The sequence below is a fragment of the Streptomyces sp. NPDC037288 genome (assembly GCF_055603265.1).
This window is the reverse complement of sequence record NZ_JBVJVY010000030.1, coordinates 57,672-114,996: the sequence shown is the minus strand read 5'-3', so window position 1 is coordinate 114,996 and position 57,325 is coordinate 57,672. Positions and strand designations below refer to the sequence as shown.

The 57,325-nt window shown below is 70.8% G+C and carries 44 protein-coding genes and 4 pseudogenes (1 of these 48 running past the window's edge); 34 read left to right on the top strand and 14 right to left on the bottom strand.

Translation table 11 applies throughout. From position 1 onward, the window contains the following. The first annotated feature begins 51 nt into the window (after positions 1-51). Positions 52-297 (top strand): hypothetical protein, encoded by a 246-nt coding sequence (locus tag ACZ7GZ_RS29065; RefSeq protein ID WP_471028681.1) that lies wholly within the window; start codon positions 52-54, stop codon positions 295-297. Between the two features lie 115 nt (positions 298-412). Here ACZ7GZ_RS29065 and ACZ7GZ_RS29060 read toward each other — a convergent pair. Next, positions 413-691, bottom strand: a pseudogene (locus tag ACZ7GZ_RS29060) (zinc-binding dehydrogenase); the annotation flags it as partial. A 362-nt stretch (positions 692-1,053) separates the two neighbouring features. Here ACZ7GZ_RS29060 and ACZ7GZ_RS29055 point away from each other — a divergent pair. The 3 genes from ACZ7GZ_RS29055 to ACZ7GZ_RS29045 are packed head-to-tail and all read left to right on the top strand — an operon-like array spanning position 1,054 to position 3,536. Then, positions 1,054-2,004, top strand: a complete 951-nt coding sequence (locus tag ACZ7GZ_RS29055) for a hypothetical protein (RefSeq protein ID WP_471028672.1) — start codon at positions 1,054-1,056, stop codon at positions 2,002-2,004. Between the two features lie 31 nt (positions 2,005-2,035). Next, on the top strand, positions 2,036-2,692 hold the full coding sequence (locus ACZ7GZ_RS29050) for a hypothetical protein (protein WP_471028671.1): 657 nt from the start codon (positions 2,036-2,038) through the stop codon (positions 2,690-2,692). Further along, the gene (locus ACZ7GZ_RS29045; protein WP_471028669.1) at positions 2,676-3,536 is read left to right on the top strand and encodes an inositol monophosphatase family protein; all 861 of its coding nucleotides are present in this window, start codon (positions 2,676-2,678) and stop codon (positions 3,534-3,536) included. Before ACZ7GZ_RS29050 ends, ACZ7GZ_RS29045 begins: the two co-directional genes overlap by 17 nt. A gap of 123 nt (positions 3,537-3,659) precedes the next feature. On the opposite strand, the gene ACZ7GZ_RS29040 is transcribed toward ACZ7GZ_RS29045, so the two are convergent. Both ACZ7GZ_RS29040 and ACZ7GZ_RS29035 read right to left on the bottom strand, forming a co-directional pair. Beyond that, positions 3,660-4,454 (bottom strand): hypothetical protein, encoded by a 795-nt coding sequence (locus tag ACZ7GZ_RS29040; protein ID WP_471028667.1) that lies wholly within the window; start codon positions 4,452-4,454, stop codon positions 3,660-3,662. Positions 4,455-4,922: 468 nt separating this feature from the next. Then, positions 4,923-6,206 carry an ArsB/NhaD family transporter gene (locus tag ACZ7GZ_RS29035; RefSeq protein ID WP_471028665.1) on the bottom strand — a complete coding sequence of 428 codons (1,284 nt, stop codon included), beginning with the start codon at positions 6,204-6,206 and terminating at the stop codon, positions 4,923-4,925. Between the two features lie 101 nt (positions 6,207-6,307). On the opposite strand from ACZ7GZ_RS29035, the gene ACZ7GZ_RS29030 reads away from it, so the two are divergent. Both ACZ7GZ_RS29030 and ACZ7GZ_RS29025 read left to right on the top strand, forming a co-directional pair. Next, positions 6,308-12,178, top strand: a complete 5,871-nt coding sequence (locus ACZ7GZ_RS29030) for a WD40 domain-containing protein (RefSeq protein ID WP_471028664.1) — start codon at positions 6,308-6,310, stop codon at positions 12,176-12,178. 55 nt (positions 12,179-12,233) lie between these two features. Further along, on the top strand, positions 12,234-12,734 hold the full coding sequence (locus tag ACZ7GZ_RS29025) for a hypothetical protein (protein ID WP_471028662.1): 501 nt from the start codon (positions 12,234-12,236) through the stop codon (positions 12,732-12,734). Positions 12,735-12,905: 171 nt separating this feature from the next. Here the strand turns inward: ACZ7GZ_RS29025 and ACZ7GZ_RS29020 are convergent, their stop codons facing one another. Together ACZ7GZ_RS29020 and ACZ7GZ_RS29015 are read right to left on the bottom strand one after the other, a co-directional pair. Next, a complete protein-coding gene (locus ACZ7GZ_RS29020) occupies positions 12,906-13,592 on the bottom strand; it encodes a glycerophosphodiester phosphodiesterase (RefSeq protein WP_471028661.1) in 687 nt (228 codons plus the stop codon). Between the two features lie 19 nt (positions 13,593-13,611). Beyond that, positions 13,612-14,737: pseudogene (locus tag ACZ7GZ_RS29015) on the bottom strand (adenosine deaminase). A gap of 174 nt (positions 14,738-14,911) precedes the next feature. Between ACZ7GZ_RS29015 and ACZ7GZ_RS29010 the strand changes: the two are divergent. Beyond that, positions 14,912-15,634 (top strand): DUF4190 domain-containing protein, encoded by a 723-nt coding sequence (locus tag ACZ7GZ_RS29010; RefSeq protein ID WP_471028659.1) that lies wholly within the window; start codon positions 14,912-14,914, stop codon positions 15,632-15,634. A gap of 108 nt (positions 15,635-15,742) precedes the next feature. Next, positions 15,743-16,192: a DUF4190 domain-containing protein gene (locus ACZ7GZ_RS29005; protein ID WP_471028657.1), complete on the top strand. Its 450-nt coding sequence runs from the start codon at positions 15,743-15,745 to the stop codon at positions 16,190-16,192. A gap of 69 nt (positions 16,193-16,261) precedes the next feature. Here ACZ7GZ_RS29005 and ACZ7GZ_RS29000 read toward each other — a convergent pair whose 3' ends face one another. Continuing rightward, the gene (locus ACZ7GZ_RS29000) at positions 16,262-16,825 is read right to left on the bottom strand and encodes an NADAR family protein (RefSeq protein WP_471028656.1); all 564 of its coding nucleotides are present in this window, start codon (positions 16,823-16,825) and stop codon (positions 16,262-16,264) included. 209 nt (positions 16,826-17,034) lie between these two features. On the opposite strand from ACZ7GZ_RS29000, the gene ACZ7GZ_RS28995 reads away from it, so the two are divergent. The 7 genes from ACZ7GZ_RS28995 (at position 17,035) to ACZ7GZ_RS28965 (ending at position 24,867) form a co-directional block, all read left to right on the top strand. Then, a complete protein-coding gene (locus ACZ7GZ_RS28995; protein ID WP_471028654.1) occupies positions 17,035-18,570 on the top strand; it encodes a gamma-aminobutyraldehyde dehydrogenase in 1,536 nt (511 codons plus the stop codon). A 112-nt stretch (positions 18,571-18,682) separates the two neighbouring features. Then, positions 18,683-19,930: an ABC transporter substrate-binding protein gene (locus ACZ7GZ_RS28990; RefSeq protein WP_471028651.1), complete on the top strand. Its 1,248-nt coding sequence runs from the start codon at positions 18,683-18,685 to the stop codon at positions 19,928-19,930. A 5-nt stretch (positions 19,931-19,935) separates the two neighbouring features. Beyond that, the gene (locus ACZ7GZ_RS28985; protein WP_471028650.1) at positions 19,936-21,087 is read left to right on the top strand and encodes an ABC transporter ATP-binding protein; all 1,152 of its coding nucleotides are present in this window, start codon (positions 19,936-19,938) and stop codon (positions 21,085-21,087) included. Beyond that, positions 21,087-22,016, top strand: coding sequence for an ABC transporter permease (locus ACZ7GZ_RS28980; RefSeq protein WP_471028647.1), 930 nt, complete (start codon positions 21,087-21,089; stop codon positions 22,014-22,016). Before ACZ7GZ_RS28985 ends, ACZ7GZ_RS28980 begins: the two co-directional genes overlap by 1 nt. Then, entirely contained in the window at positions 22,017-22,817 is an 801-nt protein-coding gene (locus tag ACZ7GZ_RS28975; protein ID WP_471028646.1) for an ABC transporter permease, read from the top strand. A gap of 37 nt (positions 22,818-22,854) precedes the next feature. Then, positions 22,855-24,285 (top strand): NAD(P)/FAD-dependent oxidoreductase, encoded by a 1,431-nt coding sequence (locus tag ACZ7GZ_RS28970; protein WP_471028645.1) that lies wholly within the window; start codon positions 22,855-22,857, stop codon positions 24,283-24,285. A 132-nt stretch (positions 24,286-24,417) separates the two neighbouring features. Continuing rightward, positions 24,418-24,867: a hypothetical protein gene (locus ACZ7GZ_RS28965; RefSeq protein ID WP_471028644.1), complete on the top strand. Its 450-nt coding sequence runs from the start codon at positions 24,418-24,420 to the stop codon at positions 24,865-24,867. Between the two features lie 76 nt (positions 24,868-24,943). Here the strand turns inward: ACZ7GZ_RS28965 and ACZ7GZ_RS28960 are convergent, their stop codons facing one another. Further along, on the bottom strand, positions 24,944-25,690 hold the full coding sequence (locus ACZ7GZ_RS28960) for a phosphatase PAP2 family protein (RefSeq protein WP_471028643.1): 747 nt from the start codon (positions 25,688-25,690) through the stop codon (positions 24,944-24,946). A gap of 378 nt (positions 25,691-26,068) precedes the next feature. Beyond that, positions 26,069-27,403 carry a 4-aminobutyrate--2-oxoglutarate transaminase gene (gabT, locus tag ACZ7GZ_RS28955; protein WP_471028642.1) on the bottom strand — a complete coding sequence of 445 codons (1,335 nt, stop codon included), beginning with the start codon at positions 27,401-27,403 and terminating at the stop codon, positions 26,069-26,071. Positions 27,404-27,716: 313 nt separating this feature from the next. Here gabT and ACZ7GZ_RS28950 point away from each other — a divergent pair, with 313 nt between their 5' ends. From ACZ7GZ_RS28950 to ACZ7GZ_RS28930, 5 genes are all read left to right on the top strand, one after another. Next, positions 27,717-29,864 (top strand): ATP-binding protein, encoded by a 2,148-nt coding sequence (locus tag ACZ7GZ_RS28950; protein WP_471028639.1) that lies wholly within the window; start codon positions 27,717-27,719, stop codon positions 29,862-29,864. A gap of 107 nt (positions 29,865-29,971) precedes the next feature. Then, positions 29,972-31,669 carry a PucR family transcriptional regulator gene (locus ACZ7GZ_RS28945; protein WP_471028638.1) on the top strand — a complete coding sequence of 566 codons (1,698 nt, stop codon included), beginning with the start codon at positions 29,972-29,974 and terminating at the stop codon, positions 31,667-31,669. A gap of 632 nt (positions 31,670-32,301) precedes the next feature. Further along, positions 32,302-33,747 (top strand): aldehyde dehydrogenase family protein, encoded by a 1,446-nt coding sequence (locus tag ACZ7GZ_RS28940; protein WP_471028637.1) that lies wholly within the window; start codon positions 32,302-32,304, stop codon positions 33,745-33,747. Between the two features lie 259 nt (positions 33,748-34,006). Further along, entirely contained in the window at positions 34,007-35,377 is a 1,371-nt protein-coding gene (locus ACZ7GZ_RS28935; RefSeq protein ID WP_471028635.1) for a S53 family peptidase, read from the top strand. Positions 35,378-35,513: 136 nt separating this feature from the next. Beyond that, on the top strand, positions 35,514-36,410 hold the full coding sequence (locus ACZ7GZ_RS28930) for an SMI1/KNR4 family protein (protein ID WP_471028633.1): 897 nt from the start codon (positions 35,514-35,516) through the stop codon (positions 36,408-36,410). Positions 36,411-36,471: 61 nt separating this feature from the next. On the opposite strand, the pseudogene ACZ7GZ_RS28925 reads toward ACZ7GZ_RS28930, so the two are convergent. After that, positions 36,472-36,690, bottom strand: a pseudogene (locus ACZ7GZ_RS28925) (glycoside hydrolase family 3 C-terminal domain-containing protein); the annotation flags it as partial. Beyond that, positions 36,669-36,883 (bottom strand): annotated as a pseudogene (locus ACZ7GZ_RS28920) (glycoside hydrolase family 31 protein); the annotation flags it as partial. The pseudogenes ACZ7GZ_RS28925 and ACZ7GZ_RS28920, both read right to left, overlap by 22 nt. 560 nt (positions 36,884-37,443) lie before the next feature. Between ACZ7GZ_RS28920 and ACZ7GZ_RS28915 the strand changes: the two are divergent. Continuing rightward, a complete protein-coding gene (locus tag ACZ7GZ_RS28915) occupies positions 37,444-39,381 on the top strand; it encodes an acyl-CoA dehydrogenase family protein (protein WP_471028631.1) in 1,938 nt (645 codons plus the stop codon). Positions 39,382-39,495: 114 nt separating this feature from the next. Here ACZ7GZ_RS28915 and ACZ7GZ_RS28910 read toward each other — a convergent pair whose 3' ends face one another. Continuing rightward, positions 39,496-39,969, bottom strand: a complete 474-nt coding sequence (locus ACZ7GZ_RS28910; protein WP_471028629.1) for a hypothetical protein — start codon at positions 39,967-39,969, stop codon at positions 39,496-39,498. Between the two features lie 111 nt (positions 39,970-40,080). Next, entirely contained in the window at positions 40,081-40,539 is a 459-nt protein-coding gene (locus ACZ7GZ_RS28905) for a lamin tail domain-containing protein (RefSeq protein WP_471028628.1), read from the bottom strand. Positions 40,540-40,716: 177 nt separating this feature from the next. Between ACZ7GZ_RS28905 and dxr the strand changes: the two genes are divergently transcribed. The 3 genes from dxr to ispG all read left to right on the top strand — a co-directional run bounded on the left by dxr (position 40,717) and on the right by ispG (position 44,617). Then, positions 40,717-41,988: a 1-deoxy-D-xylulose-5-phosphate reductoisomerase gene (gene dxr, locus ACZ7GZ_RS28900; protein WP_471028625.1), complete on the top strand. Its 1,272-nt coding sequence runs from the start codon at positions 40,717-40,719 to the stop codon at positions 41,986-41,988. 8 nt (positions 41,989-41,996) lie between these two features. Beyond that, on the top strand, positions 41,997-43,289 hold the full coding sequence (locus ACZ7GZ_RS28895) for a M50 family metallopeptidase (protein ID WP_471028678.1): 1,293 nt from the start codon (positions 41,997-41,999) through the stop codon (positions 43,287-43,289). A gap of 170 nt (positions 43,290-43,459) precedes the next feature. Next, on the top strand, positions 43,460-44,617 hold the full coding sequence (ispG, locus tag ACZ7GZ_RS28890) for a flavodoxin-dependent (E)-4-hydroxy-3-methylbut-2-enyl-diphosphate synthase (protein WP_471028623.1): 1,158 nt from the start codon (positions 43,460-43,462) through the stop codon (positions 44,615-44,617). Positions 44,618-44,643: 26 nt separating this feature from the next. Here ispG and ACZ7GZ_RS28885 read toward each other — a convergent pair whose 3' ends face one another. After that, the gene (locus ACZ7GZ_RS28885) at positions 44,644-45,063 is read right to left on the bottom strand and encodes an ATP-binding protein (RefSeq protein ID WP_471028622.1); all 420 of its coding nucleotides are present in this window, start codon (positions 45,061-45,063) and stop codon (positions 44,644-44,646) included. A gap of 137 nt (positions 45,064-45,200) precedes the next feature. Here ACZ7GZ_RS28885 and ACZ7GZ_RS28880 point away from each other — a divergent pair, with 137 nt between their 5' ends. The 7 genes from ACZ7GZ_RS28880 (at position 45,201) to ACZ7GZ_RS28850 (ending at position 52,613) form a co-directional block, all read left to right on the top strand. Next, positions 45,201-46,040, top strand: coding sequence for a helix-turn-helix domain-containing protein (locus ACZ7GZ_RS28880; protein ID WP_471028621.1), 840 nt, complete (start codon positions 45,201-45,203; stop codon positions 46,038-46,040). After that, a complete protein-coding gene (locus ACZ7GZ_RS28875; RefSeq protein WP_471028619.1) occupies positions 46,037-46,234 on the top strand; it encodes a DUF397 domain-containing protein in 198 nt (65 codons plus the stop codon). The genes ACZ7GZ_RS28880 and ACZ7GZ_RS28875 overlap by 4 nt, the downstream gene beginning before the upstream one ends. 104 nt (positions 46,235-46,338) lie before the next feature. Further along, a complete protein-coding gene (locus tag ACZ7GZ_RS28870) occupies positions 46,339-46,719 on the top strand; it encodes a WXG100 family type VII secretion target (RefSeq protein WP_471028617.1) in 381 nt (126 codons plus the stop codon). Then, on the top strand, positions 46,716-51,062 hold the full coding sequence (locus tag ACZ7GZ_RS28865; protein ID WP_471028614.1) for a DUF6531 domain-containing protein: 4,347 nt from the start codon (positions 46,716-46,718) through the stop codon (positions 51,060-51,062). Before ACZ7GZ_RS28870 ends, ACZ7GZ_RS28865 begins: the two co-directional genes overlap by 4 nt. A gap of 16 nt (positions 51,063-51,078) precedes the next feature. Next, positions 51,079-51,558 (top strand): Imm50 family immunity protein, encoded by a 480-nt coding sequence (locus ACZ7GZ_RS28860; protein ID WP_471028613.1) that lies wholly within the window; start codon positions 51,079-51,081, stop codon positions 51,556-51,558. Further along, a complete protein-coding gene (locus tag ACZ7GZ_RS28855; RefSeq protein WP_471028611.1) occupies positions 51,548-51,883 on the top strand; it encodes a hypothetical protein in 336 nt (111 codons plus the stop codon). The genes ACZ7GZ_RS28860 and ACZ7GZ_RS28855 overlap by 11 nt, the downstream gene beginning before the upstream one ends. 451 nt (positions 51,884-52,334) lie before the next feature. Beyond that, positions 52,335-52,613, top strand: coding sequence for an Imm50 family immunity protein (locus ACZ7GZ_RS28850; RefSeq protein ID WP_471028610.1), 279 nt, complete (start codon positions 52,335-52,337; stop codon positions 52,611-52,613). 166 nt (positions 52,614-52,779) lie between these two features. Here ACZ7GZ_RS28850 and ACZ7GZ_RS28845 read toward each other — a convergent pair whose 3' ends face one another. Beyond that, on the bottom strand, positions 52,780-55,272 hold the full coding sequence (locus tag ACZ7GZ_RS28845; RefSeq protein ID WP_471028608.1) for a phospholipase D-like domain-containing protein: 2,493 nt from the start codon (positions 55,270-55,272) through the stop codon (positions 52,780-52,782). A gap of 433 nt (positions 55,273-55,705) precedes the next feature. Between ACZ7GZ_RS28845 and ACZ7GZ_RS28840 the strand changes: the two genes are divergently transcribed. The 3 genes from ACZ7GZ_RS28840 to ACZ7GZ_RS28830 all read left to right on the top strand — a co-directional run. Beyond that, positions 55,706-56,554 carry a GNAT family N-acetyltransferase gene (locus ACZ7GZ_RS28840; protein WP_471028607.1) on the top strand — a complete coding sequence of 283 codons (849 nt, stop codon included), beginning with the start codon at positions 55,706-55,708 and terminating at the stop codon, positions 56,552-56,554. A 29-nt stretch (positions 56,555-56,583) separates the two neighbouring features. Next, positions 56,584-57,114 carry a GNAT family N-acetyltransferase gene (locus tag ACZ7GZ_RS28835; protein ID WP_471028606.1) on the top strand — a complete coding sequence of 177 codons (531 nt, stop codon included), beginning with the start codon at positions 56,584-56,586 and terminating at the stop codon, positions 57,112-57,114. A 74-nt stretch (positions 57,115-57,188) separates the two neighbouring features. Continuing rightward, positions 57,189-57,325 carry the 5' end (the start) of a proline--tRNA ligase gene (locus ACZ7GZ_RS28830; protein WP_471028604.1) on the top strand. The gene runs 1,567 nt beyond the window's last position, so only the first 137 of its 1,704 coding nucleotides appear in the window; the start codon lies at positions 57,189-57,191; its stop codon lies beyond the right edge, outside the window.

The window sequence follows — 57,325 nt, the reverse complement described above, 5'->3', positions numbered from 1 at the left end:
TCCGGCGGGCGGTCTCCCGTACGAAGGCAGCGTCACGGACGGAGCACCGGCTTGCCCTTCGTGCGGCGTGCCGGCAGGTCCTCGTGGGCGTCGCGGGCGCGCGAGGTCGAACTCCGCGCCGGCCAGCGGGCGCAGACGTCGCCGCGCCGTGAGCCGGACCAGCTCCTCGAGCGCGGCGCCACCGGCCCGTCCCGGGCGATGAGGGGGATGAGCCGGAAGCCGGCGGCGGTGCGGCTCCCCAGCGCGAGACGGCTGGGCGCGACGGCGGAAGCGGCCTGCCGGGACGAGGCACCGTAGGCGACCAGTCGCCCGAGATGGCCGAGGGTGTCCGGAGCGGAGTCGGGGACCGGGCCGCCGACGGCGTCCAGGACGTGTCGACCGGCCGTCCGTGATGGGCGTCGAGGACGCGCTCCCGACAGCCCTCCGCGTCGCCGTCGGCCGTGTCGTCCGCACCGAGTTCGAGGGCGAAGGCACGCTTCTCCGCGGACGATGCCGTGGCGATGACGCGCCCCGCCCCGAACTCCCGGGCCAACTGGACGGCGAGACTGCCCGTTCCGCCCGCGGCGGCGCGCACCACCACGCTCTCGCCGGGCCGTATCCGGGCGACCGAACGCAACAGACGCCACGCCGTCAGCCCCTGGACCCCACCCGGTCCGCCGGCCGGGTCCACCCCGTCCACGCCTACGCCCATGTCCCGCACGGATACGACGGCGACGCGGCCGAAGCCGTCATCGGCCAGTTCGAACGCTTCGCCCCGGGCACCCGGGACCGCATCGTCGGCCTGCGCACCACCACACCCGCCGACTTCGCCGCCGCCAACCCCAACCTCGCCGGCGGCGACATCACCACCGGAGCAGCCGCCGCCGCACTGCGCCACCTCGGCAGCGCACCGCGCCGGTGACGGCTGCCCGGCCCAGCAGGTGCCGCACCGGGACGCCTGGTGGGCGAGGGCCGGAGGCGACCTGAACTCCACGGTGTTCACGGCTGATTGATGCATGGTTGACGACGTGCCCGTGCTCCTACGATGGAAGCCACCGTCGGGGGAGGGTGGACGTGACGCGCAGTACACCGCAGGGTGCCGGGCGCCGGCTGGAGGACGGGATCGCGTGGGCGGTCCGGAACGCCGACGGGATCGTGGCGATCGTCGTCGCCGTGGTCGTCGGGCTCATGGACGTCCTCAACAACAACATGGACAGCAACATCGTCTCCGGCGCCACCCTGCTCGTCCTCGCGGCGCTGGTGTACGGCGGGCTCACCGAGCGCCGCCGGCGGCTGGCCGACATCCGGGCCGCGGCCGCCGGGACCAGCCGGGCCATCGAGGACCTGGCGATGGTGCGCACGCTGTCCGGCGCCGAGGTCGCGCTCGCGCACGAGCGGGCCCGGCGCGCCACCACCCGCTGGGTGTTCAAGGGCGGCACCGGCACCTATCTGCGCGCCGTCACGCTGCCCGAGTGCGTGCTGGAGGCACAGCGTCAGCGGCGCTCGCTCAGCATGAAGATCGACATCATCAACCCGGCCGACGACCAGGTGTGCACCGCGTACGCCCGTTTCCGGAGCACGTTCGGCGGCGGCTTCGGTGAGTGGACCGTCGAGCGCACCCGCAAGGAGGCGTACGCCACCGTCGTCGCCGCGAGCTGGCACCGGCAGCGGCTGGACACCCTGGAGATCGACGTCCACCTCTCCTCGGTGGCACCGGCCCTGCGCTTCGACCTCTCGGACACCTGCCTGATCATCACCCAGGACGACCCGAGCCGGGTCAGCCTGTACGTGGAGCGGGACCGGCCGCTCTACGACTACTACGTCACCGAGCTGCACCAGAGCCGCGAACAGGCGGTCAAGCTCGATCTGCGCGAGGCCGTCCCGCTCGCCGAGGAGCCGACCGTCGACGAGGTCAGACGCCTGCTCGACCGGCTCGGCCTGCCTCTTCCGTCGAGCTTCACCGATCGTGACGTCGGCGACATCATCGACAAGGCGCTGCGCGCGGAGAACCCGTACCGCAGGTGAGCGTCGTGTTCCGGCCAAGGGGGGAAGGAACATGGACTACCCGGCCCTGGAACGGGCCGCCCGGCGGCACGCCACCGCCGAGCTGATACGACACGCCACAGCGGAACTGGACCGGATCGCCTCGGGCCGCCGCGCCCTGCGCGCTGTGCGCCATCCGCTGGGGTTCGTCTGCTTCCCCGTGCTGCGCGACGGCGGCGACGGCGTCTGCGTCCACGTCTTCCGCACACCGGAGGCGGTGCCCGACCGGGCCGCCCCCCAAGTGCACTGCCACAGCTGGGACCTGACCAGCACCGTGCTGTACGGCCGGCTCGGCAACCGGCGCATGCACGTCGAGGAAGACCCCGGCGCGGCCACCCACCGCGTCTTCGAGGTGCTCAGCGACCCCTCGGGCGTGGACGAACTGCGGCCCACCGAGCGGCTGGTGCGCTGCCGGCCCGGCGCCGAGCACACCAGCGCGCCCGGCCAGACCTACGCCCTCCCGGCGGGTGAATTCCACACCACCGTGGTCCCGGACGACCGTCCCACCGCCACCCTGGTGCTGGGGCGGACCCTGCCCGGCCGGGTGGACCTCTCGCTGGGCCCGCTGTCCGCACCGGGGCACCGCATGGTCCGCAGCACGTGCGACGCGACCCAGACCGCCCGGATCGCTCGGGCCGCCCTCAGGAGGATCCATGAGCCCGAACCCTGACCCCGGCTACAGCACCGAGCACCGCACGGCCGTGACCGCCGCCGAGGAGGCCGGGGCGCTGCTGCGGTCCCGCTTCCCCGACGGTTTCACCGCCGCCCGCCCCAAGGGCCGACTCGGCGACGTCGTCACCGACCTGGACCTGGCCGCAGAGCAGATCGTCGTCGGCCGGATCCGCGACCGCTTCCCGCACGACCGCATCCTGGCCGAGGAGTCCGGCGAACTCACCGGCGACGGCGGCGGCCGCACCTGGCTCGTCGATCCCCTCGACGGCAGCAACAACGTGGTCATCGGGCTGGCGGTCTACGTCGTCGGCATCGCGCTGTGCGTCGACGACACCCCCGTCGTGGGGGTCGTCCACGATCCGGTGACCGGCCGTACGTGGTCCGCCCTGCGGGGTGGTGGGGCGCGGGGTCCGGACGGGCGGCTCGCCGTGGCCGCGCAGTACCGCCCGCATCCGGCCGCCGGGCCCCTGCTGGCCTGGACCCAGGGTCACGGCGTCTTGCGCGACGACCCCGTGGCCTGCGCCCTGCGGCACACCCTCGAACTCCGCTCCCGGCGCCTGCTCCAGCTCTGGGCACCCCTGGTGGCCTGGGCGATGCTGGCACGCGGCGACATCGACGGCTTCGTCGGCTACCGCGCGGAGGCGATCGACCTGCCCGCCGGTGCGCTGCTCGCCCGCGAGGCGGGCATCGCCCTGCGGCACCTCGACGGCGCGGAGTTCTCCGGTGGCTTCGGCGGCCCTGACACCGGGCGCTCCTTCGTCGCGGGGCGCCCGGAGCTGCTGCCGGACCTGCTGGACCTCGTCAGCTCGTTCTCCCCCGGCTCCGGCCACCGTCCTCGATGACCTCGACTCCCCCGAGCTCTGTGTGCGGTCGAGAACCGCGGCCGGTGGCGGTTCCCGCTGGACGCGAGGAAAGGGCCCGCGCCAGGCGGGCCCTCGGGACTGATCCAGACGAAACCCTGGAGGTCAGCCGACCTTGCCCGGTGCCAGGACGTCGGCGAGACGCCTGGTCTCGATGCCGCCGCAGTCGTACTGCACGTTCTGCACGAGGAACGGGTCCCGGGCGGCCTCGTGGTTGCCCAGGCGGAGGGCGATGTCGCGGGCGACCTGGTCACCCTCGCTCTGCGGCAGACGGAGCCACTCGCCGCACGTCTTGACCGTGACACCGGCGAGCGGGTCGTGGGTGCTCTCGGTGGTGGTGGGGGAGCCGCTGTCGGAGCCGTCGGCCTGCTTGGCCTTGGCGTGGTTGACCAGCAGGACGACGAGCGCGAGCACGACCAGTCCGACGACGATGAACACCGCCGGTCCGGCGCCCTTGTGGGTGGTCTTGTTGCGGACGCTGTTGTTCTGGCGGACGTCCCGGCCGGCGATCGTGTTCCCGTCGCCGGCGATGCCGCCGTTCGTGGCGATGCGTCCGCCGCTCCCGGCGATGTTGGAGTTGGTCACGTCACCGGTGTTGACGCTGTTGTCGCTCACGGCGGGCCTCGACAGGGAGGTGAGCAGGGACTGGAAAGTGGCTTCCGCGTCAGGGTGGGCGGCGGCGTAAGCCCGGAGGAGCTGGTTGAGCTGGCGTCGCGCGGTGCCCTCGTCTCCGCGCAGGACGGCCGCGCGTTGGCCGTCGAGAGTGCCCGCGATCTTGTCACGCTCGGCAGTGGTGTTCGCCATGGAGCGGGCGATGCCGGCGCGGACGGCGGCCCATCCGTCGGCTGCCATCGCGTGGATGATCCCGGACTCGATACTTCCGAGGACGTCGAGGTCCATGTGCTGTCCCTTCGGTCCGCCAAGGGGCGGAGTCGTGCGGCGGGTCTCTCACGGCTATCAGTTTTCCGAAGGTTTGAGAATTCGCTGCCGATCATTTGTGAGCGAACCCACAATTAGGCCCTCCGTTAACGATTAGTAGGGCGTCATACATCTTTCAGAGAAAGGCTCCAATGGTGAGGAGCTTCGCTTGTGCCCATCCGACGATCGGCCTCGTTTTAGATGTACTGCGCTTTTCGGTCAGGCATATTCGCGCAATGGTGATGGCCCAGGTCAGCGCCTGGATCTTGGCCGGATCCAGGCCGGTAAGCGCACCCTTGGTTTAGACATGCACTGCCATTTAATGCCCGGTTCTCCGGCTTGGCATGAGCATATAAAGCGAGGTTTCGGTCGTCCGCCCCGGGCTGCCGCCATTTCAGGCGCCTCACGGCACGGAAAAAGCAGGAATTCCTGCTTCCGTTACCGTCCCGCCTAGCGCGTCAGCGCCAAGGCGATCACCGACGCGACCGCCGCCGCCGTCGCCAGTACCGCGCCGGTCCCCATCAACCGGCGGACCGGCACCCGGACCCCGTACGCGTGGCAGCGCTCGTACCACAGCAGCGTGGCCAGGGACGCCCACGGGGTGATCACCGGCCCGGCGTTCGTGCCGACCAGCAGGGCCAGCAGCTGGTCATGGTTGCCGACCGGAACGGCCGCCTCCCCGGCCAGGTAGACCGGCAGGTTGTTGAGCGCGTTGGACAGGCCGCCGCCGACCGCCGCCGCGCGGAACAGGCCGAGCGTGCCGCCGTCGGTGCCGACCGCCGAGGCCAGCAGGTGGTGCAGCCCGTGCGCGTCGAACGTCTCGACCACCAGGAACATGCCGGGGACCATCACCAGCAGCCGCCAAGGGACGAGCGACGGCCGGAGAACGGACCGCTGCCGCACCCCGAACGCCGCCACGGCGACGAGCGCGGCCGTCGCGGAGGCCATCCACAGCGGTACGTCGGCGACCAGGATGGCGAGCAGAAAGCCGGCGCAGGCGAGCGCGCAGGCGCGGAAGAGCACCGGATCGGCCGGGCGGTGCGCAGCCGGTGGCACATAGCGGTCGGCGGCGTCCGCGCGTACGTCGTCGGCGCGAGCCGCACCCGGCCCCGACACCGGTACGGCCGCCCTCAGGCCGAACCGGTCCACCACAGGCCCCCCACGCCGCCCCCGCCGCCAGAAGAACAGCCACAAACAAGCCATCGTCACCGCCAGCGCGGCGAGCTGCGGCGCCCACATCCGTGCCGCCAGACCCAGCGGTGACAGCGCCACCCGGTTGGCGGCCAGCAGGTTCGTCAGGTTGGACACCGGCAGCAGCAGGCTCGCCGTGTTGGCGAGCCACACCGTGGTCATCGCCAGCGGCACCGGCGCGATACCCACCCGGGAGGCGAGCGCCAGCATCACCGGGGTCAGCAGGACGGCCGTCGTGTCCAGGTTCAGGGCGATGGTCGTGACCGCGGCGAACAGCACGCACAGTAGGAACAGCAACGCGTAACTGCCCCGCCCCGCCCGTGCCACCCGCGCCGCCACCACGTCGAACACCTCGGCCCTGCTGGTCAGTTCGGCCAGCACGATGACCGTGCCCAGGAAGGCGAGGAGCGGGGCGATGCGTGACATCGCGTCGGACGCGGACCCCGCCGGCAGCAATCCCGTGGCCACGCACAGCAGTCCGGTCACCAGCAGACCGATCGCCACCCGGTCGAGGACATGCAGACGCAGCAGTAAGGCACGCACGGTTGGAAGGGTCGCACGTTTGTACGTCGCTGTGACCAGGGCGTCGTCGAACGCCTGGAAACGACCGGTATCAGCCTCTCTTTTCACGGCATCATCAATACATGGTGGCTCGTCAGAACGCCCCGGGGGACAGCACCGGGCCATTGGACTTCTTCATCAGTTACTCGCCGGCCGACGAACGCTGGGCGTCCTGGATCGCCTGGACCCTGGAGGAGGCCGGATACCGCACGGTCCTGCAGGCCTGGGACTTCGTGCCGGGCACGAACTTCGTGGACTTCATGGACCGGGGGGTGAGCGAGTCCGCCGCCGTCATCGCCGTACTGTCGCGGAACTACGAGCGGTCCCGGTACGGGCGGATGGAGTGGCAGGCCGCGTTGCGGGCGGATCCGGACGCGCCGGAGCGGCGGCTGATCACCGTGCGGGTCGAGGACATCCCGGTGGAGGGGCTGCTGGCCACCATCACCTACGTGGACCTGGTGCCGGTCGCCGATGCGCGGGCGGCGCGGGAGCTGCTGCTCGCCCGGGTCCGTCAGGCCCTCGACGGGCGGGCCAGACCCAGTCTGCCGCCCGGTTACCCGGGGGCGAACGGCCACGCCGTACCGTCCGCCCCGGCCGCTCCGGGTCCCGGGCGCCCGCTCGGCGGGCCGGGGTGGGCGGGGCGGCGCAGGCCCGCCGCGCCGCCGTCGTATCCGCGCCTGCCCGCAGCGGCCGGCGAGCGGGAGGCGGTCACCGTGCTCCAGCTGGCCGGGCCCGCCTTCGGCCGCGGGCAGGACCCCGCCGAGTTGCAGGCGGCGATCTGGGGCGACCTGGTCGAGCTGGCGGATGCCGGGGCGCCCGCCCCGGACCTGCTGGTGGTCACCGGCGATCTGACCGCCTCCGGCAGCCGGCGCGAGTTCGAGCAGGCCCTCGCCTTCCTCACCGGGATGCGGGCCCTGCTCGGGCTCGAACCGCACCGGGTCGCCCTCGTCCCGGGCGGCCAGGACGTCAACCAGGCGGCCTGCCAGGCCTACTTCAGCACCTGCGAGGCGGACGAGATGCCGCCCCGGCCGCCGTACTGGCCCAAGTGGCGGCACTTCGCACGGCTGTTCCAGGAGCTGTACCAGGGGCTGGACGTCGTCTTCGACAGTGATCAGCCGTGGACCCTCTTTCCCGTGCCGGAGCTGCACACGGTGGTCGCGGGGCTGAACTCGTCCATGGCCTACAGCCACCGGCGTGACGACCAGTACGGGCTGATCGGGCGCGAGCAGGCCGCCTGGTTCGCGCAGGCGCTGCGGCCCCATGAGACCGAGGGGTGGCTGAGGATCGGCGTCGTACGGCACTCGCCGGGTGTCGCACGGCCCGCCGCCCCCGGTCTCCGCCGGGCCGGTACGCCGGGCACGGCAGCCCTGGACGGCGCCGGGCCGCTGCGGGACACCGATGTGCTGACCCGGCTGACCGCTCCCCGGCTGCACCTGCTGCTGCACGGCCCGGCCGACGCCGGTGCGCTGCCCGCGCTCACCACCGCCTCCGGCGAGGTGCCGGTGATCGGCGCCGTCGGGCCCGGCCGGCACCAGTTGCTGCGGGTCGGCCGGGAGGGACTGGCCGTCTGGGACGGGCCGCGGGACCCGCAGCGAAGGCCGGTCCGGTGGCTCCGGGCCCACCGCGCCTTCGGCGCCCCCGGGGGTCCCGGGGCATCCGGGGACGGCACGCCCGGCGCGGACCCCGTGCCCCCCGCCGGCCGGAACGGCCTCCCCGAGCCCGAGCCGGAGCCGCGCGCCCTGACGAGCCCGGTGGAGATACTGCTCGCCCGGGTCGCCGAGGTGTGCCGCACCCGCCACGAGGGCGCCCAGATCCGCCAGGTCGACGGGCCGCTGCCGCAACTGCTGGTCACCTGGACCCAGTCCGGCTTCGTCCGGCAGCAGCGCGTGGCCGTGCACACCGGCACCCCGACCACGCAGGACGTCGACCGGTTCGTGGCCCTCGTGCACGCCGCCGACGCCGAGACCGAGGCCGAACTCGTCCACGACGGCCCGCCGCCCGCCCGCGAACTGCGCGACGCCGCCCGCCGCCGGGGCGTGCGCGTGCGCAGCTTCACCGAGTTCCAGGGTCTGCTGGACCTGCGCGGATACGTCGGCGCGCAGAGCGAGCGGCTGCGCACCGACCCGCGCTACCCGCCGGGCATGTACCTGCCGCAGCGGTACCGCGAGGTGGAACGCCTCGACGCCGAGGACCGCGACGGGCTCGTCGACGAGATGCTGCGGCTGCTCGACTCCGACCAGGGGCGCTTCCTGCTGCTGCTCGGCGACTTCGGGCACGGCAAGACCTTCGCGCTGCGCGAGCTGGCCCGCCGCGTCCCCGCCGAACTACCGCATCTGGTCCCCCTGTTGGTGGAACTGCACGCGCTGGACCGGGCGTACTCGTTCGAGGGGCTGGTCGCCGCGCACCTCGCCGCCCACGGCGTCGACAACATCGACCTGCGGGCCTTCAGGTACATGCTCCAGCAGGGGCGGATCGTGCTGCTCTTCGACGGCTTCGACGAACTCGTCAACCAGGTCACCTACGACCGCGCCGCCGAGCGTCTGCAGGTGCTGCTGGACTCGGCCGTGGACAGCGCCAAGATCGTGGTCTCCAGCCGCACCCAGCACTTCCGCTCACAGGGCCAGGTGCTGACCGCGCTCGGCGAACGCGTCGGCCTGCTCCCGCACCGCCGGGTCCTGGCCGTCCAGGAGTTCAGCCCGCAGCAGATCCGCGCCTACCTGGTCAACCGCTACGACGGCGACGAACGCGCCGCCGACCACCGGCTGCGGCTGCTGGACGCCGTCCCCGACCTGCTCGCCCTGTGCCGCAACCCCCGGCTGCTCGGCTTCGTCGCCGACCTCGACGACGACCGGCTGCGGGCGGTCGCCGGCGCCGGGCGCGCCCTCAGCCCCGCCGGGCTGTACGAGGAGGTCCTCACCGCCTGGCTGGGCTTCGAGGCCCAGCGGGGCAGCGGCAGCCCCGGCCGGGCACCCGGGCTCTCCCTGGACCAGCTGTGGCACGCGGTCACCGCGCTCGCCCTGCGGCTGTGGGAGAGCGGGCAGGACTCGCTGCGGCTGGACGAGCTGACCGATGTCGCCGAGACCCTGAGCGGGCTCGCGGGCGACCGGATGTCGGTGCCGCAGACCGCGCACGCCATCGGCTCCGGCAGCCTGCTGGTGCGCAGTGACGACGGCGTGTTCCGGTTCATCCACGGCTCGGTGGTGGAGTGGCTCGTCGCCCGGGAGTGCGCCCGCGGGCTCACCGAAGGCGACAGCGCCCTGCTGGGGCGGCGCCAGCTCAGCCAGCTGGCGGTCGAGTTCCTGTGCGACCTCGCCGACCACCGGGTCTGCCAGGCGTGGGCCGAGCGGGAGCTGTCCGGCACTGCCGGGGACGCCTCGCCGGACGCCGGCCACGCCAACGCGGTGAAGATCCTCAGCCGGCTCCGCGTGCCCGCGCACACCGATCTGCGCGGTGCCGCCCTGGCCGGGGAGGACCTGTCCCACCGCGACTTCTCCGGCGTCGATCTGACCCGCGCCGACCTCACCGACGCCCGGCTGGTCGGCGCCAGCCTCTCCGGCGCCGTCCTGCGCGGCGCCCGGCTGACCGGCGCCCGGCTGGACGGCGCCGATCTGACGGGGGCCGACCTGCGCGGCGCCGACCTCAGGCGGGCCCGGCTGATCGGCACCGACCTGACCGGTGCCCGGGTGGACGGCGGCCGGTGGCGGCGGGCGGCGCTGATCTCGGCGACCACCGGGCCGCTGGCGCGAACCCCGGAACTCCAGGGGGCCGCGATCGCGCCCGGCATGGCCGTCGACTCCGGCTTCCGGCCCTCCACGGTCGGGGTGCCGTACGGCTACGAGGCCCGCGTCCGGCTGCCCGAGCCCATCTCCTACAGCCCCGACGGCGAACTGCTCGCCGTGGGCAGCGAGGACGGCGGTGTCCTGGTCTGTGACGCCGCCACCGGCATCGCCCTGCGCACCCTGCAGGGGCACACCGGCCGGGTGTACGCCGTCAAGTTCCGCGAACGCGTGCTGGCCACCGGCAGCTCCGACGGGACCGTACGGCTGTGGGACCCGGTCTCCGGCCGCTGCCTGCACCGGCTGGAGATCCACCCGAACGGCGTGTGGCCCCTCGCCCTGGACACCGACGGCTCGCGCCTGGCCACCGGCGACGCCGACGGCGTGGTCACCCTCTGGGACACCGCCTCCGGCACCCCGCTGCACCGGCTGCCCGGACACGCGGCGCCCGTCTACACCGTCGCCTTCGGACCCGGCGACGCCACCCTGGTCACCGGGGACGCCTCCACCGTCGTACGGCTGTGGGACCTGGCCACCGGGCGGCGGACCGGGGAGCTGCCCGGTCACCACGGGGTGGTGTACCGGGCGCGGTTCAGCCCGGACGGCACCCTGCTGGCCACCGCCGACCGCGGCGACGAGGGGCACGGCGGCACGGTGCGGGTGTGGGACTTCGCCACCGGGACGCCGCGCCATGTGTTCACCGGGCACTCCGGCCGCGTCTACACCCTGGACTTCCACCCCGGCGGCGCCCTGCTGGTCAGCGGCGACACCAACGGGGAGGTGCGGCTGTGGGACCTGGCGGCGGGACGCTCGGCCGGGTTGCTCGGCGGCTGCCGCGGGGCCGTGTACCAGGTGCTGTTCGACCCCGACGGGACCCTGCTCGCCGCCGGGGACAGCGCCGGGGTGGTCCGGCTGTGGCGGATCGACCCGGCGGCCGAGCCGGTCGCGGCGCCGCTGAGCCGGCAGCCCGCCGAGCACCGCGGCTCGGTGTGGGTGTGCAAGTTCCGCCCGCACGGCGACACCCCGGCGCCGGGCTCCGGCACGTTGCTGGTGACCGGCGGCAACGACGACGTCGTACGGCTGTGGGAGCCGGCCGCCGGGCAAGGCCGGCGGATCCTGCGCGGCCACGGGCGGCGCATCGGCACCCTGTCGTTCAGCGCCGACGGCTCGATGCTGGCGGCCGGCGGCAACGACGGCGTGGTGCGGGTGTGGCACTCGGCCTCCGGCCGGCGGCTGCGCGAACTGACCGGGCAGAGCGACCGCCTGGTCTCCGCGGTGTTCGGGCCCGCGGGCCCGCTGCTGGCCACCGCGAGCAGTGACGGCGACGTCTATCTGTGGAACGCGGCCACCGGCGAGTACCAGCGCGAACTGGACGTGGAGACCGACCATGTGTGGGCGGAGGCGTTCAGCACCGACGGTGAACTGCTGGCCACCGCCAACGACGACGACACGGTACGGCTGTGGTACCGGGCCACCGGAGCGCATGTCGCCACCATCGGCGAGCACTACGGGCGGGTCCGTGCGATCGACTTCCGGTCCGACGGCGCCGTCCTGGCCACCGGCTGCGACGACCGCAAGGTGCGGATCTGGGACGTGGACGGACACCGGATCACCGCCGAACTCGACGGCCACACCGACCGGGTGTACGCGGTGGCCTTCGCCCCCGACGGCTCCTGGCTGGCCAGCGCCTCGTGGGACGGTACGGCGGTGATCTGGAAAGACGGCGAGACCGACCACCGGCTGACGGGCCACACCGGCAAGCTCTGGACCGCGGCCGTCCATCCGCTGCGCCCGCTGCTGGCGACGGCGGGCGACGACCGCACCGTCCGTCTGTGGAACCCGGACACCGGCGAGCAGACGGCTGTGCTGACGGGCCACACCGGCCGGATCCTCGCGGTGGCGTTCAGCCCCGACGGCTCCCTGCTGGCCAGTGGCGGCGAGGACGGCACGGTACGGCTGTGGAACGTCCCCGCCGACGCTCCGGCCACCCTGCGGGTCACCCTGGTCGGCCTGCCCGGCGGCTGGGCGGCCCTGGCCCCGTCCGGCGGCTACAAGTACGAGGGAGACGTCACCGGCGAGTTCTGGCACGCGGTCGGCATGTGCCGCTTCGAACCGGGCGAGCTGGACGGGCATCTGCCGGGCGTGTGGCAGGTGCCGCTGGACGACCGGCTGGGGTGACCGCAGGGAGCGGGGCGGTTTTGAACGCGTTCAAACGCAGGCGTACGCTCCTCCCATGAGCGACAGAGCCGCCCTGCTCAAGGGCATTCGCGTCTGGCTGGCCCTCTTCGTCGTGTGCCTCGTGCTCAGCGGGGCCACGGCCTTCCCCCTGGTGCACGAACTGCGCTGGACGGACAGCGCGTTGCGGGCGCTGTCCGCGCCGGAGCACCTGCCGGGGCTGACGGCCTGGATCGCACGGGTACGGGACGGACTCGACACCGCCGACGCGGACTACCCGTTCCTGCTCTACGGCACCGACTGGCTGGCCTTCGCCCACCTCGTCATCGCGGTCGCCTTCTACGGCCCGTACCGCGACCCGGTGCGCAACATCTGGGTCGTCGAGTTCGGGATGATCGCCTGCGCCGGCATCATCCCCCTCGCCCTCGTCTGCGGTCCGATCCGCGGGATCCCCTTCTGGTGGAGCGTGATCGACATGTCCTTCGGGGTGTTCGGGGTGATCCCGCTGTACGCCGTACGCAAGAAGATCAAGCGGCTGGAGGCGCTCACCGCCGCCTGACTCACCTGCTGGCAGCCGTGGTGGTGCGGGGCGCGGACGGGCGGGCCGGTTGCTCCGGCCCCGGTTCCGGCCCGCGGGCGCTCCCGGTGCAGAAAACCGACCCCGCCGCCACCGGCATGGGAAGTCCGGCCGTGGGCTTTGCCGTCCTGCCGGCCGGCACCCAGCAGATGCCTAGCCGCCGTTGCGCAGGGCGTGCAGGGCGTCGATCCGGTTCGTGGTGATCGAGTCGACGCCCAGGTCCAGCAGGCGGCCCATCGCGCGGCGGGTGTCCGGGGTCCACACGGACAGCAGGTGCCCGTCATGGTGCACGCGGGCCGCCAGCTCCCGGCTCACCAGCGAGAAACGGTAGTTGAGCCAGCGCGGGCGGACCACGTCGAGCAGCACGGGCCGGGGCGGGGCGAGGGTCGTCCAGGTCAGGGCGATCTCGGCGGCCGGGTCGGCGGCGCGGACGGCGAGCATCGCCTCGGCGCCCGCGCAGTAGTAGACGCGCTCCCGGGCCCCGCTCAGCCGGACCACGTCCATGACCCGGTCCACCATCCGCCGGTCGGGCCGCCCGCACAGGTCCACCATCACCCGGCAGTCGCCGGTCGCGGCCAGCGCCTGCGCGAGCGTCGGCACACCGCCCGCGGTGAGCCCGCGCAGCTCCTCCGCGGACAGCGCGCCGAGCGGCCGTTCGACTTCCCACAGCCGCGCGAGCGTCGCGTCGTGCAGCAGCACGGGGACACCGTCGCGGGTGAGCCGTACGTCGATCTCGACCGCGTCCGCGCCCTGGTCGAGCGCGGAACGCAGCGAGTCGACGGTGTTCTCGCGGAAGCGGTAGGGGTCGCCGCGGTGGGCCACGGCGGTCACGGTCTGCATGCCCCCCATTGTGGTGGGCTCAGGAGGCGAGCCAGGTGCTGGTGTACGTGTCGATCTCCGCCGCGATCCGGGCCTTGCCCGCGGCGTCCAGGAAGGACGCCTCCACCGCGTTCCTGGCGAGACCGGCGAGGCCCCGCTCGTCCAGGTCCAGCAGCCGGGCGGCCACCGCGTACTCGTTGTTGAGGTCGGTGCCGAACATCGGCGGGTCGTCGGAGTTGATCGTGACCGGCACCCCTGCCCGCACGAACTCCTTGATCGGGTGCTCGTCCAGGGTGCGGACCGCGCGGGTGGCGATGTTGGAGGTCGGGCAGACCTCCAGCGGGACGCGGTGCTCGGCGAGATGCGCGAGCAGCTTCGGGTCCTGCGCGGAGCTGGTGCCGTGCCCGATCCGCTCCGCGCGCAGCTCGTTCAGCGCGTCCCACACCGTCTCCGGGCCGGTCGTCTCACCGGCGTGCGGCACGGAGTGCAGGCCGGCGGCGATGGCCCGGTCGAAGTACGGCTTGAACTGCGGCCGGGGTACGCCGATCTCGGGCCCGCCGAGCCCGAACGACACGAGCCCCTCGGGGCGGATCCGGTCGTCGGTGGCGAGCCGTGCCGTCTCCTCGGCGGACTCGAGGCCGGCCTCACCGGGGATGTCGAAGCACCACCGCAGCACGGTCCCGAACTCGGCCTCCGCCGCCTTGCGGGCGTCCTCGATCGCCGCCATGAACGCCAGCTCGTCGATGCCGCGCCGGGTCGAGGAGAAGGGCGTGATGGTCAGCTCGGCGTACCGCACCTGCTGCCGGGCCAGGTCGCGGGCCACCTCGTAGGTGAGCAGCCGGACGTCCTCCGGGGTGCGGATGAGGTCCACGACCGACAGGTACACGTCGATGAAGTGCGCGAAGTCGGTGAAGGTGAAGAAGTCGACCAGGGCTTCGGGGTCGGAGGGCACCTTGGAGTCGGGGTGGCGGGCGGCCAGTTCCGAGACGATGCGCGGGGAGGCGGAGCCGACGTGGTGGACGTGCAGTTCGGCCTTGGGCAGCCCGGCGATGAAGGCCCGCAGGTCGCGGTCGGCCGTGCCGGCGGCGGGTACGGAGCTGCTGTCGGTCATGGGGTCCTCCCCGGACAAGGCGCCGGCGGCCCGGTGCGGGCGAGGCGCGGGTGATCGGCTGATCGGTGGCACGGACGACATCGTAGGCGGGCGGCGGGTGCGGGCCGGCCGGCGGAGGGGCGGTGCGGCGGGCGGCCGCACCGCGTGCCCTGGGTGCACCCGATGGGACCGGGCCGCAGTGGTGCGGCGGCGAGGCCTTAGCATGGCGGCACGAACGACCGAGGGGGACATGCCCGTGAGTGACGGAGCGCAGCCGAGCGGCGCCTCAGGGGGCGACTACAACCTGTGGGCGCCGCCCGAGCACCGGCCTTCGCTGGAGAAGAAGCCGTCCGGCGCGGAGGCTCAGCCGCCCGTGCAGCCGCCGTCCGTGCACGACCAGGCCACCATGGCCTCCCTGCAGACCGACGGCTTCGCCCCGCCCGCGTCTCCCCCCGGCTTCGCACCACCGGCCGCCGCCTCCGGGTTCGGTGTGCCGGGCACGGCCCCGGTGGGCGGCGAGGCGGTACCGCCCCCGCCGATCGCGCCCTCGGGCCCCGGCATACCCGCACCGCCCGCTGCCGGCGGCTACGGCTATCCCGGCTACCCCGCGGGCTACGGCTGGCCCGGCATGCCGATGGCCCCGCAGAACGGCATGGGTACCGCTGCGATGGTGCTCGGCATCCTCTCCCTGTGCCTGTTCTGCATGTACGGCGTGGTCTCGGTGGTGCTGGGCATCCTCGCGGTGGTCTTCGGCGTCAAGGGCCGCCGGCGGGCCGATCGCGGCGAGGCCACCAACCACGGCCAGGCCCAGGCGGGCCTGATCATGGGCGTCATCGGCATCGTGCTCGGCATCGCCGTGATCGTCCTGCTCGCGATCGGTATCACCGCCGCCATCCACGAGGGCAGCACGCACTCCGACCCGTACGACGACTCCGCCCGCAGCGTCTCGGTGACGGTGGCCGCCGACCGCTGAATCCGCCGGGCCGCGGCTCTTCCGGCACCCGTAGGCCGGGAACCCGCTCCCTCTCCTGCGCGCGGCCATTACGATGCCTTGATCGTCAAACGGAGGGGAACCCACTTCATGTCCCACATCAACCCGGAACCTGGTGGTTTCGGCCAGCCCGCCCCGCAACAGGCACCGGGATACGGATACCCGCAGCAGCCCGGGCCCGGCTACGGCCACCCCCAGTCGGGGCCGTCCTACCCGGCCGCGCCGCCCGCGGCCTACCCGCAGGCCCCCGGCTATGCGATGCCGATGCAGCCGAGCAACGGCATGGGCACCGCGGGACTCGTGCTGGGCATCATCGGGGTGGTCTGCAGCCTGACCATCGCGATGGAGATCCTCGGGATGATCCTGGGCATCCTGGCGATCATCTTCGGTGCCGTGGGCCGGGGCAAGGCCAACCGGGGTGAGGCCACCAACAAGGGAGCGGCGACCGCCGGTCTCGTCTGCGGCATCATCGCCACCGTGCTCCTGCCGGTGTTGGTCTTCGCGTTCTTCGCCAGCATCTTCAGCGTCGGCACGTTCTGACGGTCCCGGCGGACCGGGAGGAGACGCGGGGGGCCGGGCATCAGGCCGGGCCCCCCGGCTTCCGGCCGCTCAGGCCCCCGCGCCCGACAACCGCTCCCGCGCCGCCATCAGCGCAAACCCCAGCAGGTTCGGCCCCCGCCACCGCTCCGGATCCATGGCCGCCGCGTCGTCCGCCGCGAGGCCGATGCCCCATATGCGGTCCACGGGACTCGCCTCCACCAGCACCCGGTCGCCGGTGCCCAGCAGGAACTCGCGCAGATCGTCGTCCGACGCGAACTTGTGGACACTGCCCTCGACCACGATCCCGAAGCGCTCACGCTCCCACACCGCCTCGTCGAAGCCCCGGACCAGCCGCCCCGCCTTCTTGGCCTGAGAAGGATGCTCCGCGGCCAGAACCCGGCGCTCCGCCTCCGGGTCCCCGAACAGCCGCGCCTTGCCGGCCATCATCCAGTGCTCGGCCGTCGCGTACTCCACGCCGTCCACCACGAACGGTGACGGCCACCACTGGCTCAGACAGCTCGCGCCGATCCTGCCGTCCGGCCGCGGCCGGTGCCCCCAGAAGTGCAGGTACTTGATCCGGGCCCCTGCCCGGACCTCGCTGATCAGGGCTTCCACCCCGTCGATCTTCCCCATGCACGCGAGTCTGGCACGTACCACTGACACTCCGTCCGGCCTTTCCCCGCCGGACTCGACACCTGGTCGACAGATTCCGTCGCGTAACCAAAAGGCAACAACGGAATCACTTGTTGGAGTCCACTCCCTCTGTCAGGATCGGCACTCAAATCGAGCTGGAGCTACGCCACCCACCCCCCGGGACGGGGCGAACGGCGGAGGAGAGCGACATGCACAACCCGGGCACCGCCACCCCGGAACGATTTCCCGCCGAGAAGCGATTCGCCGACGGCGCGCAGTTCATCGCCGGCCGGCTGACCAAGGGCACCTCGGGCCGTACCCACGCCGTGGTCGACCCCGCCACCGGCGAGGAGGTGTACACCTACGAGCTGGCCGGCCCCGACGACGTCGACGCGGCCGTCGCCGCCGCGCGCGAGGCCTTTCCCGGCTGGGCCTCGGCCACCCCGGGCGAGCGCTCCGACGCCCTGCACCGGTTCGCCGCCGTGCTCGCCGAGCGTGCCGAGGACTTCGCCCGCGCCGAGTCGCTGCAGTGCGGCAAGCCGCTGAAGCTGACCCGCGAGTTCGACGTACCGGGGACGATCGACAACACCGCCTTCTTCGCGGGCGCCGCCCGGCACCTGCAGGGACAGTCCGCCGGCGAGTACTCGGGCGACCACACGTCGTACGTCCGGCGCGAGCCGATCGGTGTGGTCGGCTCCATCGCGCCCTGGAACTACCCCCTCCAGATGGCCGCCTGGAAGATCCTCCCGGCGATCGCCGCGGGCAACACCATCGTGCTGAAGCCGGCCGAGCTGACCCCGCTCACCTCGCTGCTCTTCGCCCAGGCCGCCACGGACGCCGGCCTCCCCGACGGTGTGGTCAACATCGTCACCGGGACCGGCAGGGAGGCGGGGGAGCACCTGGTCGGCCACCCCGATGTCGCCATGACCTCCTTCACCGGGTCCACCGCCGTCGGCAAGCGCGTCGCCGAGGTCGCCACCGCCACCGTCAAGCGGCTCCACCTGGAGCTGGGCGGCAAGGCACCCTTCGTGGTCTTCGACGACGCCGATCTGGAGGCCGCCGTCCACGGCGCCGTCGCCGGTGCGCTCATCAACACCGGACAGGACTGCACGGCCGCCACGCGCGCGTACGTGCAGCGACCGCTGTACGACGCGTTCGTCGAGCGGACGGCGGCGCTGATGGAGACCGTGCGGCTCGGCGACCCGTTCGCCGCCGGTACCGACCTCGGCCCGCTCATCTCGCACGCCCAGCGGGACCGGGTCGCCGCCTTCGTGGACCGTGCGCGTGCCTACGCGCGCGTGGTGACCGGCGGCGAGGCGCCGAAGGGCGGTCTGGAGAACGGCGCCTACTACCGGCCGACCCTGATCGCCGACGCGGCCCAGGACAGCGAGATCGTCCAGTCCGAGATCTTCGGCCCCGTCCTGGTCGTCCTGCCCTTCGACAGTGATGATGAGGGCATCCGGCTGGCCAACGACAGCCCCTACGGCCTCGCCGCCTCCGCGTGGAGCGCGAACGTCTACCGCGCGAACCGCTGCACCCGCGAGATCAGGGCGGGCTGCGTGTGGATCAACGACCACATCCCGATCATCAGTGAGATGCCGCACGGCGGCTCCAAGGCGTCCGGCTTCGGCAAGGACATGTCGGTGTACTCCTTCGAGGAGTACACCCAGGTCAAGCACGTAATGTTCGACAACACGGCGGTCGCCCGCAAGGACTGGCACCGCACGATCTTCGGGGACCGGTAGCAGCCGCCGCCCGGCGAGAGCCGGGCACCACGTGCAGCCGGCTGCTGCCGGGTGTGACGACCCGGCCCCGACCAGGCCGACCACCCATCCCTCCCGAAAGGGCACCACGCGCATGGAGCAGTACGAGCCCGACCGCCTGACACCGGTCGAAGTCGCCGCGATGCGGCGCAGCCTCCGTAACGGCCGGGCCGCCATGACCCGCCGGTCCCTGCTGCGGGCCTCCGCGGGCGGTGCGCTCGCGGCCGGCGGACTCGGCGCGCTGAGCGCCTGCGGCATCCCCGCGGCGACCAAGACGCAGGGCGGCGTGTCGGCCGACGACCACTCCGCCACGGAGAAGGTCGTCGACTTCTCCAACTGGCCCGAGTACATCGACGTGGACGACAAGGGCAAGCGCCATCCCACGCTCGACACGTTCGCCCGGCGCACCGGCATCCAGGTCAAGTACACCGAGGACATCAACGACAACGACGAGTTCTTCGGCAAGATCCAGCCGCAGCTCGCCGCCGGCCAGGACACCGGCCGTGACCTCATCGTCCTCACCGACTGGCTGGCCGCCCGCATGATCCGCCTCGGGTACGTCCAGAAGCTGGACCCGGCCAACCTGCCGCACGCGTTCGCCAACCTGTCGGACCAGTTCCGGGCCCCCGACTGGGACCCGGGCCGCGCCTACTCGTACCCCTGGCAGGGCATCTCGACCGTCATCGCCTACAACAAGAAGGCGCTCGACGGCATCGAGGTGAAGTCGGTCTCCGACCTGCTCGACAACCCCAGGCTCAAGGGCCGCGTCGGCTTCCTCACCGAGATGCGCGACAGCATCGGCATGACGATGCTCGACATGGGCAAGGACCCGGCGAAGTTCACCGACGACGACTACGACCAGGTCATCGCCCGCCTGCAGAAGGCCGTCGACAGGGGCCAGATCCGGCGCTTCACCGGCAACGACTACACCTCCGACCTCACCAAGGGCGACTTCGCGGCCTGTATCGCCTGGGCCGGTGACATCGTCCAGCTCCAGGCGGACAGCCCGGACGTCGGCTATGTCGTCCCCGACAGCGGCTACATGACGTCGACGGACAACATGCTGATCCCCAACAAGGCACGTCACAAGACGAACGCCGAGCGGCTCATCGACTACTTCTACGAGCCGGAGCCGGCCGCCGAACTCGCCGCGTACATCAACTACGTGAGCCCCGTCGCGGATGTGAAGCCCTACCTTGCGAAGATCGACAAGTCGGCGGCGAACAACCCGCTGATCATTCCCGACAAGGCGATGCAGGCCAGGTCCCATGCCTTCCGCTCCCTGAGCTCGAAGGAAGAGACGGCCTACCAGCAGAAGTTCTCGAAGCTCACAGGGGCGTGACGACGATGACGACACCAGACAACAGCGGCGACGTCCGCCTCTCCGGTATCAGCAAGACCTACGACAACGGCTTCACCGCCGTGCAGCCGCTGGACCTGACCGTGCCGCAGGGCTCCTTCTTCGCTCTTCTCGGTGCCTCCGGCTGCGGCAAGACCACCACCCTGCGCATGATCGCCGGCCTGGAGGAACCTTCCTCCGGGACCGTGCGTCTCGGCGACCAGGACGTCACCCACCTGCCGCCGTACAAGCGGCCGGTCAACACGGTCTTCCAGTCCTACGCCCTCTTCCCGCACCTCGACATCTTCGAGAACATCGCCTTCGGTCTGCGCCGGCGCGGCATCAAGAGCGTGAAGAAGCAGGTCGAGGACATGCTGGAGCTGGTCCAGCTCGGCGAGCAGGCGCGCAAGAAGCCGCACCAGCTCTCCGGCGGCCAGCAGCAGCGCGTCGCCGTCGCCCGCGCGCTGATCAACCATCCCAAGGTGCTCCTCCTCGACGAGCCGCTCGGCGCCCTCGACCTCAAGCTGCGCCGCCAGATGCAGCTGGAGCTCAAGCGCATCCAGACCGAGGTCGGCATCACCTTCGTGCACGTCACGCACGACCAGGAGGAGGCCATGACCATGGCCGACACGGTCGCCGTGATGAACGCGGGCCGCGTCGAGCAGCTCGGCTCGCCGGCCGACCTCTACGAGAACCCGAAGACGACGTTCGTCGCGAACTTCCTCGGCACCTCCAACCTCATCGAGGCCGAGGTCGACACGAAGAACGGCGACGACATCGTGCTCAAGGCGGCCGGCGGCAAGCTGGTGCTGCCCGAGGCGCGATGTTCCGCCCCCACGACGGCCGGCGGCAAGGTGCTGGTCGGCGTCCGCCCCGAGAAGATCGCGCTCACGCACGCCGACGACGCGGGCTCGATCCCCGAGGGCCGCAACCGCCTCACCGGCAAGATCGCCGACGCGAGCTTCATCGGCGTCTCCACCCAGTACGTGATCGACAGCCCGGTCTGCGACGAACTCGCGGTGTACGTCCAGAACGTCGAGCGTGACGGCCGGCTCGTGCCCGGTGCCGACGTCGTGCTGCACTGGAGCCCGGCGCACACCTTCGGTCTGGACGCCGCCCAGGACATCGGCGCGGGCACCGAGGAAGAGGCGGCCGCCTGATGTCGACGCTCACCGAGGCGCCCCCGCCCCTCGCGCCCACCGCACCGGAGAAGAAGCCCCCGCGCAGACGCGGCCGGTTCACCCCGTACTGGCTGCTGCTGCCCGGCATGCTCTGGCTGATCGTCTTCTTCGCGCTGCCGATGATCTACCAGGCCTCCACCTCCGTGCAGCAGGGCTCCCTGGAGCAGGGCTACAAGGTCACCTGGCACTTCGTGACGTACTGGGACGCCCTGTCCGAGTACTGGCCGCAGTTCCTGCGCTCCGTCGCGTACGCCGCCGCCGCGACCGTGCTGTGCCTGCTCCTCGGCTACCCGCTGGCCTATCTGATCGCCTTCCGCGCGGGCCGCTGGCGGAACCTGATCATGATCCTGGTGATCGCGCCGTTCTTCACCAGCTTCCTGATCCGCACCCTGGCCTGGAAGACGATCCTCGCCGACAACGGCCCGGTCGTGCACGCCCTGAACTCGCTGCACGTCCTGGACCTCACCAACTGGCTCGGCTGGACGGCCGGCGACCGCGTCCTGGCCACCCCACTGGCCGTCGTCTGCGGTCTGACGTACAACTTCCTGCCGTTCATGATCCTTCCCCTGTACACCTCGCTGGAGCGGATCGACGGGCGGCTGCACGAGGCGGCCGGCGACCTGTACGCCAAACCCTGGACCACCTTCCGCAAGGTCACCTTCCCGCTGTCGATGCCGGGCGTGGTCTCCGGCACGCTGCTGACCTTCATCCCCGCGGCCGGTGACTACGTCAACGCCGAACTCCTCGGCTCCACCGACACCCGCATGATCGGCAACGTCATCCAGACGCAGTTCCTGCGGATCCTGGACTACCCGACGGCCGCGGCCCTGTCCTTCATCCTCATGGCCGCCATCCTGGCCATGGTCACGATCTACATCCGCCGGTCCGGGACGGAGGACCTGGTCTAAATGCCCGTCGTCACCTGGCTCAAGCGCCGACTCGTCGTCATCGCGGGACTCCTGACGCTCGCGTACCTGCTGCTGCCGAACGTCATCGTCACGGTGTTCTCCTTCAACAAGCCGAAGGGCCGCTTCAACTACGAGTGGCAGCAGTTCTCGCTGGACGCCTGGAAGCAGCCGTGCGGCGTCGCCGACATGTGCGGCTCCCTGTCCATCAGCCTCCAGATCGCCGTGTGGGCGACGATCGGGGCCACCCTGCTCGGCACGATGATCGCCTTCGCGCTGGTCCGCTACCGCTTCCGGGCCCGCGGTGCCGTCAACTCGCTGATCTTCCTGCCGATGGCGATGCCCGAGGTCGTCATGGCCGCCTCGCTGCTCACCCTGTTCCTCAACATGGGCGCCCAGCTCGGCTTCTACACGATCCTGATCGCGCACATCATGTTCTGCCTCAGCTTCGTCGTCACCGCGGTCAAGGCGCGCGTGATGTCGATGGACCCGCGCCTGGAGGAGGCCGCCCGGGACCTGTACGCCGGCCCCGTGCAGACCTTCCTGCGGGTCACCCTGCCCATCGCGGCACCGGGCATCGCCGCGGGCGCGCTGCTGTCGTTCGCGCTCTCCTTCGACGACTTCATCATCACCAACTTCAACGCCGGCTCGACCGTCACCTTCCCGATGTTCGTGTGGGGTTCGGCGCAGCGCGGCACGCCCGTCCAGATCAACGTCATCGGCACGGCCATGTTCCTCGTCGCCGTGCTCTTCGTCCTGACCTCGATGGTCATCACCAACCGCCGGAACAAGCAAAAGGCGTAGGCCTTTTCGGGAACGTCCTCTGTAGGGAGTTGAAATCATGGCCCCAAGCGCCATGAGCCGTGGCAAAGACAAGTGGATCTCCTCTCTCTCCGAAGCCCAGCCGGTCCCGTACTGGCTGGAAGACCCCGGCAAGCCACCCGCCGAGCCCGCCCTCACCGGCACCGACACCTGCGACCTGCTGGTCGTCGGCGGCGGCTACAGCGGGCTGTGGACCGCGCTGAACGCCAAGGAGCGCGACCCGCAGCGCGACGTGGTCCTGCTGGAAGGCCGCGAGGTGGGCTGGGCCGCCTCCGGCCGCAACGGCGGCTTCTGCGCCGCCTCCCTCACGCACGGTCTGCCCAACGGCCTCACCCGCTGGCCCGACGAGATCCACACACTGGAGGAGCTGGGCCGGCGCAACCTCGACGAGATCGAGGCCGCGATCGCCCGGCACGGCATCGACTGCGACTTCGAGCGCACCGGCGAGATCGACGTCGCCACCGAGACCTACCAGGCCTGGGAACTGAAGGACTGGCACCGGGAGCTGGCGGAGAGGGGCCTCGCCGACGGCATCGAGTTCCTGGACGCCGACGCGGTACGCGAGCAGGTGAACTCGCCCACCTTCGAGGCCGGCCTGTGGGACCGCAGGGGCGTGGCCATGCTGCACCCCGCGAAGCTCGCCTGGGGCCTGAAGCAGGCCTGCCTGAACCTCGGGGTGCGGATCCACGAGCACACACCCGCGCTGACCCTGAAGCGGTACGGCGCCGGGATGGCCGTACGCACCCCGTACGGCGCGGTCCGCGCCCGACGGGTCGCCCTCGGCACGAACATCTTCCCCAGCCTGCTGCGCCGCGTGCGCTCCTACACCGTCCCGGTCTACGACTACGCGCTGATGACCGAGCCGCTGACCACCGGCCAGTTGTCGGAGATCGGCTGGAAGAACAGACAGGGCCTCGGCGACTCGGCCAACCAGTTCCACTACTTCCGCCTGTCCGCCGACAACCGCATCCTGTGGGGCGGCTACGACGCGATCCACCACTACGGCGGCCGGGTCCGCTCCGAGTACGACGACCGGCCGGAGACGTACGCCAAGCTCGCGGGCCACTTCTTCACCTGTTTCCCGCAGCTGGAGGGCGTCCGCTTCACCCACGCCTGGGGCGGCGCGATCGACACCTGCTCGCGCTTCTCGGCGTTCTTCGGCACAGCGCACCAGGGCAGGGTCGCGTACGCGGCGGGCTACACGGGCCTGGGTGTGGGCGCGACCCGCTTCGGCGCGGACGTGATGCTGGACCTGCTGGACGGGGAGCGCACCGATCGGACGGAGCTGGAGATGGTCCGCAGGAAGCCGCTGCCGTTCCCGCCGGAGCCGTTCGCCTGGACCGGGATCGCCCTCACCAAGTGGTCTCTGGCCCGCGCGGACGCGCACGGCGGCCGACGCAACCTGTGGCTGCGGACGATGGACCGGCTGGGGCTGGGATTCGACAGCTGAGCCTTCACGGGTGTGAGCCAGCTCACTTGAAGAGAGTCGCGAAACCCGCGTAATGCCCGCGGAAGGCCTCCCTCTCTCCTCCTGACGCGACCGCGGAAGAACGGTCGGGCGAGAGAAGAGGGAGGCCTTCTCATGACTGGGGCGAAGACGGCCGTCGAGTGGCTGGTATCCGTCGCGCCGGATCCGGAGGCCTGCCGCTGGGAATGGGAGCGCAATCCCCTCGGTGTCGCGCTGCTGCCCGCCGGCAGGGCCTGGGACGTGCTGATCCTGCCCGGTGAGCTCGGCTGTCCGACCCTGGACGTGCTCACCCGGGTCCTCGACCAGCCCGGCCCGGTACTCGCCGACTCCGGTGACAACCGGGTCGGGTTCTTCGTGCCCCCGGGCACCGCGGCCCGCTGGCTCGGCACGGGCATCCGTACCGCGGGACCCGGCACCTGGATCGTCGTGCCGTACCCGGGCCGGGCCACCCACGGCGTGCGCTGGCTGGTGCCGCCGGACGGCTCGGGCACGCTGACCGACCCGGCGCTGCTGGAGCTGGCGATGCACGAGGCGGCGGCGGAGCAGGCCGGGGGCGGGGAATGAGGGCGGTCGGCGTCCGGGGCGGCGGCACCCGCACCGCGGGGCGTACCTCCCGGTGATGCACGCCCTGCGCGACGCCCTACGAAGAAGACGAACCGCGGCTCGTACGCGACCCGCGGAACCCGGCCGTCGCTGCGGGGCCTGATGGCGTGGCCGGTGAACCGGGACCGCCACGCGAACGGGGAGTTCCACAGGAACCTCGACGCCTGCTTCGGCTGCCGGGGCCGACGGACAGGGTGAGGGCGGTCAGCAGCACGGCGCACAGACACCAGCTCGCCACCACGTCCAGCGGCCAGTGATAGCCGTGGCGGACCAGGCCGTACGACACCCCGAGGACGAGGGCCGCGCAGCCGGCGACCAGGGTGCGGCGGGCGGCCGTGGAGCGCAGCCAGGGAAGCAGGAGCAGGGTCGCGGAGCCGTAGGCGACGGCCGCCGTGGCCGTGTGACCGGAGGGGAAATACCCCGCCCCGGGAGGCATCACGGGGGTCCCCGGCCGCGCGGTCCACTCCTTGAGCGGTACGACGACCGCCGGGACCAGCGCCATCAGGACGCCCGCGGCGAGCGGCGGCAGCCACCAGCGGTCCGCACCGGCGGCACGCCCCCGCCAGGCCGCGTACCCGAGAGCCAGGACCAGCACCGGGACGGCGACCTGGATGTTCCCGAGATCGGAGAGAAACTCGGAGAACCCGTCCGGATGGACGAGGGCCCGGCTGAGGCGGGCGTCCAGGCGCAGCAGCGGGCCGTGACCGACCACCTGCCAGGTGATGAGCGCGAAGAGGACGGCCGGGAGGCCGAGGAGCGGGGCGCGGCGGACTACGGTCGACACGGCGCTCAGCCTGACAGACGGGCTCGGCGAGAAGGAGGTCGGCCGCCCCGGAACAGGGGGGGTCGTTCCGAGGCGGCCGTCCGGATCGGAACGTCGCGCGCCCCGGGGGGTTTGGGGCGGCGACCGTCCGATCGGTGAGGAGATCCCGGAGCCGTCAGGCGCCGGTTGTGTGCGCGAGGGCACGACCAGGTCGAAGCTGGGGAGGCCTCGGCCTGAAATCGCCCACAGTCCCCTGTGGGCGGGGTGTATCTCTCATCTGGGTAGAACCTACGGCAGCCCGAGGCGCTTGGGCAGACGGAATCGCGTCCCGTCATCCACCCCGCACACCTTCTTCACACGGCCTGCCGTAGGTGCCGGTCAGAGGTGCGGACCTCTCGCTCAGATGCGCGAGAAGGCCTGCTCGATGATGTCGAGACCCTCGCCCAGGAGGTCCTCGCCGATCACCAGCGGGGGCAGGAAGCGCAGCACGTTGCCGTAGGTGCCACAGGTCAGGACCAGCAGGCCCTCGGCGTGGCAGGCCTTGGCGAGCGCGGCGGTGGCCTCGGGGTTCGGCTCCTTGGTGGTCCGGTCCTTGACCAGCTCGATGGCGATCATGGCACCGCGCCCACGGACATCACCGATGATCTCGAACTTCTCGGCCATGGCGGTGAGGCGACCCTTCATGATCTCCTCGATGCGCTTGGCCTTGCCGTTGAGGTCGAGCTCCTTCATGGTCTCGATGGCACCGAGCGCACCCGCACAGGCGACGGGGTTGCCGCCGTAGGTACCACCGAGCCCACCGGCGTGCGCGGCGTCCATGATCTCCGCGCGCCCGGTGACGGCGGCGAGCGGAAGCCCGCCGGCGATGCCCTTGGCGGTGGTGATCAGGTCGGGGACGATCCCCTCGTCCTCACAGGCGAACCACTGCCCGGTCCGGCAGAAGCCGGACTGGATCTCGTCGGCCACGAACACGATGCCGTTGTCGTTGGCGAACTTCACGATCTCCGGCAGGAAGCCCTTGGCCGGCTCGATGAAGCCGCCCTCGCCGAGCACCGGCTCGATGATGATCGCGGCCACGTTGTCCGGGCCGACCTGCTTGGTGATCTGGTCGATGGCCTGCTTGGCGGCCTCCGGACCGGCGTTCTCCGCCCCGGTCGGCCAGCGGTAGCCGTACGCCACCGGCACCCGGTACACCTCGGGCGCGAACGGCCCGAACCCGTGCTTGTACGGCATGTTCTTGGCGGTGAGGGCCATGGTCAGGTTGGTCCGCCCGTGGTACCCGTGGTCGAACACGACGACGGCCTGCCGCTTGGTGTAGGCACGAGCGATCTTGACGGCGTTCTCGACGGCCTCGGCGCCGGAGTTGAACAGCGCGGACTTCTTGGCGTGGTTACCCGGGGTCAGCTCGGCGAGAGCCTCCGCGACCTCCACGTAGCCCTCGTAGGGGGTGACCATGAAGCAGGTGTGGGTGAAGTCCGCGAGCTGGGCGGAGGCGCGGCGCACGACGGCCTCGGCGGACGCGCCGACGCTGGTCACGGCGATACCGGAGCCGAAGTCGATGAGCCGGTTGCCGTCGACGTCCTCGATGATCCCGCCGCCCGCGCGCGTGGTGAAGACGGGCAGCACGGAGCCCACACCCTGCGCGACCGCCGCGGTACGGCGGGCCTGCAGCTCCTGCGACTTCGGGCCGGGGATGGCGGTGACGACGCGACGCTCCTGCGGAAGTGCGGTCATGGGGGGCTCCCTGATGATCTTGCGTTGATCTGCGTACCGGACGGTCCCGGACGATTCCGGGCGGTGCGTTTTCAGCCGCTTACCTATCTTTCTTCGCAGGCTAGGGCCGGGGGCGGGGGGTGGGCATGCTCCATGTGGGCGTTGTCGGGGAGGACGGTTGTCCGGAGTGGATATAGAGGAACTGGGAGGACGACGCGACGGCGTGCGCACAACTCACCGCGTGCCCTGCCGCGCAATCGCTGAACTCCCGTTGCGAGGGCATTAGATTGACTCGCTGACGGTGGACGGAGCGGCTGGTCAGGGGGCAAGGGCGATGGACAGCGACGGGACGCAGGACACGCGGGGCACACATGCGCACCCTGTGCCGCGCCCAGCAACACCATTCGAAGCCGGCGCGGGCCCCCAAGAGGCCGCAACGGTTCCGCAGCGGCCAACCATGCCGCCCGTTGTTCCGCCGCTGCCGGACGGATCGGGTTTCATGACGTGGTTGCGTGCGCCGAGGCCCGAGGCTGCGCCCGGGATCTGGCGATTGCGCTATCGACCGCGGCCGGAGGTGGAACCCGTCAGGACTCCCACCCGACAGCTGCTGGGCGGAGCGGTGATCGCACTGCTGTGCGGGTGGCTGTTGTGCTCTCTGCTGTGGAACGGCTATCTCGGCGGCTTCTGGCAGTGGCCGTGGTACGTGCTTGCTCCGCACTCGTGGGTCATGGGGCAGGCTGGCGCAGTGGGGGGGACTGCAAATTGGATCTATGACGGTCTCGTGTTCGCTGCGCTCTTCGCGGTGTTCGGCAGAATCGGGCACTGGGGGGAGGTCTGGCGGCGTTACGGTCCTCCGGCCTGGCGTTCGACCCTCCCTACAGCCGAACCGCCCCCCATTCCAGACCACGACCCAGCCGAGTTCCCCCATCTCCGCGCCGCCGGTGCCCACGAAGCCGCGGAGCGGCTTGCTGCTGAGGCGAAGGCCGGGCTGATGCGGGATGTCGATCACGCGCGGATCAGCCGTGCCTGGCAGGGCGTGCGGTCGGGGCGGCACACCCTCGCCGGTTTCACCGGCGCCGTTCTCCAGGACGGCTCCGCCGCCTGTCTGCACCCCTCCGGCGAGCGCGACCTGCCCGCCCGGCAGGCTCGCCACGACCTCCTCACCGGCCAGGTCCGGCTCGGCACCACCGCCGACGATCCCCGCAACCCCTACCACTACCGCGGGGCCGGCCTCGGCCTCGACCCCGGGCTGCTCGGCACCTCACTGCTCGCCGTCGGCCCGGCCGGTTCCGGGAAGACCAGTGCGGTGGTACGGCCGCTCGCCGAGTCCCTGTGCCTGCACGCGCTCGCCGGCCGCGCCTCCGTCGTGGTCGTCGGAGCGGCAGGCGCCGGCCTCGGCCCGGCCGAGGCCTACGACGTCGTCGTACGCATCGGCCAGCCGGAGTCCGTCTACGACCTCGACCTCTACGGCGGCACCACCGACCCCGACGAGGCCGCGGCCATACTCGCCGAGGCCCTCGTCGGCGATCTCGCCGACCCGCACCCGGGCAGCGACAGCCGCCGCTCCACCACGGTCCTCGCTCAACTGCTCGGCCCCTTCCACGCCGTCCACGGCCGCTTCCCGTCCGTGCCCGAACTGCGCGGGCTCCTCGACGGCGCTCCCGGCCCGCTCGCCACGCTGCGCAAGGCGCTCATGGACAGCGGGCAGGAAGGCCTGCTGCGCGAACTCGACGCCCGTGAGCGCCAGATGGCGCATCCGGGCGACGGCGGCACCGTGCTCGCCGACCGGATCGCGTTGCTCGACCGGCCCGCCTTCGCCGCCTTCTTCGACACCTCCGGCCAGACCCGGCCTTTCTCGCTCAAGGCCCTCGACCACCCTGTCCGCGTCCGCATCGACCTGCCCCAGCGCGGTCACGCCGACGCCTCGCGGATCCTGGCCCGGCTGGTGCTCGCCCAGTTCACAGCGGCTGTGACGGTACGGGAGGACCGGTCGCTCTTCGCCTGCCTGATCCTCGACGATGCCTCCGGTGTCGTCACCCCGGAGGCGGTCCGCGGTATCCAGCGGCTGCGCTCCGTGGGGGCCGGCGCGGTGCTCACCCTGCGCACCCTGGACGACGTACCCAGGCCGTTGCGCGGACCGCTGCTCGGGGCCACCGGCTGCCGGATGGCACTGTCCGGGGTCACTCCCTGGGATGGGCAGGACTTCGCCGACGTATGGGGCAAGGAGTGGACCGAGACCCGGGACGTCACCGATCGGCAGATCATCGCCGAGACCCCGGCCGGCAAGGCCGTGCACATGCTGCGCCGGGTCATCACCGGGCAGGCCCCCACCGCTCGCGCCGTCACCGTGCGGCAGGTCGAGCGGGAGCGTTGGTCGGCTTCTGAGTTGGCTCATGGGGTGCCGGCGGGGCATGCAGTGTTGTCGTTGACCAGTGTGCGCGGGGAGCACGCACCGCCGTTGCTCGTGGATCTGCGGGGTTAGGGGGCGCCGGGGGACCGTACGGTGAGGCAGAATCGGCATAGGTCGTTCATACGCCGCGGCCAAAAGATCACCGGAAGATCACCGGCTCTCCTCACCGTGAAGGCCCCATGCCCCCGACCCTCGCCTCCCTCGTCCACCACTCCGCGCTCAAACTGACCGTGCGCGCGGGCGAGGACCGCCTCGACGTGCCCGTCCGCTGGGCCCACGTCAGCGAGCTGGCCGACCCCGTGCCGTACATGGAGGGCGGCGAGCTGCTGCTGATCACCGCTCTCAAGCTCGACGCGGAGAACCCGGAGGCCATGCGGCGGTATGTGAAACGCCTGGTGGGCGCCGGTGTCGTCGGGCTCGGGTTCGCCGTCGGGGTGAACTACGAAGAGATTCCCGAGGCGCTCGTCGAGGCCGCGCAGGCGGAAGGGCTGCCACTCCTGGAGGTACCCCGCCGCACCCCCTTCCTCGCCATCAGCAAGGCCGTGTCCGCCGCCATCGCCGCCGACCAGTACCGGGCCGTCACGGCCGGCTTCGCCGCGCAGCGCGAGCTGACCAGGCAGACCCTCAACGCCGGGCCCGAGGGGCTGCTCGGTGCGCTCGCCGGGCAAGTCGACGGGTGGGCGGCCCTGTACGACGCCTCCGGCGCCGTCGTCGCCGCCGCGCCCGAGTGGGCCGGCCGTCGGGCCGCCCGGCTGACCGCCGAGGTCGAACGGCTGCGGGAGCGGCCCGCCCCGGCCTCCTCCGTCGTCGGCGGGCCCGATCACGAGGACCGGGTCGAACTGCACTCCCTGGGCACGGGGCGGCGGCCCCGCGCCGCCCTCGCCGTCGGCACGGCCGCAGCCCTCGGCACCGCCGAGCGGTACGCCGTCCACTCCGCCATCGCCCTGCTCACCCTCACCACCGAACGCTCCCGCTCCCTGCACGCCGCCGAGCAGCGCGTCGGTACGGCGGTGCTGCGCATGCTGCTCGCCGGGCAGCCCGACCACGCCCGGGCCGTCGCCGGGGACCTGTACGGCGGGCTGCTCGACGCGCCGTTCCGGATGATCGTCGCCGAGTCGGTGTCCGGCTCGGCCGCACGGGCGCACGCCGACGCCCACGCGCACGCCCACGCCCACGCCCATACTCACGCGCGTGTCCCCGGCGCCGCCAAGCAGCCGGCCCCGGCCGCCGCTCTCGCCGCCGCCGACACCGGCGGGGACCCGCTGGGCGGGCTGACGGAGACCTTGGAGTCCGCCGCCGCGCGCTCCGGGGAGGCCGTGCTGGTCGTGCCCGAAGGGGAGCGGCTGGTGGTGCTCGCCGCCGACGGGGGCGCGGCGGTGGCCGCCTGTACGCAGTACGCGGCGGCGCTGGAGGCGGCGCGAGCCGTGCCCGAGCAGACCGCGGCCGACGAGGACGAGTTGGTCGTCGGACTGTCCGCACCGGCCGGGCCGATCGCCGCGGCGGCGGCCTACAAACAGGCCGAGCAGTCGCTGTCGGTGGCCCGGCGGCGGGGGCGCGTGCTGGTGGAGCATGAGCAGCTCGCCGCCGGGTCCGTGCTGCCGTTGCTGGCCGACGACGCGGTGAAGGCGTTCGCCGACGGGCTGCTGCGGGCGTTGCACGAGCATGACGCGACGGGGCGGGGTGATCTGGTCGCCTCCCTGCGGGCGTGGCTGTCGCGGCACGGGCAGTGGGACGCGGCCGCGGCGGACCTCGGTGTCCACCGGCACACCCTGCGGTACCGGATGCGACGGGTCGAGGAGATCCTCGGACGCTCCTTGGACGACCCCGACGTCCGGATGGAACTCTGGCTCGCCCTGAAGGCGACGTCGACGGAGTGACCGGCCCGGCCCCAGGGGCAGGGCAGGGGCAGGAACGGGGGACGAGAGCAGGGGCCAGGGGGAACCGTCCACCAGGGCCGCGCCGCGCCCGGTAGTGACGAAGCCCTGCGCGGCCCGGTAGTCATCCCCGGCCACCGCGCGCCCGGCCCGTTCCCTGCCCGCGGGCGTCCTCGCCGCGCGCCCGCCCCGCCCCTCGCTCCGCCTCGCTGCCGCCTCCGCGCCGCCGCCCCTCGCCTCCGCGTCGCCCCCCGCCTCGGCGCCGCCCCCCGGCCTCGCTGCCGCCTCCCCGCCTCCGCGCCGCCCCCCGCCTCCGCGCCGCCTCCCCGCCTCCCCGCCTCGGCGCCCGCCCCCGCCCCCCCGCCTCCGCGCCGCCTCCCCGCCTCCCCGCCTCGGCGCTCGCCCCCGCCTTCGCGCCGCCCCCCGCCTCCCCCCCGCCCCTCGCTCTGCCCCCGCCTCCTCCCCGCCCCGCCCGGTCCGGCACCGTCGTAGCGGCGCAAGTGACTCCGCCATTCCGGCGCACCCCCCACCCCGACTGCTACGACTCGGACAAACGACCCCCGGCCGCCCCCGCCCTACCGTGGACACCGAACCGAAAGAACACCCCCAAACGCGGAAGGGCCGGGACTCACGACATGACTTCCACCCACGCCTTCTGGCTCGCCGGCCGCCAGGTCTCCGGCAAGGACACCTTCGACGTCACCTCCCCGTGGGACGGCCGGCTCGTCGGCAAGGTCAGCGTGCCGACCGACGCCCAGGTCGAGGAGGCCGTGGCCGCCGCGTACGCCGTGCGGGACGAGTTCGCCGCCACCCCGGCACACGTGCGCGCCGCCGCCCTGGACCACGTCAGCAAGCGGCTGGTCGAGCGCACCGAGGAGATCGCCCAGCTGATCTCCGCCGAGAACGGCAAGCCCATCAAGTGGGCCCGAGGGGAAGTCGGACGCGCGGTTTCCGTGTTCCGGTTCGCCGCTGAGGAGGCCCGGCGGTTCAACGGCGGCGAGGCCCAGCGCCTCGACACCGACGCGGGCGGCCAGGGCCGGCTCGCCCTCACCCGTCGCTTCCCGAAGGGTGTCGTGCTCGGCATCGCGCCGTTCAACTTCCCCCTGAACCTGTGCGCCCACAAGGTCGCCCCGGCGATCGCCGCCGGTGCCCCGATCATCCTCAAGCCGGCCCCGGCCACCCCGCTGTCGGGTCTGGTCATCGGCGAGCTGCTGGCCGAGACCGAGCTGCCCGCCGGGTCGTGGAGCATCCTGCCGGTCGCCAACGACCGTATGCCCGCCCTCGTCCAGGACGAGCGCCTGCCGGTCATCTCCTTCACCGGTTCCGAGAAGGTCGGCTACGCGATCATGGACTCGGTGCCGCGCAAGCACTGCACGCTGGAGCTGGGCGGCAACGGAGCGGCGGTCGTTCTCGGCGACTTCGCCTCCGACGCGGACCTGGACTGGGCCGCGACCCGTATCGCGACCTTCTCCAACTACCAGGGCGGCCAGTCCTGCATCTCCGTGCAGCGCGTCATCGCGGACGCCTCCGTGTACGACCGTCTGCTGCCGCGTATCGTCGCCGCCGTCGAGGCACAGGTCACCGGTGACCCGAGTGACGCCAAGACGGACGTCGGCCCGCTGGTCAGCGAGGACGCCGCCAAGCGCGTCGAGTCGTGGGTCAAGGAGGCCGTCGAGGCCGGGGCCACGCTCCTCACCGGTGGCGACCGCGACGGCGCCTCCTACGCGCCGACCGTCCTCACCGACGTGCCGGCGGACACCACCCTCGCCTGCGAGGAGGTCTTCGGGCCGGTCCTCACCGTGCAGAAGGTGGACGGCGAGGCCGAGGCGTTCGCCGCGGTCAACGACTCCAAGTACGGCCTCCAGGCGGGCGTGTTCACCCACGACCTGCAGGTCGCCTTCCGCGCCCACCGCGCCCTCGAGGTCGGCGGCGTGGTGATCGGCGACGTCCCGTCCTACCGCGCCGACCAGATGCCGTACGGCGGCGCCAAGCAGTCCGGTGTGGGCCGCGAAGGCGTGCGGTTCGCGATGGAGGACTACACCTACGAGCGCGTGCTGGTTCTCACCGGTCTCGCGCTCTGACCTGCCACGGACAGGTCGGACAGAACGGCCGGAGCCCACTGTGCGGGGGCTCCGGCCGTTCCTGTTCCCGGACCGAGGGATAACCCTCTGTCCGTTTCCCCGTTTTCTGTCCCCTGGTAAAGGATTCGATATCGGTCGTTCAAGAGTGTTGCCCTGCGTCTTGTTCTGTCCATGACCCACCCGATGAGATGCGCCTGACCAGTTCGTCCGGGCCGGGTTCCTCCCGCCCAGGACGCGTCAGGAACACTCAGGGGACCACATGCACATAGCCCGTACCGGGCGCGGCGTCGCGGCGTCCGCCGCCACCGTCGCGCTCGTCGCCGCCGCGCTGGCGGCCACCTCCCAGGCCGGCGCCACCACCGCCGCGCCCGCCGGCGTACCGCACACCTTCGCGGCACCGGCCATCGCGGGGCACAACCTGGTCCACGGCGTGGCCAGCCCGCTCCCGATCGCGCAGTGCCAGGCCAAGTGGCACATCAACTGCTACAACCCGCTGCAGTACCGCACCGCGTACAACCTGAACCCCCTGTACAAGAAGGGGATCACCGGCAAGGGCCGCACGATCGTCATCGTCGACTCCTTCGGGTCCCCGACCGTCCAGCACGATCTGGACGTCTACAGCAAGCAGTTCGGGCTGCCCAGCACCAAGGTCAAGGTCGTCAAGTGGGGCCACGTCCCGAAGTTCGACCCCAAGAACTCCGACATGACCGGCTGGGCGGGCGAGACCACCCTGGACGTCGAGATGGCCCACGCCGTCGCGCCCGGCGCCAGGATCGTCCTGGTGGAGACGGCGGTCTCGGAGACCGAGGGGACCACCGGTCTGCCGGAGATGATGTCCGCCGAGAAGCACCTGATCGACCAGGGCGTCGGCGATGTCATCAGCCAGAGCTTCGGCGCCACCGAGAACACCTTCCCGGGCTTCGACAAGGGCGACTTCTCCAGCATCAAGAAGCTGCGGTACGCCTTCGAGGACGCCCAGCGCAAGCACGTGACCGTCCTCGCCTCCTCCGGTGACGGCGGCGCCACGGACATGAAGCTGGACGGCAAGACGTACTACAAGAAGCGCGTCAACTCCTGGCCCTCGTCGGACCCGCTGGTCACCTCCATCGGCGGTACCCAGCTCCACCTGAACGACAAGGGTGAGCGCGTCAAGCCCGACAGCGTCTACAACGACTACGGCGCGGGCGGCGGCGGCCAGTCCCACGTGTTCACGCGTCCGTCCTTCCAGGACAGCGTGAAGAGTGTCGTGGGCACCCGCCGCGGCACCCCGGACATCTCGTTGGCCGCCGCGGTCAACGGCGGCGCCTGGGTGTACTCCAGCTACGACCCGACCGCCACCGGCTGGGACGTCAGCGGCGGCACCAGCGAGGCCAGCCCGCTCTTCTCGGGCATCGTCGCCCTCGCCGACCAGGCGGCCGGCCACCGCGTGGGTGACATCAACGGGGCCCTCTACACCCTTCTCAAGCAGAAGAACCCGGGCATCGTCGACGTCAACGACGGCACCGACAACACCTACCAGGGTGTCAAGGGCTACAAGGCCGTCAACGGCTACGACATGGCCACCGGCGTGGGCACCCTGGACGCCCTGCGCTTCGTGCCGGCACTGGCGAAGGCTGCCCACCACAGCTGACGCCCCGCCACGCACCGGGGGAGGTCCCCAAGACGGCCCGGGTCCCCGACCCGGGCCGTCGGCGTGTGCCGGATCCGGCAAGCACACCGGACCCGGCAAGCACAGGGGCCTGTGGCGTGTGGTTCACTGCCCCGCCATGGACACACACGGAGTGCTCGCGGCCATCCACCCCCTGCTCTGGCCGGACACAGAGGAGTTGGAGTGCGGGGAGGCCGGGCACCCGAGGGGGCATGTGTGCCTCACGGCGTCCGACGGGGCCGTCCCGTCCGTGCTGCGCGAGGAGTTGAGCGGCTGGTACGGACAGCCGCGCACGCTGGTCAGGGGCGGGAGTGCCGATCCGGCGGCCTCCGAGCGGACCGGGCTGCCGCTGCTCGCGCCGTTCGGCGGCGACGTGATCGATATGTGTGCGTGGGCCGTCGGCGGGCGCTGGGTCGGCTGCGGTAGCGCCCGCACCGTCGACGGCGTACGAACCGTCGTCGTCATCGCCGGGCGGGCCGCACCCTCGGCGGCGGGGCTGCCGGAGGACGCCTCCTGGGTGGACCGGGTCGTCGCCGTCACGGGATGGGTGGCGGACACGCCGCAGGCCGTCGACTGGGCAGCGGCCGAGGCCCGTCTGGGGACCGCGCTGCCGAGCGACTACAAGCGGCTGGTCGAGCTGTTCGGGCGCGGCGCCTTCGACGGCTATCTCCAGCTCTACCTGCCCGGCGCCCCGCACTGCGACCTCGTCGAGTACAGCGAGTGGCTGGCCCGGTGGGCCGAGGTGCACGGCAACCGGCTGTGGGAGCCGCACCGGCCGTACCCCGCTCCGGGCGGGCTGCTGAAGTGGGCGGACAGCGTGCAGGCCGACTCGTTCTACTGGCTCACCGAGGGCCCCGACCCCGACAGATGGCCCGTCCTGGCGTACGAGGACGACCGCACCGCCTACCGGTTCGACGGGTCGACCGGGGAGTTCGTCCACCGCCTGCTCACCGACCCGGAGCAGCCCTTCTCGACCGCCCGTCACTTCAGAGCCCACTGGTTCCAGCGGTACTAGATCGCCGACGCATAGGCGTCGGTGGTGGGGGTGTCGAGCCTGAGGGAGGCCAGCACCGGGCCGCCGTCCAGGTCTGCGGGAGGCGGCCGGTGGGGGAGCCGTCGCCCGCCGGGACCCGGGCCAGGGCCGTGCCCGCCGCCTGGCCGCCGTGTGCCGTCCACAGCACGGCGGGAACCCGGGCGGCGTCCACCGCGTAGGGGTACGCCGACGTCAGGATCAGCACCGTGTGCGGCTTCGCGGCGCCGTGCCCCTCCGGTCGGGCGGGGAGTCGAGGAGTGCTCCCGGCAGGCCGTCGAGCACCGGGCCGCCGAGCCGGGCGCGCACCCGGACCGCGTCCGGCCCCATGGCTCGTTCCGCACCGTCTCCCGACGGCCGCTCCACTCCAGCGCCCCGTCCCGTTCCCGGAAGGTGCCGACGGTGGGGGAGGACTGGGCGAGGCCGACCTCGGGCGGTGCGACGGCATGCTGGTTCACGGCCTGCTCCTGGAGTGAGGAGTGCAGTCGGGGAAGCAGGCAGAGGGTGCCCCGGGGCCGGGCCGGCGGATGCCGGGAGGGGCGGGAGGTCTGGCCGGCGCGGTCGGGAGACGGGCGCTGCCGGTCGGGAGACGGGCGCTGGGGGTCAGGAGGCGGCCGGTGCCGGTCCCGAACCCTCCCGTACGGTCAGGGTCGGGCGCGATCAGCACGACCTCGTCCCCGCCCGGCCCGTCCAGCTTGGCCACCAGATGCTCGACCGCGTGCCGGCCCATCTCCACCGCAGGAAGGTCACCGCCAAGTGGGACTTCTCGCTCAGCCGGAACCCTGGCACGGTGGAGAGCAACCACAAGTACTCTCCGGGATCGAGTCGGGCATCGAGGTCTTCAAGGGCTCGGGGCGCCTGGACACGAAGGCCTACTCCAGTCGACATCGGCTGAGAAATCAGCTGAACGGACCGCGGGGGGTGGTGGGGTCGGCCCGTTTCGGGTACCAACGATCCAGTAGCACTGGTCGGTAACGAACGGTCCGCAATCATCCCTCTCCGCGGCGAGGTGAGCCTCATGTCCGCCCCCACCACTCCACGCACCAACGTCACCGAGCGCGAGGCACGCCAGGTGGCGGAGGCCGCCCGGCAGCAGGACTGGCACAAGCCCAGCTTCGCCAAGGAACTGTTCCTCGGGCGCTTCCGGCTCGACCTCATCCACCCCCACCCGCTCCCGGACCCCGAGAGCGTCCGGCGCGGAGAGGAGTTCCTCGCCAAGCTGCGCGCGTTCTGTGAGTCCACGATCGACTCCGCCCGCATCGAGCGCGAGGCCCGCATCCCCGACGAGGTCGTGGCGGGCCTGAAGGAACTCGGCGCCCTCGGCATGAAGATCGACCCCAAGTACGGTGGTCTCGGCCTCACCCAGCTCTACTACAACAAGGCCCTCGCCCTGGCCGGCTCCGCGAGCCCGGCCGTCGGCGCGCTGCTCTCCGCCCACCAGTCGATCGGCGTACCGCAGCCGCTGAAGATCTTCGGCACCCAGGAGCAGAAGGACGCCTTCCTGCCGCGCTGCGCCCGTACCGACATCTCCGCCTTCCTGCTCACCGAGCCGGACGTCGGCTCCGACCCGGCCCGCCTCGCCACCACGGCCGTACCGGACGGAGACGACTACGTCCTCGACGGGGTGAAGCTGTGGACCACCAACGGCGTGGTCGCCGACCTGCTCGTCGTCATGGCGCGCGTACCGAAGTCCGAGGGGCACAAGGGCGGCATCACCGCGTTCGTCGTGGAGGCCACCTCCGAGGGCGTCACCGTCGAGAACCGCAACGCCTTCATGGGTCTGCGCGGCATCGAGAACGGGGTCACCCGCTTCCACCGGGTGCGGGTCCCGGCCGCGAACCGCATCGGCCCCGAGGGCGCGGGCCTGAAGATCGCGCTCACCACCCTCAACACCGGCCGGCTGTCACTGCCCGCGATGTGCGCCGGGTCCGGCAAGTGGTGCCTGAAGATCGCCCGCGAATGGTCGGCGGAACGCGAGCAGTGGGGCAAGCCGGTCGCGCTGCACGAGGCCGTCGGCTCCAAGATCAGTTTCATTGCGGCCACCACCTTCGCCCTGGAGGCCGTCCTCGACCTGTCCTCGCAGATGGCCGACGAGGACCGCAACGACATCCGCATCGAGGCCGCCCTCGCCAAGCTCTACGGCTCCGAGATGGCCTGGAAGATGGCCGACGAGCTGGTCCAGATCCGCGGCGGACGCGGCTACGAGACCGCCGAGTCCCTCAGGGCGCGCGGTGAACGGGCGGTCCCGGCCGAGCAGATGCTGCGCGATCTGCGCATCAACCGCATCTTCGAGGGCTCGACGGAGATCATGCACCTGCTGATCGCGCGCGAGGCCGTCGACGCCCACCTCGCGGTCGCCGGTGACCTCATCGACCCCGACAAGTCGCTGTCCGACAAGGCGAAGGCGGGTGCGAACGCGGGCGTCTTCTACGCCAAGTGGCTGCCGAAGCTGGTTGCCGGTCCAGGTCAACTTCCCCTGTCCTACGGTGAGTTCAGGAACGAAGTCGACCTGTCCGGGCATCTGCGCTATGTCGAGCGCACCGCCCGCAAGCTGGCCCGCTCCACCTTCTACGCCATGTCCCGCTGGCAGGGCCGGATGGAGACCAAACAGGGCTTCCTCGGCCGGATCGTGGACATCGGCGCCGAACTGTTCGCGATGAGCGCGGCCTGCGTCCGCGCCGAACTGCTGCGCGGCCGCGACGAACACGGCCGGGAGGCCTACCAGCTGGCCGACGCCTTCTGCCGGCAGGCCCGCATCCGGGTCGAGGAACTCTTCGACCGGCTGTGGACCAACACCGACGCCCTTGACCGCGGTGTGGTCAAGGGCGTGCTCGGCGGGGCCTACACCTGGCTGGAGGAGGGGATCGTCGACCCGTCCGGGGACGGTCCGTGGATCGCCGACGCGACCCCCGGACCGGCCACCCGGCCGAGTGAGCGCCGCCCCTACGGCGACTGAGCCGCTCCTACGGCGACTGAGCCGCCCCTACGGCGACTGAGCCGCCCCTACGGCGACTGAGCCGCCCCTACGGCGACTGAGCCGCTCCTGTGCCGGCCGACAGGGCGCCTGGGGTCACGCTCCCCAGGTGCCCTGGTTGACGGCGCAGTTCCAGCCCGAGCCGTACACGCTGAGCTTCAGCTTGTAGCTGTGGGTGTTGAGCAGGTGCGAGGGCACCCGGAAGCCGAGGCTGGCCTTGCCCTTGAAGGTCCCCGTGTAGACGGACACCGACGTCGTGGAGTTGCGGGTGATGCGGCCGCCGGTCGGCTTGGCCTTGCCGAAGCGGAGGTTCTTGACGTTCGTGACGTTGAACGTGACCCGCTTGAAGCTCTGGGACGTCTTGCTCTTGATGCCGAAGTACAGGCCCCCGTTCGTGACCCAGCCGTGCGAGTCGACGTAGAAGCGGCTCGGATAGACGATGTTGATCGGGCAGCCGGCGCCGGCCGACGTCCGGGTGGCGGCCGATGCCGCTCCGGCGAGTCCGAGCTGAGCAGCGGTCAGAACTCCTGCGGTGGCCAGGACGGCCGCGGTCGCACGCTTGCGGTTCATGGGTGACTCCTCCCCCTTTGGCCCTTCTTGACTGGGCCCCGACAGAGAAGGATGCCATCTCGCGGGACCCGACGTGCGCAATTTCAGCACGACTTGTTCATCAGCAGCGGTTCAGCAGTACTTGTCGCTCGGGTCCCGCGTGGTCCAGGAGCAGGAGTCCACCTTGGAGCCGCTCGCCCTGGTGAGGGTGGCCGTGTCCCTGTCGTTGTTCCAGACGTAGGCGCGGCGGCCCTGGTACTTGTCCGACGTGGTGTCCGAGCCGCGACCGGTGTGGATCTTCATGTACTTCCCGGCGCCGATCCTGACGTCGGGGAAGACGTACCTGTGGTTGGAGGCGTCCTTCAGCACCCAGCCCCTGAGCGAGACGGCCGTGCCGCCGGTGTTCCTGATCTGCACCCACTCGGCGTTCAGGCTCGCGTTGGAGCGGTTGTCGCTGCCGGGGCTGTCGAACCAGACGTGGTGGATCTGCACACCCCCGGCCGCCTGGGCCGGGGTGCTGAGCAGGGTGCCGGTGAGCAGGGCCGCGCCGGCGAGGGCGGGCAGGGCGGCGCGCATGCGCACAGTAGGCATGGAGAGATCCCCCCAAGGATGTCGTCCGCGAACGTGGTGCCACTGAAGTGTTATCACATGATCTTCACTGATACTTCACAAGGGGAGGATCGCTCCATCCGGTGACGAAACCTGTTCACGCACCCGCCCGGGGGACGCCCTGTCCTGAGCGTCACCGCTTGCGGCAACAATGGAGGGATGACCGACAGCCCCGCCCATCCGGCACCCCTCGCCGACCCGCACCTCGTCTACGACCCCCTCGCGGGCGACAGCCCCAAGGACGTGGTGATCCTCGGCTCCACCGGATCCATCGGCACCCAGGCCATCGACCTCGTGCTGCGCCACCCCCACCGCTTCCGGGTCACCGCCCTGTCCGCGAACGGCGGCCGTGTCGCCCTCCTCGCCGAGCAGGCGCACCGGCTGCGGGTGCGCACCGTCGCGGTCGCCCGCGAGGACGTCGTACCCGCGCTGCGCGAGGCCCTCGCCGCCGAGTACGGCACCGGCGAGCCGCTCCCCGAGATCCTCGCCGGACCGGACGCCGCCACCCAGGTCGCCGCCTCCCCCTGCCACACGGTGCTGAACGGCATCACCGGCTCCATCGGCCTCGCCCCCACCCTCGCCGCCCTGGAGGCCGGCCGCACCCTCGCCCTGGCCAACAAGGAGTCCCTGATCGTCGGCGGGCCGCTGGTCAAGGCGCTCGCCAAGCCCGGCCAGATCATCCCGGTCGACTCCGAGCACGCGGCCCTCTTCCAGGCGCTGGCGTCGGGGACGAGGGCCGACGTCCGCAAGCTGGTAGTGACGGCCTCCGGCGGCCCCTTCCGCGGCCGTACCAAGGCCGAACTGGCGCACGTCACCGTCGAGGACGCCCTCGCCCACCCCACCTGGGCCATGGGCCCGGTGATCACGATCAACTCCGCGACCCTCGTCAACAAGGGCCTGGAGGTCATCGAGGCACACCTCCTCTACGACATTCCCTTCGACCGCATTGAGGTGGTCGTGCATCCCCAGTCGTATGTTCACTCGATGGTCGAGTTCACCGACGGATCCACGATCGCCCAGGCGACGCCCCCCGACATGCGCGGGCCCATCGCCATCGGTCTGGGCTGGCCCGAACGCGTCCCCGACGCCGCGCCCGCTTTCGACTGGAGCAAGGCCTCCACCTGGGAGTTCTTCCCGCTGGACGACGAGGCCTTCCCCTCGGTGAACCTCGCCCGGCACGTGGGGCGGCTCGCGGGGACCGCTCCGGCGGTGTTCAATGCGGCCAACGAGGAGTGCGTCGAGGCCTTCCGCAGCGGCGCGCTGCCCTTCAACGGGATCATGGAAACCGTCACCCGGGTCGTCGAGGAGCACGGCACCCCGGACACGGGAACTTCACTCACGGTGTCGGACGTCCTCGAAGCGGAGACCTGGGCGCGGGCCCGGGCCCGAGAACTCACTGCCACGACGGCGACCGCGGAGGCGCGTGCATGACGACCTTGATGTTCATCCTCGGCATAGTGGTCTTCGTGGTCGGCCTGCTGGTCTCGATCGCATGGCACGAGCTGGGGCACCTGTCCACGGCCAAGCTCTTCGGCATCCGCGTCCCGCAGTACATGGTCGGCTTCGGCCCGACCATCTGGTCGCGGAAGAAGGGCGAGACCGAGTACGGCATCAAGGGCATCCCGCTCGGCGGCTACATCCGCATGATCGGGATGTTCCCGCCCGACGACCAGGGCCGGGTCTCCGCCCGCTCCACCTCGCCGTGGCGCGGCATGATCGAGGACGCCCGCTCGGCCGCCTTCGAGGAACTGCAGCCCGGTGACGAGACGCGCATGTTCTACACGCGCAAGCCGTGGAAGCGCGTCATCGTCATGTTCGCGGGCCCCTTCATGAACCTGCTCCTCGCGATCGGCCTGTTCTTCACGGTGTTGATGGGCTTCGGCATCCAGCAGCAGACCACCACCGTCGCCTCGGTCTCGCCGTGCTCCATCGACCAGAGCCAGCACCGCGACACCTGCAAGAAGTCCGACCCGGTGTCCCCGGCGGCACGGGCCGGTATGAAGCCGCATGACAAGATCGTCTCCTTCGACGGCGTGCCGACCAAGGACTGGAACACGCTCTCGGACCTCATCCGCGACAGCGCCGGCAAGAACGTGGCGATCGTCGTCGACCGCAAGGGCCGGGAACTGACCCTGCACACGACGATCGCGACGAACATGGTCGCCAAGAAGGACTCCAGCGGCCAGTACGTGCAGGGCAAGTACGTCGAGGCCGGCTTCCTCGGCTTCAGCGCCGCCACCGGCGTCGTCCACCAGGACTTCGGCCAGTCCGTGACCTGGATGACCGACCGGGTCGGCGACGCCGTCGACTCCCTCGCCGCCCTGCCCGGCAAGATCCCCGCCCTGTGGGACGCCGCCTTCGGCGACGGCCCGCGCGAACCGGACTCCCCGATGGGCATCGTCGGAGCGGCCCGGGTGACCGGCGAGATCGCCACCCTCGACATCCCCGCCTCCCAGCAGGTCGCAGGGTTCGTGATGCTCCTCGCCGGCTTCAACCTCTCCCTGTTCCTGTTCAACATGCTCCCGCTGCTCCCGCTCGACGGCGGGCACATCGCGGGCGCCCTGTGGGAGGCAGTGCGCAGGAACCTGGCCCGGGTACTGCGCCGCCCGGACCCCGGCCCGTTCGACGTGGCGAAGCTGATGCCGGTGGCGTATGTGGTGGCCGGGATCTTCGTCTGCTTCACGATCCTGGTCCTGATCGCGGACGTCGTTAACCCGGTCAAAATCTCATAGCCGTACGACGTTCTCGGTGGCCCGGAGCCCTGTACTCCGGGCCACCTCCCATTGAGTGGGATTCCCGGGTGGGATGTGCTCGGGCCAAGGCCCGTGCCGTAATCTCGAAGCCTGGAGCCCGCCCGACGACGGGACCGGACCTTGATCCACGACTTGGGGTTGCACAGCAGATGACTGCGATTTCTCTCGGCATGCCGTCCGTTCCGACCAAGCTTGCCGAGCGCCGGAAGAGCCGGCAGATCCAGGTCGGAAGCGTGGCGGTCGGCGGAGACGCGCCCGTCTCGGTCCAGTCGATGACCACGACCCGTACGTCCGACATCGGCGCCACCCTCCAGCAGATCGCCGAGCTGACCGCCTCCGGCTGCCAGATCGTCCGTGTGGCCTGCCCGACCCAGGACGACGCCGACGCCCTCGCGACCATCGCGCGCAAGTCCCAGATCCCGGTCATCGCGGACATCCACTTCCAGCCCAAGTACGTCTTCGCCGCCATCGAGGCCGGCTGCGCCGCCGTCCGCGTCAACCCCGGCAACATCAAGCAGTTCGACGACAAGGTCAGGGAGATCGCCAAGGCCGCCAAGGACCACGGCACCCCGATCCGCATCGGCGTCAACGCGGGCTCCCTGGACAGGCGACTCCTCCAGAAGTACGGCAAGGCGACCCCCGAGGCCCTGGTCGAGTCGGCCCTGTGGGAGGCGTCCCTCTTCGAGGAGCACGACTTCCGCGACATCAAGATCTCGGTGAAGCACAACGACCCGGTGATCATGATCGAGGCGTACAAGCAGCTCGCCGCGCAGTGCGACTACCCGCTCCACCTCGGCGTCACGGAGGCGGGCCCGGCGTTCCAGGGCACGATCAAGTCGGCGGTCGCCTTCGGAGCCCTGCTGTCCCAGGGCATCGGCGACACGATCCGCGTGTCCCTGTCCGCGCCCCCCGCCGAGGAGGTCAAGGTCGGCCTCCAGATCCTCCAGTCGCTGGGCCTGCGCCAGCGCGGCCTGGAGATCGTCTCCTGCCCGTCCTGCGGTCGCGCCCAGGTCGACGTCTACAAGCTGGCGGAGGAGGTCACCGCGGGCCTGACGGGCATGGACGTACCCCTCCGCGTGGCCGTCATGGGCTGCGTCGTCAACGGCCCCGGCGAGGCCCGCGAGGCCGACCTCGGCGTCGCCTCCGGCAACGGCAAGGGCCAGATCTTCGTCAAGGGCGAGGTCATCAAGACGGTCCCCGAGGCCAAGATCGTCGAGACCCTCATCGAGGAGGCCATGAAGCTGGCCGAGCAGATGCAGGACGAGGGCGTGGAGTCGGGCGAGCCGTCGGTGTCGGTGTCCGGCTGACCCCTCCGACTGCCGTGTGAGTCCCGTCACCGCTGGGTGGCGGGACTTACGTGTACCTCCGCCCAGACGGATTTGCCGGGCCGGCGCGGCGTGACACCCCACTTGTCCGAGAGCGCCTCGACCAGCAGCAGCCCACGGCCGGACTCGTCACACGGCTCCCGCACCTCGGGCAGTCGCTCGGAACGGGTGTCGGAGACCTCTAGGCGCAGGGTGCCGGCCGACTCGGTGAGCCGGAGCCGGAAGTCCCGACCGGGTACGTGCCCGTGCCGTACGGCGTTCGCGACGAGCTCGGCGGCGATCAGCGTGACGGCTTCATTGACGGGTCCGCCGTAGGGGTGCCCCCACTCGTCCAGCCGGTGCGAGACGAGCCGCCGGGCGAGCCGTGCGCCGCGCGGGGTGGAGGTGAAGCGCATGGCGAACTCGTGGGTGGAGATCTCTGACTTCATGCCGTTCACGCTCCCGCACGCTCAGTAACGTTGAACAGCGGCAGCACCATGACTGTTCATGCGTTGTACGAGCGTGGGGTGCCGCTGTACGCGGGCGCGCCGTGACCGACGGTGGCGCGAGGGCATTGGGGGTGTACGTGAGCGAGGAAGTGCAGGAAGCATCAGAGCCAGAGGTCGAGCCGGATTCGGTCGTCCCGCTTCTCTTCGGGCGGCTACTGAAGCGGCTGCGGACACAGGCGGGCATGGAACGCGCCGAACTCGGCTCCCGTACGGGGTACTCAGGGGCGACCATCGCCTCGTACGAGCAGGGCAGGCGCATTCCGAACGCGAAGTTCATCATGCAGGCCGACGAGGGGCTGAACGCGCGCGGGGTGCTGGTTGAGTTCATCGAGGACATGGAGAAGGCGCAGTATCCGGCGTTCTTCCAGGATGCTGCGGCTCTGGAGAAGAAGGCCGTCGAGCTGCACGTGTTCGCTACGAAGGCGATCCCGGGTCTCCTCCAGACGGAGGACTACGCGTTTGCGGTGTGCAGGATGTGGCGTCCGCTCCTGGACGAGGAGACTGTGCAAAAGCGGGTCGCGGCCCGTCTGGCCCGGCAGGCTATCTTTGCCCAACCGGTGTTCCCGACCATCAGCTTCGTGATCGAGGAGCACCTCCTGCGCCGACCGCTCGGCGGACAGGCAGTGATGCGGGGGCAGTTGGAGCAGATCCTGCTCCACGGGCAGCGCCGTAACGTCGAAATCCAGGTGATGCCGACGGCTCGCGAGGCGCACGCTGGAATTGAAGGCCCGTTCACCTTGATCGAAACGAAGAACGGGCGCAGGATCGCCTATGTGGAGGCCTACAAGAGCAGCCGCCTCTACACCGATCGTGAGACGGTCAGGGAACTGGAGCAGCAGTACGGCGTCCTCCGTGCCCAGGCCCTGACACCGAGCGAATCACTGGCCCTCGTAGAGAAGTTGCTGGGAGAGACATGAAGGTCGAAGAGTCATCCGAGCTGGCATGGTTCAAGAGCAGCTACAGCACAGGGTCGGGCGGCGAATGCGTAGAGGTCGCCACCAGCCCCACCACCATCCACGTACGGGACTCCAAGCAGAACCCCACCACCGCCCCCACCCTCGCCGTGCAGCCTGCCGCCTGGGACGCGTTCCTCAGGCTTACGCACTCCTGAACGGAACTTTACCGTCCCTTTGGTGCCGCTCCCGATTGCGAACTCGTCCTGCCCACTAGGGTCTTCGGGCTGGTGAGCAGACTGACGGGGAGGGACGCGGCACCATGGCTGACAAGGGCAGCGGCGGCGACGGCAAGATACTCGACATCAAGATGGCCGATCTGAAGCAGACGGCTCCGCATTTCCACACGCACAGCACTGATCTCACCAAGGCGCTCACCAAGCTCAAGACGGCGCTCGCGGCGGCCGGTTCGCCATGGGGTGACGACAAGCAGGGCAAGGAGTTCCACAAGGTCTACGGCCCGAACGTCACGAAGATCGAGCACGCCGCGTCCATCCTCTCTCAGGGCCTCGCCAGCATCGAGAAGGCGATGACCGACATGGCGGACGGTCACATCGACAACGAGCAGCTGGTCCGTTCGATGTTCAGCAGGATCCAGGTGAAGCACGACGGCCACGGCGAGGGCGGGGGCCAGTCGAAGTGAGCGCGGCCGACAAGGCGAAGCAGATCGTCCAGGACCTCACCGGCATGTGGTGGCCGGCCGCCGACGAGGACGGGCTGCGGGACGCGGCCAAGGCCTGGCGAGCCTTCGCCGACGACATCGAAGACGTACTGGCGGCGGCGAACAAGTCGGCCCGCGGCATCATCGACAACAACAAGGGCGAGGCGATCTCCGCCTTCGACGACCCGTACTGGCGCCGCTACTACTACAACGGCCACGGCTGGCTGAAGGACATGGCCGACGCCGCCCGGGGCATGGCCAAGGCGCTCGACAAGTACGCCGACGTCGTGCACAAGGCGGTCAAGAAGCTGGAACACGAGCTGGAGATCGTCGGCGCGACCATCGTCGCGGGCACTGCGCTCGCCATCTTCACGGCCGGTATCTCCGAAGGCGCGGCAGCCGCGGCCACCGCGAGCATCGTGGAACTCGCCGGGACCCTGGGCATCGAGGTCTCCACCGAGATCGCCACGATCGCGGGCACGACCCTGGCCACGGCCGCGTTCGGCGGCGTCGAGTCGGTCGCCGTCGACCTGGCCGTCACCCAGCCGGTCGCCATCGCCACCGGCGAGAGCAAGGGCTTCAGCCTCGACGAGGCGAGCGACGCGGCGACGACCGGCATGGTCTTCGGCGGCATGTTCGGCGGCGGGGGAGCGCTCGCCAGGGCGGCAGGCGAGGCAGGCGGCGTCCGCGCCCTCTTCGACGGCATCTCCATCCCCGGCGCCCGCGCCCTGCCCAGCGAACTGGACGGGCTGGGCTCCGACCTGAGCGCGGGCGAGCGGGCCGCGGCGGGCGACGCCCGCCGGGCCGCGGGCGAGGACCCGGAGGGTGTGGCGGAGAACCCGAAGAACAAGGTCCAGGACGACAACACCGACCCGGTCGACCTGGTCACCGGCAAGATGTACCTGCCGCAGACGGATGTCGTGCTCCCCGGCACCCTCCCGCTGACCTTCACCCGCCGCGTGGAGTCCGGCTACCGCCTGGGCCACTGGTTCGGCCGGTCCTGGTCCTCGACGGTCGACCAGCACCTGGCGATCGACGCCGAGGGCATCATCTTCGTCACGGAGGACGGCCGCCTCCTCAGCTATCCCCACCCGCAGCCGGGCACCCCGTCGCTCCCCACCCACGGCAGCAGCCGCTGGCCCCTGCACAGGGTCGACGGCGGCTACACGATCAAGGATCCCCGCTCGGGCCGGGTCTGGCACTTCGCCGACCAGTCCGAGACGAAGGCGATCCTGGAACAGGTGGACGACCGCAACGGCAACTGGCTCACCTTCGAGTACGACACCGAAGGCACCCCCCTCGCGATCGCCTCCTCCGCCGGCTACCGCCTGAAGATCACGACAGAAGGCGACCGGATCACGGCCCTGCACCTGGCGGGCGCGGCCCCGGACGGCACCGACCAGGAGATCAAGCGCTACGCCTACTCTGCCGAGGGCCACCTGACGGAGGTCATCAACAGCTCGGGCCTGCCCCTGCGCTTCGGCTACGACGACCGCGGCCGGGTGGTGTCCTGGACGGACACGAACGACCGCAGCTACACCTACGAGTACGACGACCGGGACCGCTGCACAGCCGAGAGCGGCTCACACGGACACATGGCCCTGCGCCTGTCGTACGACGACACGGACCCGGCGACCGGCCACCGCGTCACCACCACGGTGACCGGCGAGGGCCACACCCGCCGCTACCTGATCAACGCCGACAGCCAGGTCGTCACCGAGATCGACCCGCTGGGCGCGGCGACCCACTTCACCCGCGACCGCTACAACCGCCTGACCTCCACGACGAACCCGCTGGGCCACACGACGACGTTCCGCTACGACGACGAGGGCAACCTCGTCTCGGTCCTCCGCCCGGACGGCCGCGAAGCTCGGGCGGAGTACAACGACCTGGGCCTGCCGGTGAAGGTGACCGGCACGGACGGCAACACCCACCGCCGTACCTACGACGAGCGGGGCAATCGCACCGCCCTCGTCCGCCCCGACGGACGGACCACCAGGTTCGCCCATGACGAGGCCGGCTGCCTCACGTCGGTCACAGACCCCGCCGGCAACGTCACCCGCGTTCGCTGCAACCCTGCCGGTCTCCCCGTCGAGATCACTGATCCCGCTGGGGCGACGACCAGCTACACCCGGGATGCCTTCGGCCGTGTCGTGTGCATCACGGATCCGCTCGGAGCCACCACCCTGCTTGAGTGGACCGTCGAGGGCCTGCTCAGCCGCCGCACGGCCCCCGACGGCGCTGTCGAGTTCTGGCGCTACGACGGGGAAGGAAACTGCATCGAGCACACTGACCCGATCGGCGGCGTCACCCGCTTCGAATACACACACTTCGACCTGTTGGGCGCCCGCACCGGCCCCGACGGGACACGCCATCTGTTCGAGCATGACGCCGAGCTGCGTTTGATCAAGGTCACCAACCCGCAGGGACTGAAGTGGGATTATGCCTACGACCCCGCAGGCAGGCTCATTCGGGAGTCGGACTTCGACGGCCGCGTCCTCAGCTACACCTACGACAGCGCTGGACGGCTGGCCTCCCGGACGAACGCGCTCGGCCAAACCGTGTCCTTCGAACGGAACGAGCTGGGCCAGGTGGTCCGCAAGAGCGCCGAGGGTGAAGTCACCACGTTCGCCTATGACTTCACCGACCAACTCGCTGAGGCACACGGCCCCGACAGCACGCTGGCACTGCTCCGCGACCGCAACGGACGTCTGCTGACCGAGACAGTCGACGGTCGCACTCTGTCGTACTCCTATGACGCGCTCGGCCGCCGCGTCGGCCGCACCACCCCTTCGGGCGCCACCAGCACGTGGACGTACGACGCAGCGGGTCATCCCACCCGGCTGACCACGTCCGGCCATGTCATCGACTTCACCTATGACCCCGCTGGACAGGAACTGACCAGGCGATTCGGCGCGTCGGTCACGCTGACCAGTTCCTTTGACGCCCGTGGGCGGCTCGCCACCCAGTCGGTACTGACCGCACAGCAGCCCGATCCCGTCCAGCGGCGCGCCTACACATACCGTCTCGACGGCAACCTGACAGCCGTCGAAGACCTGCTTGACGGGGTACGCCACTTCGACGTGGACGCGGTGGGGCGCGTCACGGCGGTGCGCGCCGCCAACTGGTCCGAAAGCTACGCCTACGACGCAGCAGGAAACCAGACCGCAGCGGCCTGGCCTGCCGGGTACCCGGGTCACGAGGCCACCGGTGTGCGCAGCTACGAAGGCACCCGCATCACGCGGGCGGGAAACGTCCGGTACGAACACGATGCGCTCGGCCGGGTCACGCTCCGCCAGAAAACCCGACTGTCCCGGAAGCCGGACACCTGGCGTTACAGCTGGGACGTGGAAGACCGGCTGACCGAGGTCACCACCCCCGACGGGACGCGCTGGCGCTACTCGTACGACCCGCTCGGACGACGGACGCAGAAGGTCCGCCTCTCCGACGACGGAACCCGCGTCGTCGAGCGCGTCGTCTTCACCTGGGACCGCGTCACCCTGTGCGAACAGACGTCCACGGGCCCCGAACTACCCAGCCCCGTCACCCTCACCTGGGACCACAAGGGGCTGCGGCCCATCGCCCAGACCGAGCGCATCGCGGCCGGCACGGCGTCCCAGAAAGAGATCGACAGCCGGTTCTTCGCCATCGTCACCGACCTCATCGGCACGCCACGCGAACTCGTCGACGAACAGGGCAGACTCGGGCTGCGCACCCGCACCACGCTGTGGGGCACGGTCACTTGGAACTCCGATGCGACGACGTACACGCCGCTGCGTTTTCCCGGGCAGTACTTCGATCCCGAGACCGGACTCCACTACAACTACTTCCGGCACTACGACCCGGAAACGGCTCGGTATCTCACACTCGACCCGCTCGGGCTCGCCCCCGCCCCCAACCCGGCGTCCTATGTGGCCAACCCCCACACATGGGCGGACCCTCTGGGACTGGCACCGGACGTGTGCCCGAAAGCGGGTCCTTTCGGCCGTGATCTGGCCGGTGCCAAGGCAGACGCGTTGCGGGATGCCGGAATTCCCGAGGGGGCCGTCCCACTTGAGGTGAACGAGTACGTTCCTGCCACCACCCCGGAATGGCAAGGCTCGAAACAGCTGTTGGACGAAAACCACCAGCCGATCTACTACACCGAGGAAGTCTACGAACACCCCAACGGCCGTGATCTGGTGACCTTCCAGGACCACTGGTTCGGCCACCAAAAGCCCGGAGAGCCGGGATACCAGCCGTCACACGTCCATGTGAGACCATACGAAGACACTCGAAACGGCCAGATTCCAGGGTGCGAGGAGCATTACTACTATGACCGCTAGCATTCCCGTGCGGAACATGGAGGTCCTGGCCCCTCTCTACGGAACGGAACTACCCCCGCTGGACTCCGTCCGGCTGCGTTCCGTAAATCTCAACTGGCGTGGCCCGCAGGTCACTTTGCGGCTGGACCTGCCCGCGCCACCGCTGCCCCTTCCGGAGGAGTGGACCCGCTCCGGAGCTGACACCGTTCAGTGCCAGCTCCGGTTCCTGGCGGTGGCCGACCTGGTGCTGTCTGCCTGGGAGCCGCCAGTAACGGCTTGTCTTGCGATGGCCCCTCTGCCGGGGGGTGAGCACAGGATCCGAGTAACGGCTTCGACTGATCGTGTCACCTTCCTGGAATTCACCGCCAGTGCCGACGTGCTCGCCGGGCACCTGAGCGGCTTCCGGCCGGGTCCGGGCGGCTCGGACGACGGCCCGCATCTGTTCCTCAGCAGAGTCGACGCCAGGCGGCACTCGACGATCCCCGCCCCGAGCGAAAAGACCTTCTATGAACGTTGAACTCGCCGCACTGGCGACGTCGTCCCAACTGAGCACCTACGACCTTTTCTATGTACACCTCGATGAGCGAGAGTCCTCCATCACCCTCGGTTTCACCACGCAGGAGAGCCAGGAAGGTTTCGAGTTCTTCCTCGCGTTCAGTGACGTCCGCAAGGTCACCGCGCACGGCTGGGGTCCTCCCGGGCGCAAGAAGGTACAATTGGAGAGAGCGGAGGACGGGATCACCATGTCCATCGAGGCCGAGGGCTCGTCGCTGAGTTTCCGGGCAGGGGACATGTCCTTGTCCCGAACGCACACCTTTCACGCGACGCCGGGGTGTTCCTGAGGTGTCGACCGCCATGTCATGAACCTCCGTGTGGTCAACACCTACGCGGCCTCACCCTGCGGTTCTGCTGGTCTCGGAACTCTGTCCCGAGGGATTGTGAGGCGCTTCGTGGTGCGGACGGCTCAGCGGGACGACCTCCGGGGTGGGCCTCTCGCGCCCCGGCAGCTCGGGATTTCCGCGCCCAGGATCGAACGGCGAGTCCATCAGCCTGTCCTACAACGCTCCCGGGAGATCGGTCAGGGCTCGCTGGTCCGGTGTCGGCGGGGAGGACATCCTCGACGTGTTTCGTGAAGGTGCGACCAGGCTGACAGTTTCATCGGGCCCGGAAGCCACATGCTTCACCGTCGATTTTCACACCGGAGAGTGCGCCGGCAGGATGGTCATTCAGATCTCGCCCAGCCTGGCGATCCGGGACCGTCTACTGTTTCAGTGAAGGCTGGGTCGATATGTCGTGGACCTCGCTGCTGCACAATCCGGAGGGAATCACCTCTCTTTACGAAGGCGTCCCCCGGACCTCGTCGGTGTTCATCTGCACGAGGACGGACCGACGCTGCGGCTCCGCCTGGATCTCCCGCGTTACCCGGACCGGCCGCCGTGCAAGTGGGCCGCGCAGGGTTTCAACACGGTGCAGTTTGAGCTTTTCCCTGAGTGGCCTCAAAACGGTCACTCCGGAGGGCTTCGGAACTCACCTCACGGCAGACGTTTCCCTCGGCGGGGAAGGCGACGGTAAGGGCGTCCTCGTCGGCGTCATCTCGTCCGGGACTCGCATCCGAGCCGTCGCCGCCACCGCATTCGTCTCACAACTGTCGGCGTATAGGAACGAAGTCTGAAATCCATGCGCGGGGGAGCGCAGTACTGAGGGCGGCACCCCTGGAAGGGGTGCCGCCCCTGGGCGTTCAGGAGTTGCTGAACGCGTCCCGCAGCCGCATCTCGTTGAAGCCGTTGCCGTCGTAGTCGTCCGAGTACGTCAGCGCGAGCCGGCCGGTCGGGGCCAGGGTCACGGCAGGGCCGCCCTGGCCGCCGCCGGTCACCACGTTCATCCGGTAGGCGGGGAGCCGGCCGGCCGTCGTGCCGTCCGCGTTGAAGCCGCGGGCCCACACGTCGTCCTTGCCCGCGTACAGGGTCCCGCCGACGTTCACGTCGAAGGCCTCCTTCCACGCGACCACGAAGCTGCCGTCGTCGGCGACCGCGACATCGGCGGTGTCCTGGTCGGAGATCGGCCGCTCGCTGTCGACGAACGGGCCGCTGCTGGTGGCGTCCTCGGTGGTCCGCTGCTCGGCCGCCGCGGCGCTGCCGGTCGCGGAGAAGACGCGGTCGTAGATCCGCTGCGGCCGCACCAGCGTGCCGGTGCCCGTGGTGTACTCGTCCGTCCACGCCACGACGAACCGGCCGTCGCCGGCCGACGCCACCGCGGGAACGGTCTGCTGCCCGTCGGTGAGGGAGTTGGCCACCTTGCGGGCCACGGCGAAGCCGCCCGAGGCGTTCAGCTTCGCGAGACCGATGTTGATGCCGCCGTTGCCGTCCGCGTCCTCTTCCCAGACGATCGCGGTGTTCCCGGCGTCGTCGATCGCCGCGTCGGGGCGGCGGTTCGACCCGGCTGCACCCGAGTTGATCGTGCTGACCTGGACGTCCTGGTAGCGCAGCGCACCGGTCCCGGACCAGCTGCTCGCGTAGATCTGGTTGAGCGTGGAGCCGTCGGCCGTGCTCTCCCAGGCGACGGTGTAGGAGCCGTCGCCGGCCACCGCGACCGTCGGCCGCAGCTGGTCCCCGCTACCGGAGGCGTGCGGGCGCGGCAGCGCGGTCACCGTGCCGTCCGGGGCCACCTTGACCACGGCGATGTCGGCGAACTTGTTGCCGTCGTCGTCCTTGGCCCACGCGACGATCGCGTTGCCCTGGTCGTCCACGCCGACGTCGGGCTTCTGGTGCGACCAGGTCGTGTTGCCGGCGGTGCCGCTGTTGCTCAGCAGCTTCTCGTTCCACAGCGCGACGCCGTCCTTGTACATGCGGATGTACACGTCGGTGCCCAGCTCGGTGTCCGAGGAGTCGTGCCGGTCGCCCTGCTCGTACACCACCGCGGTGTAGACGGACGAGGTGCCGCCGGAGGCGATGGCGCTGTAGTGCTGGTCGCCGTCGGCCTGCACGTTGACCCGCGAGTAGTGCTGGGACGTCGAGCCGTACTTCGAGGCGTCGATGTCGACGGCGCCCGAGTGCACCTTGTTGAAGTTGGCGACGTAGGCCTGGTAGACCGTCGGGTCATCAATACGGAGCAGCGTCTCGTCGTTCGTCTTCAGCGAGCCCGAGGTCCAGTTGTGGGAGCCCGTGTACACGTGCTGGACCTTGGTGCCGTCGGCCTTCGTCCACTCCGTCAGCAGGTACTTGGAGTGGGTGGTGCCGTGGTTGCAGGATGCGGTCGCCGAGGACTTGTAGCGGCACCCGCCGGGGCGGTTGCCGTAGGCCGCGATGTCGAGGGCGGTCAGGTCGTTGACGCCGTCGTTGCCCCCACCGTTGCTGAGATCGCGGACGTTCGCGTCGACGCTGCATCCCTGGGACCGCTTCGCCTGCAGGGCGTCGTAGACGGCCGGGCGGGTGGACCGCTGGTCGAGCTCGGCCGCCGAGATCCTGATCTTCCCGTCGATCGAGCAGTCGACCTTGTCGATGAACGAGGCGAGGATGTCGGCGTTGCCGTAGTGGGTGGCGTCCGAGGCGGTGTCACGGGGGAAGAAGAACGCCTCGACGGGAGAGCTCGGGTCGCCCGTGGTGTAGTCGTACGTGGTGTGCAGGCTGTCGCCGGCATGCTTGATCTGCTCGTTGAAGTGCGCGCGGTACCGGGAGGCGAGGGCCGCGTTGTTGGACACGACGACCGCGTTGTTGATCTCGCCGTCCTGGCCGCCCGCGAGGTTCTGCGAGCTCTGCCAGACGACGTTCGTGCGTCCGTCGGTGAGCGCGTCGAACACGATGTACTTGTCGTGGTCGATCGCGTTCGTGTCGCCCGAGCCGTTGCCCAGGCAGCCACGGGAGCACCAGGTGAGGCTGGAGTTGCCCGTCAGCGTCAGACCGTCCAGGTTGCTGCTGGCCCGGTTCGCCGACTCGGAGATGATGCGCAGCGTGACGCCGCGGCTCTGGGCGGCGCTGAGCTTCGCCTGCAGAGCCGAGCTGCTGAACCAGTACATGCCCATGTACAGCGTCGAGTTGGGCGCCGCAAGATCGATCAGGTCACCGACCGAGGTGTTGATCGAGGAGTCGTAAGTCGTGGGCGTGGGGTAGGTGAACACCGCGGTGTAGTTCCCGGAGACGACGGTCTCCGCCTGGGCGGTGGCCGGGGCGAGCAGTGCCGCACCGAGGGCGAGAGGGGCGAGGAGTGCCGCCAGGCGCCGTATCTGTCTGCCCATCTGTTTCCTTTGGTTCAAGCCAGTTGAGGAGGCGCCATCTTATGGGCAACTTATTTACGTTCTTGACCAACGGTCGACGTAGCAGCGCACGGCAAGTCAACTCGCGGGGCAGGCCGGCGGGTCGGAGTCGGCCTCCTGCCAACTCCGGTACAGAGCGTGTTCTCCGGCGCCGGTGCGTCGATCAGTCCACCAGTGAAGCTCTCTCATCCTGATCGCCAGCGATCTCGACGGCGCGAACGGCAGACGGTCCGGCTGATCGGAAGATCCACGGTCACATACCTGCCGGCGGTGGCGGTGGAGACACCGAACCCCCAGTGTGCCGGGAAGGCCACTCTCGGTGTCGTCCTGCTGAGCCGTGCTCACGCGGAAGCGCTCCTCAAACGCTCGGGGTAAAGTGCCGGGACCAGCAGAACCCCAGGGTGAGGCCCCGTACGTGTTGACCCAGACCACCTCTCGGGTGCTCGAACCGAGTGACCTCGACGCCGCGCTCGCCATCCTCGGCCGCGAGCCGGTGGCGAACGCCTTCGTGGCTGCCCGGGTCCAGGTCGCCGGACTGGACCCGTGGCGCCTGGGCGGCGAGATGTGGGGCTGGTACGAGGACGGCATGCTCACGTCCCTGTGCTACGCGGGCGCCAACCTTGTCCCGGTCTGCGCCACCCCGCGCGCCGTCCGAGCCTTCGCGGACCGGGCCAGAAGGACCGGACGGCGCTGCTCGTCCATCGTCGGCCCCGTCGACCCCACCGCCGCGCTGTGGCGTCTGCTGGAGCCGCACTGGGGCCCCGCCCGCGAGGTCCGCGCCCACCAGCCCCTGATGGTCACCGACCGCATGCCCGCCGACATCGCCCCGGACCCCTACGTCCGCCGCGTCCGCAAGGACGAGATGGAGGCGATCATGCCGGCGTGCGTGGCGATGTTCACGGAAGAGGTCGGCGTATCACCGCTGGCGGGTGACGGCGGGCTGTTGTACCAGGCCCGCGTCGCCGAACTCGTCGGTGCCGGCCGTGCCTTCGCACGCCTCGACGAGCACGGCAAGGTCGTCTTCAAGGCGGAGATCGGTGCGGCGACCGGCCAGGCCTGCCAGATCCAGGGTGTGTGGGTGGCCCCCGAGTACCGGGGGAGGGGGCTCGCCGCCCCCGGCATGGCGGCCGTGCTGCGGTATGCGCTCGCCGACGTGGCCCCGGTCGTCAGCCTGTACGTGAACGACTTCAACACGGCGGCCAGGCGGACGTACGGCAGGGTGGGCTTCCAAGAGGTCGGCGCCTTCATGAGCGTGCTGTTCTGAACCCCTGTACCCACCTGTACGCTCCCGTCATGGAGCTCGTGATCGGCCCCCTGGACCTCGCAGCCCACGTCGACGAGGCCCTCGCCGTCCAGGCCGTCGCCTTCGGCCTCGGCCCCGACGAAGTCGCCGTACGCCGCCAGATCGTCCAGCGCCACATGCAGTACCAGGGCGCGAGGGCCCTCGGCGCCACGGTGGGCGGTCACCTCGTGGGGTTCGTGTACGGCATGCCGAACTCCCGTACCCACTGGTGGTCCACCGTCGTGGAGCCCTACCTCCGCGCGGGCGGCAACGACTTCTGGCTGGACGACTCCTTCGTGATCACCGAGCTGCACGTCCACCCCGGCCACCAGAACCGCGGCATCGGCCGCCGCCTGATCACCGCGATCACCGACACCGCCGCCGAACCCCGCTCGATCCTCTCCGCGATCGACACCGACAGCCCGGCCCGCGGCCTCTACTACTCCCTCGGCTACGTGGACCTCGCCCGCCAGGTGCACTTCCCGAGCGCGCCACGGCCGTACGTGGTGATGGGCGCCCCTCTGCCGCTGCGCAGGCGTTAACCGATTTCCGCCCGCACAGCCAGCCCGGCTAACCTCCTATGCCATCACCCATACCCGGCAGGAGTACGAGAACCATGGCGAACGCACCGGTCCAGCGCATGTCCCAGTTGATGGCGAAGACGCTGCGCGACGACCCGGCGGACGCCGAGGTCCTCAGCCACAAGCTCCTCGTCCGTGCCGGTTACGTCCGCCGCACCGCCGCCGGCATCTG

Bases quoted from the DNA above. Each gene is read 5' to 3' on its own strand.
- ACZ7GZ_RS29050 (WP_471028671.1), top strand. From the start codon at position 2,036: ATGGACTACCCGGCCCTGGAACGGGCCGCCCGGCGGCACGCCACCGCC.
- ACZ7GZ_RS29045 (WP_471028669.1), top strand. From the start codon at position 2,676: ATGAGCCCGAACCCTGACCCCGGCTACAGCACCGAGCACCGCACGGCC.
- ACZ7GZ_RS29040 (WP_471028667.1), bottom strand. From the start codon at position 4,454: ATGGACCTCGACGTCCTCGGAAGTATCGAGTCCGGGATCATCCACGCG.
- ACZ7GZ_RS29030 (WP_471028664.1), top strand. From the start codon at position 6,308: ATGGTGGCTCGTCAGAACGCCCCGGGGGACAGCACCGGGCCATTGGAC.
- ACZ7GZ_RS29025 (WP_471028662.1), top strand. From the start codon at position 12,234: ATGAGCGACAGAGCCGCCCTGCTCAAGGGCATTCGCGTCTGGCTGGCC.
- ACZ7GZ_RS29020 (WP_471028661.1), bottom strand. From the start codon at position 13,592: ATGCAGACCGTGACCGCCGTGGCCCACCGCGGCGACCCCTACCGCTTC.
- ACZ7GZ_RS29010 (WP_471028659.1), top strand. From the start codon at position 14,912: ATGCCCGTGAGTGACGGAGCGCAGCCGAGCGGCGCCTCAGGGGGCGAC.
- ACZ7GZ_RS29005 (WP_471028657.1), top strand. From the start codon at position 15,743: ATGTCCCACATCAACCCGGAACCTGGTGGTTTCGGCCAGCCCGCCCCG.
- ACZ7GZ_RS29000 (WP_471028656.1), bottom strand. From the start codon at position 16,825: ATGGGGAAGATCGACGGGGTGGAAGCCCTGATCAGCGAGGTCCGGGCA.
- ACZ7GZ_RS28995 (WP_471028654.1), top strand. From the start codon at position 17,035: ATGCACAACCCGGGCACCGCCACCCCGGAACGATTTCCCGCCGAGAAG.
- ACZ7GZ_RS28990 (WP_471028651.1), top strand. From the start codon at position 18,683: ATGGAGCAGTACGAGCCCGACCGCCTGACACCGGTCGAAGTCGCCGCG.
- ACZ7GZ_RS28985 (WP_471028650.1), top strand. From the start codon at position 19,936: ATGACGACACCAGACAACAGCGGCGACGTCCGCCTCTCCGGTATCAGC.
- ACZ7GZ_RS28980 (WP_471028647.1), top strand. From the start codon at position 21,087: ATGTCGACGCTCACCGAGGCGCCCCCGCCCCTCGCGCCCACCGCACCG.
- ACZ7GZ_RS28975 (WP_471028646.1), top strand. From the start codon at position 22,017: ATGCCCGTCGTCACCTGGCTCAAGCGCCGACTCGTCGTCATCGCGGGA.
- ACZ7GZ_RS28970 (WP_471028645.1), top strand. From the start codon at position 22,855: ATGGCCCCAAGCGCCATGAGCCGTGGCAAAGACAAGTGGATCTCCTCT.
- ACZ7GZ_RS28965 (WP_471028644.1), top strand. From the start codon at position 24,418: ATGACTGGGGCGAAGACGGCCGTCGAGTGGCTGGTATCCGTCGCGCCG.
- gabT (WP_471028642.1), bottom strand. From the start codon at position 27,403: ATGACCGCACTTCCGCAGGAGCGTCGCGTCGTCACCGCCATCCCCGGC.
- ACZ7GZ_RS28950 (WP_471028639.1), top strand. From the start codon at position 27,717: ATGGACAGCGACGGGACGCAGGACACGCGGGGCACACATGCGCACCCT.
- ACZ7GZ_RS28945 (WP_471028638.1), top strand. From the start codon at position 29,972: ATGCCCCCGACCCTCGCCTCCCTCGTCCACCACTCCGCGCTCAAACTG.
- ACZ7GZ_RS28940 (WP_471028637.1), top strand. From the start codon at position 32,302: ATGACTTCCACCCACGCCTTCTGGCTCGCCGGCCGCCAGGTCTCCGGC.
- ACZ7GZ_RS28935 (WP_471028635.1), top strand. From the start codon at position 34,007: ATGCACATAGCCCGTACCGGGCGCGGCGTCGCGGCGTCCGCCGCCACC.
- ACZ7GZ_RS28930 (WP_471028633.1), top strand. From the start codon at position 35,514: ATGGACACACACGGAGTGCTCGCGGCCATCCACCCCCTGCTCTGGCCG.
- ACZ7GZ_RS28915 (WP_471028631.1), top strand. From the start codon at position 37,444: ATGTCCGCCCCCACCACTCCACGCACCAACGTCACCGAGCGCGAGGCA.
- ACZ7GZ_RS28910 (WP_471028629.1), bottom strand. From the start codon at position 39,969: ATGAACCGCAAGCGTGCGACCGCGGCCGTCCTGGCCACCGCAGGAGTT.
- ACZ7GZ_RS28905 (WP_471028628.1), bottom strand. From the start codon at position 40,539: ATGCCTACTGTGCGCATGCGCGCCGCCCTGCCCGCCCTCGCCGGCGCG.
- dxr (WP_471028625.1), top strand. From the start codon at position 40,717: ATGACCGACAGCCCCGCCCATCCGGCACCCCTCGCCGACCCGCACCTC.
- ACZ7GZ_RS28895 (WP_471028678.1), top strand. From the start codon at position 41,997: ATGTTCATCCTCGGCATAGTGGTCTTCGTGGTCGGCCTGCTGGTCTCG.
- ispG (WP_471028623.1), top strand. From the start codon at position 43,460: ATGACTGCGATTTCTCTCGGCATGCCGTCCGTTCCGACCAAGCTTGCC.
- ACZ7GZ_RS28885 (WP_471028622.1), bottom strand. From the start codon at position 45,063: ATGAAGTCAGAGATCTCCACCCACGAGTTCGCCATGCGCTTCACCTCC.
- ACZ7GZ_RS28875 (WP_471028619.1), top strand. From the start codon at position 46,037: ATGAAGGTCGAAGAGTCATCCGAGCTGGCATGGTTCAAGAGCAGCTAC.
- ACZ7GZ_RS28870 (WP_471028617.1), top strand. From the start codon at position 46,339: ATGGCTGACAAGGGCAGCGGCGGCGACGGCAAGATACTCGACATCAAG.
- ACZ7GZ_RS28860 (WP_471028613.1), top strand. From the start codon at position 51,079: ATGGAGGTCCTGGCCCCTCTCTACGGAACGGAACTACCCCCGCTGGAC.
- ACZ7GZ_RS28855 (WP_471028611.1), top strand. From the start codon at position 51,548: ATGAACGTTGAACTCGCCGCACTGGCGACGTCGTCCCAACTGAGCACC.
- ACZ7GZ_RS28845 (WP_471028608.1), bottom strand. From the start codon at position 55,272: ATGGGCAGACAGATACGGCGCCTGGCGGCACTCCTCGCCCCTCTCGCC.
- ACZ7GZ_RS28835 (WP_471028606.1), top strand. From the start codon at position 56,584: ATGGAGCTCGTGATCGGCCCCCTGGACCTCGCAGCCCACGTCGACGAG.